The sequence below is a fragment of the Bifidobacterium hapali genome, from assembly GCF_002259755.1.
Lineage (GTDB): Bacteria > Actinomycetota > Actinomycetes > Actinomycetales > Bifidobacteriaceae > Bifidobacterium > Bifidobacterium hapali.
On record NZ_MWWY01000035.1, the window covers coordinates 1 to 57,671 of the forward strand.

Consider the following 57,671-nt stretch of genomic DNA (forward strand, 5'->3'; position numbering starts at 1 on the left):
ATCGACGACATGTTCAAGGCCATCGGTGAACAGACCGTTACCGTACCCGGCACCGACATGGCCGAGACCATCATCCCCTCGATCGCCCGCGACATCAAACAGATCAAGGACCGGCGCCGCAACCTCGCCTCGCAGGTCGAGGAGCTCCTCAACGATCACCCTCTTCTCACGGTCCTGACGTCGATGCCCGGGATAGGCGCCAGGACCGCAAGCAACATCCTCCTCGCAATCGGCGGGAACATCTCGAACTTCAAAAACGCGGCCCACCTCGCCGCGTACGCCGGCATCGCGCCCATCACCAGCCAATCCGGCACCAGCATCAAAGGCGAACACCCCGCCCGGGGCGGCAACAAACGCCTCAAGAACGCACTATGGCAGTCTGCGTTTGTCGCCTCCACTAAACACCCGCCATCCATCGCCTACTACAAACGCAAACGAGGACAAGGCAAACACCACAACGCCGCCATCATCTGCCTCGCCCGACGCCGCTGCGACGTGATCTACAGCATGCTCAAGAACGGCACCCTCTACCAGGAACAAACCCTCGCCGCCTGAACAAAACACAAACACCGGCTACGGCAACGAATCGCCAAGGCCAAAGCGAAGCACGCCCACCACAACCAACCAGAATGCGACACGTCAACCCCTCACACGGTTGACAAAAACATAGGAACACCCCCCCCCGCAAGCTGCGAGTGACAAAATCATGGTACCGGCAACTACCGTCGAAATGATTGCTTTTCCGCGCATATTCTATTCTCCTTAATTCAGAGGCAACTTCGCCTTCCTATATCGCAATCGTAAGAGATCTTCTCCCTCGATTACGCCGATCCAGCTTCCTTACCAATCGGTAGCTCCATGCTATCTCCAAGGGAACATCTGCGGTATGAACGTGATCGGATAGTTGACATTCTGCAAGCCACGCATAACAAATAGCGTCGCATCCAAAGAAATGAATGACATATTATTTGGCACTAACTCAGAAAATTGATTGGTTATCAACAAAATAATCTGTGCATGCCGCGCGTCACTATTGCACGATAAGCTCGAGGTAAGCAGCAAACAGCTACAGCTGCACACCGAACGGATTGAAGATCAACGGGAGCAGAGAGGCACTATTTCATGCGCGTATCGACTGATCAGCCAACCAATCGACCAACCGATCAGCCGAGTGATCGACCGAGTAGTCAACTGAGCACAGGTCTGACAGTCGCAAATCAATCGAATACCAGCCAGTCAAGCGTAGACCAACCAGCCGCACACCAGTCAGATACTAACCATCGCCGGCTGAACGCGCACGAACGCGCCGTGATGACGTTCACATTCTTCTCCATGTTCTTCGGCGCCGGCAACCTCATCTTCCCACCGTTCGTAGGCGCGCAAGCCGGTTCCGCCACACTGCCAGCAGCCGCAGGATTCATCGTTTCCGCAGTCGGACTGCCGATCCTCGGCGTCATGGCGGTAACGTTCGCAGGCGGTTTCGACCGACTCGCCGGTCGTGTCAGTCCGCGGTTCGCACTGCTTCTCGGCGTCGCGATTATCCTGACCATTGGCCCTTGTTTTGCGATTCCACGCACCGCAACTACGTCGTTCGAAATGATGATCGCGCCGTTCGCCCCAGCCGATTCGCTGTGGCTGGTCCGTCTCGTCTACTCGCTGGTATTCTTCGCACTGTCGTTCGTGTTCGCGCAGCATCCAGAGAAACTGTCGAACGTACTCGGTCGAGTTATGGGACCGCTACTACTCGCGCTCATCGCAGTCCTGTTCGTCGCATGTCTCGCGCACGGCGTCGACGCTCGCGTTGCACCGTCTGGCAATTACGCCACATATCAACTCACGCGCGGTTTTCTCGACGGCTATCAAACGATGGACTTGCTAGCCGCGCTCTATTTTGGCATCGTGATCGCCGAGAATGTTCGCGCGCAGCAGGTGAACAACGAAAGCCAAGTGCAGCGCGAAACTGCGATCGCTGGACTCGGCACCGGCATACTGCTGGTGATGATTTACGGCGCGCTGAGTTATGTAGGCGTCGTCTCGGGTGCGATCAGCGCGATTGATTCCGCACATGACACCGGCGCTACGGTACTCACTAATCTCACGTCCGCACTGTTCGGCACGACTGGCACAGTATTTCTGGGACTGGTGTTCGTGATCGCATGTCTCAACGTGTGCACTGGGTTGATCTGTACGTGCGCCACGTATTTTCATGAGCGATTCCCAGTTGTTGCCGGTCAGACAGTGAGTTATCGCGCGTGGCAGGCCGTGTTCACAGTGTTTAGTTTTGTTGTGTCGAACGCTGGTTTAAGTCTGATTATTACTGTGTCAGTTCCGGTGTTGTCTGCTTTGTATCCGATCGCGATTGTGCTGGTTGTGCTGGGACTGACTCATCGTGTGTTCGCGACTCGATTCCCGCATGTGTATCGCTGGACTGTGATGCTGGTTGGCATTGTTGCTGTTGCAGGTTGCGTTCGTGCGTTGGTTGAGGATGTGGCTGGCGGCTCGCTGCCGTGGCTGGACGCTGCGTTGGATCTACTGCCGTTGCAATCGTATGAGCTGGGATGGCTGGTGCCGGCGATGGTTGGCTTGGTGATCGGCGTGATTGTTGATGTATGGCGGATGCAGGATGCGGATACGGGTGGGACGAGCAGATCGGGCGACTCGGGCGGTGCAGACGACTCGTACGGCACAGCGACAGACAATGTTCACTGATGACGGTATGAACGCTCTCGTACGGATATGTGGTATCTGAGAGCGTTTTTGTTAGGTCAGTGTTTTCTGGTTTAGCTGATGAGAACTACTTAAGGCATTTGATTTGGTGGATTCTTGTGTCTGTTTCTGATATTGTCACAGTAGTTGTTCGTATGTTATTGAAGAGGTGGTGATTATTGTGAGCGTGGTACAGCAGATACCGCAGGCACGGATGAACCGTGCTGAGCAGGAGCGGTTGATTCATGAGCGTATGTCGGAAAATTATGTGGTTGTGCCGGCTGGTTTGTTTGATCAGAAGGATGATCCGGAGACGATTAAGAAGCTTGTGAGCGTGTGGCAGTGAGTATGTTGAAGCCTTGGACACGTTGCATCCCCTTGTGTGACGAAAGTCAGACAAGGGGATTTTCTTGTGGCGATGATCTGGTTGATTTGTGGTTTCGCGAGCATGCGTGGCAGGCTCAGCGTGCAGGTCAGTGCAGTACGCATGTGTGCTTAGATGATTTGGGTCGGGTCGTGGCATTTTATTCGTTTAAGCATGTTACGGCACGTGCTACTGATATGCCGTCGAAGAGTGTGGCGCGCGGGTTTGATCGTGACGGCAATGGCGCCGTTTTGTTGTTGTGCTGGATGGGATTATCGAATGATCTGCGTGGTCATGGGTATGGCAAGCTACTGTTGCGTGAGGTCGCACAGATGGCTCGTGCTGCCTATGTGATTGCACCGTTTCAATTGCTTGTGTTAGATTCCGTTCCGGGTATGGAGGGATTCTATGAGCATTTTGGGTTTGTGAAGGCGTTGGCTCCGGAGCATCGGTATGTGATGCGTATGAATCGTTTAATTAAGATTCTTGAGAGTATGGAACACGACACCGTAGTCTTTGAGTAGTTCTATACGTCTACCGCGTGGCGGTTTTCTCTCACTGACGATGGCCTGAGCGAGCGTTTTCTGCCACTCTATTACTGGGGGGCGCGCGGTTCGATCATCTCCGCGAACGCTCGCGAACGCTCGCGAACGCTCACGAACGCTCACGAACGCTCACGAACACGATAATCGTATCGTAAGGTTGCGGGGTGTGATGCCCATAGTGAGCATCACACCCTTAATGACCGCTACATGAGCAGTCGTAGCAGTTGATACAACTGCCAGACAGTGCACACAGTAAACCGTGTACCGTCAACCGTAGCGAACGTTTCACTATCGCCCACATGGACGATAACTATATGTCCGTTCACGGTTAAACTGCCATGCATCGTGATATGATTCAGTACGCAACCTTTTGGTTAATGGCCTAAGCCGATAACCACAACAAGGCCCGATGTTCGTAGCGTCGGGCCTTTTTGCTACCAGCTTCCGCCAGTATCGGCCCGTCATATCAACGGGGACACCGCATGTCACGGCATCGCGTTCACTATGCTAGAGCACTATCAGATATGTCCAACTTGCTTACCACCCAGCACAGGCACTATTACGCCCTTCATCACGCAGGGATATGGGGGCACACTTCAGTACCCGTTATCTGTTACCCCATTAAGTACCCTTGTGTGCCGGTTAATTTGCCGGTTATCCTACGCATAAATATGCCTCATTACGCACCCTCATGCAAGCGGGTAATAGAGCACAGAATAGCTTGAAAACGTTGATATTCTGCCGTTTTTGGCATGAAAAAAGGGTTTTACGATTTCTCGTAAAACCCTTATCGGCGGAGACAGAGGGATTCGAACCCTCGAGCCGCTAACGCGACTAACACCTTAGCAGGGTGCCCCTATCGGCCACTCAGGCATGTCTCCATGTCACACCGCTTGTGCGACGCAACAGCAAGACACTGTACCATCAACGGCTGGACAACACAACATCAATCCTCACAACGGCGCGCCGACCGACGCAATCAGCTTGCAATCAGCTTGCAATCAGCTTGCAATCATCCTACTTTGCAGGCGCCTGATCACCAGAGAACGTAATAATCACTGCCGTAATCACCAACGCCACGCCAACGCACTCCCAAACGGTCGGAATCTCACCAAACGCAAGTCCAACGCCAACCGCAACCGCCGGATTAATCGACTGCATCACCGAGAACGCACCAGACGTCGTCCGCCGCATCACCACTTGGTCAACCATGTACGGAATAAACGAAGCGAGCATCGAAATCAAGAACAGCAATCCCAGTAACTTCCACGCACCACCGAAACCAGCCGCCCACGTAGCGCTCGCTTTTGGATGAATCACATGCTCAACTGCGCCGGGACCGAGCACAAGCGACTGCAGTACCCAGCCGATTGCGATACTCACGCACAGATTGTCGAGCGAATTGCCGCGAGACGCAACTTTGCGACCGAGCACAATATATACGCCCCACATCGAACCGCCGATAAGAATCGCGATTAAGCCGATCAAGAAATGACTACTCGACGCGCCCGCAAGCGACACGCCAGCGAGCAAAACCACACCGCATGCAGCAATGCAGATACCAAGTCGTTCGCGCCAACTGCGGCCAGTGATTACCGCAACAGACAACGGCCCCATGAACTCGATCGCCACCGCAATACCCATGTCCATGTTGCTAATAGCCACGTAAAACATAGTGTTCATGAGTACAACAGCGATACCGCAGCCGACAACGATCGCCCAGCCGGGCACGCTGTTTGGCAGGCGGCGACGTTTCTCGGCGCGCCACGGTCGACGCCACAGGAGCATCATGACCGCCATGAATCCGACGCGATACCATACGGCATACAGCGGGTCAAGCTGCGTGAACGCAACTTTCGCGATGGCAGTGGCGAGATAGATGACCACCGCCTCGCCCATAACGACAAGGAACACTGGTACGCGGTTTAGGATTTCAAGAACGGCCTTCTTCATAAGATTCCAGCCTACTCGGGACGTGTGCCGTAACACGCGACACGCCGGGGTGCGTCTAGTGCAGTGCACGACACGCGCGAAAATCGAACATTTGTTCTAGTGTTACGCTATGATATTGTCATGAGCACCGCACCAAGACTGGCCGCCGCCAAGCGAGACTGGGGGCACGATGAGACCGGATGCACGGTGCTGCATATCGACATGGATGCGTTTTATGCGTCGCTTGAAGTGGCGAGGCATCCAGAGTTGAAGGGCAGACCCGTGATCATCGGCACCGGTCCGCGCTCGGTGGTGTCTGCGGCGAGCTATGAGGCGCGCAAGTACGGTATTAACTCGGCAATGCCGTCGGCGCGAGCGAAGCAGCTATGCCCGCATGGTGTGTTTCTACCGGTGGACATGAAGTATTACCGGATGATGTCTCATCGGATTTTCGATGAGGTGTTTTCGCAGGTGACTGATCGTATCGAGCAAGTGTCGGTGGATGAGTGCTATATGGACGTCTCTGGTGCGTTGCTGCGCTGGGAGCGGCCGAGCGCGATCGGCGCGTGGATGCGGCGCGAGGTGGCCGCGCGGTTCCACGTGACTTGTTCGGTGGGTATTGCGGCGAACAAGTTGGTTGCGAAAATGGCGTCGACAAATGCCAAGCCGGATGGCATGTTGTTGATACCGTTGGCGAAGCATGCTCAGTTCGTGCAAATGATGCCATTGCGCGGCATTCCTGGTGTTGGTCCGTCACTGGAGAAACGTTTGACTGCGTGGGGCGTGGATTCAGTGGCTGATTTGGCATTGATGAGCGAGGATGCGTTAGCACAAGCGTGTGGGTCGGCAACGCTTGCGCATGGACTGTTTCTCGCTTCTCGTGGATTGGATGAGCGTGCGGTTACCCCGTATACGCCAGAAAAGTCGATTGGAGCGGAACGTACGTTCGATGAAGACACGCGCGATGCGAGACGCGTGTGCGGATTACTGCGGCGATGCTGCGATGAGGTGGCGAGCTCGTTGCGTCGGCGCGGACTATCTGCACGCACGGTTACCGTGAAGTTACGATTTGCTGATCTGAGTTATATGACTAAGGCGCATACACTCGAACGACCAGTAGATACTGCGAGCGTACTCTACCCGCAAGCCGTGGCACTATTACATATGATGCTGGGTATGCCAGCGCATGTCAGCGATGATGTGCTATTGCCGCGTGAGATACGGCTGGCTGGTATGAGTGCGAGCGGGTTAGTTGAGTCAGCCGGAGTTCAAGTGCAGCCGACCTTGGATGATGTGCTCGAAGAAACAACCATCGAAGACAAAGGAGGTGATGCCACTGTTGGGACACGAGCTCAACGATTGCGCGGCGCTGAGCAGGCACTTGATGCAGTACGCCGCAAATACGGAGTTCGAGCCGCCAGCTTGGGGTTGTAGCACGTACCTTTCTTTACTCACTTGACCCGGATCGGATACAGGTTAGCGAGCAAGACGTTCGGCAGCGTCAGCGATGGCCTTATCGCTGGCGGTGGCAGAAAAGCGCAAATATGCCGGCGCACCGTAGAACTCACCTGGGCTGGCAATAATACCCAGTTCAGCGAGCGCAGCCATGTCACGCCAGCAGTCGCCGGATTTGGCTTTGACCCACACGTAGAGCGCGCCGTCAGGCAGGTTGGTAGCATAACCGTATGCTCGCAATGCGCTCACCAGCGTGCCGAGTCGATCGCGATAGCGGTCATGCTGTTGACGAACTGACACGTGGTCGCGTAATCCGGCGGCCATTGCGGCTTGTACTGGTCCGGGGATGATTTGACCGATTTGCTTGCGGTAGGCGATCATCGGGGTAATAAGCTCTGGGTCGCCTGCGATGAACGCGGTACGGTAGCCAGCCATGTTCGACTGTTTACTCAGCGAATATAGTGTTAGCACGCCATGCGCTGAGCTGCCGCATACCGTGTCGTTCAGCGCGCATGGCGCGGCGATATCAGTCAGCGATCCGTCGTTAGTCAGCGGCTTGCCCCATGTCATGAGGGCGTAGCATTCGTCAGACAGCACAACAGCGCCGATCTCACGCGCGGCAGCGACAATGCTCGCCATCTGTGAGGTTGACAGCACCTTGCCAGTCGGGTTGCACGGCGAGTTGACCCACACTGCGCGAACACCCGGCACATGCTGCCATGAGTCGACATCTGCCACATCGTCGACTTTGAGCACGGTGGCACCCGCCAACTGTGTACCGATTTCATAGGTCGGATATGACACGGTTGGCTGAACGATCACATCCCCCACACCGAAGTGTAGTAAGGAGGCCATAAGCGCAACCGCTTCTTTCGAGCCAACCGTAGGGACTACGGTAGCACCGCACGCATCAAGATCAACGCCACGGCAGTCACGGAACCATTCGCTGATCGCAGCGCGCAGATCAGTCGTGCCCACAGTGGCCGGGTACCCGTACGCGTTCGGATCGTTGGAAGCATCAGCTAACGCAGCACGAACCGAATCTGGTACTGGGTCAACCGGCGAGCCGACTGATAGGTCAATCATGCCACCGAACGCAGCCTTGGCAGTGCGCTTGTACGATGCAATGCGCGACCAGTCATACGGTGACGCGAACGGCTGAAATCCCATGAGTGCTCCTTCTCATAAGCTCATAAACATATGGCCGCCGCACAAGGCGACGGCCATAACAACGTGGGTCTAAGAGTGATCTTAAGCGTATACCAGCAGACCCGCGTGAGTACTCAATCCGTGAGTACTCAATCAGTAAGCGGTAAACCTACTGTCAGTTCACTGATTCTGCGGTGGCAGTGCAGCAACCTGCTCCGGGTCCTTGCCGATCGGACCGTGTGCAGAAGCGCCACCAAAATCGCCAACCTCAGCGAAGAAGTTCACCGCGGCGTCCTTGTACCACGCCCACTCGTCCGGAAGATCATCCTCATAGAAGATTGCCTCGGTCGGGCAGACTGGTTCGCATGCGCCGCAGTCAACGCATTCGTTCGGATTAATGTACAGTGAACGGGAACCCTCGTAAATGCAGTCGACCGGGCACTCGTCTACGCAAGCTTTGTCCTTGACATCTACGCAAGGCTGAGCGACAACGTATGGCATGGTTGCTCCTTCATTTCAAACTGCTACAAGGATAGTCCACACTTCGGACGCGCAACGGTTTATCGTCACGCGTTAGCTTGCAACGACTGCTCATCCAGTTCACCAGTGCCAAGACGAGCGTGCCGATAACCATACCCGAAGTACACGCAGAATCCGACAATCAGCCACACCACAAATCGCACCCACGTAAGCACTGATAGATTGAGCATAAGCCACAAGTTCGCGAGCGCAATCACAATCGGCACCCACGGATTACCCGGCATCTTAAAAGCACGCGGCAACTCCGGGCGCTTGCGTCGCATAATCGGCACAGACAACGCGACCAACGTAAACGCCGACAGCGTGCCAATGTTCACCATGTCGCTCAACACACCAATATCAAAGAATGCTGCCACCAACGCCACAACGACACCCACGCAAATCTGCAAAGTCGCAGGCGTCCCGTGCTTGCCGGTTTTCGATAATCCGCGCGGCAGCAGTCCGTCACGACTCATCGCGAACACAACACGCGTCAAGCCCAGCAGCAGTACCATAACCACAGTCGCTAATCCCAGCACAATGCCGAAACTGATAATCTTCGCCGCCCAATTCGCGCCAACCAACTCAAACGCAGTCGCCAATGACGGACTATCTTGCGCAGCAAGATCCTTATACGACACCATGCCCGTGGTGACAATCGCAACAAGCATGTACATAACGATGATCAGCGCCATACCCACGCCAATACCAAGCGGCACATTCTTCTTCGGATTAATCGTCTCCTCAGAAGCGGTAGCCACCACATCAAAACCAATAAACGCGAAAAACACGAGCGCCGCACCAGACAAAATGCCCGGCACGCCGTACACGCTCGGCGTCATACCGGTAACAAACTGCCACAACGGCTGGGTCATCTCGTCAGTAATCGTCGAGCCAGACAGTGCGGAAGCCGGTTCACTCGGCGGAATAAACGGCGTGAAATTGGACGCCTTAACATAGAAAAAGCCTACGATCACGACGAAAAAGACGATCGCGATTTTCAGCACTGTCATCGCACCGTCAACGCGTGCGCCGATTTTCGTACCGAACACGAGTAGCGTGGTGAAGAACGCGACGATAATAATCGGCGCGATATCAATGTGGAACGAGCCAAACGCTAGGTTCGTGTTGAGTCCCCAGCCCATGAGCCGCATGAAATCGTTGAGATAGACACCCCAGTATTTACTGATCACTGAGCCAGCCATGAGCATTTCCAGAATTAGATCCCAGCCGATCACCCATGCCATGATCTCGCCGACCGTCGTGTATGTGAACGTGTACGCGGAACCGGCGACCGGAATCATGGATGCGAATTCTGCGTAGCACATGACGGCCGCACCGCACACCACGCCGGCGATAAGAAAGCTGATGATCACAGCTGGACCGGCGTGGAATGCGGCAGCTTGCGCACCAACGGAGAAAATTCCGGCGCCAACAGCAACCGCGACTCCCATGATGGACAAATCCCACCATGTGAGATTACGTTTGAGCGAGCGACCTTCCTCACCGGTTTCAGCAAGGGTCTGCTCAACTGATTTCGTGCGGAATATATGCATAGACATACGCGCGTCTCTTCTCCGTCGGCTGTGTGCGGCTGATTAACAACAGACGAGCATAGGCGAAACGTCAGTCATCGCGCAAGCATATGCGCATATTGTTGCGCAAACGACAGTATGCACACTCTGATCGTGCGATTATCGCAGATCAAGACCGACAACTACCGGCTCAGGAACAAGTCGCACGCCGAATGCAGCCTCGACCCCATCCTGCACACGCGCCGCAAGCGCAGCTACGTCGGCAGCACTCGCTCCCCCGCGATTCGTCAGCGCAAGCGTGTGCAGCGTAGACAGACTTGCGCGCGCATCGTCAGCAATTTTGAACCCCTTATGGAAGCCAGCGTGGTCGATAAGCCACGCGGCGGATGTTTTGATACCCGGCGTGCCGTCTGGCAGAGTCGCTGCGAACCGTGGCGCGTCTTCGGGCAATCGCGCGGCTGCGTCGGCGGTCAAGATTGGGTTCATGAAGAAACTGCCGCAACTGTGACGATCGTATGCTGGTTCGAGCGGCGGATTCGGCGCGGATTCGGTACCGTTTGTATCGGCAGATGTTGCAATGTGCTGAGCTTGAGCCGATCGCGCGATCGCAATCTGATCGGCACGTTTCGTACCAGCCATCGCAGGATTCTCGTATCGTCCAGCATCTTCGAGCATGCCTTTAGCTGCGCGCACATACAGTACTGCGTCGCGGATAGCAGTGGTTGCCATGCGATCGCCGACCTCTACACCGAGTGCGTTGGCAAGCTGACCGTAGCCGACAGTACCGGTTGCACTGTGTCGCAAAGCGAACGTGACCGACAGCACAACGTAGCGTGGTGTCGGGAAGAACTCGTCTGATGGAGTTGCGGGAGCCTTGTACATGCTGGATTTGAGCATACTCATGCGATAACCGAAACCCATGTCGGCTGCAGGAATATCAACCGTGCGCTTTTCTTGACGATCCCACGCTTCAACGGATTCGACGACGCTCGCGACTTCTTGACCATACGCGCCGATATTCTGCACAACCGATGCACCAACAGTGCCCGGGATGCCGGACAGTCCCTCGACACCTTCCAAGCCTAGTTCAACTGTGAATGCTACGAAATCATCCCAGTTACAACCGGCTTCCGCATTCACGTGGACGATGCGTTCGCCATTTTCGACTGGTGCAGCTTCATCGGGGACTGTGATTGTGCGGCGTGCGTCGCGCACTACAACACCGTTGAACGGCGTATCAGCGACCAACAGATTTGAGCCGCCGCCAATCACACATAGCGGGAGTCCTTTGGAGTCAGCATCCTCGACGGCTTCAATGACGCCGACGCGCGACGTAGGTTCAATAAATCGGGCGATGTGGCCGCCCACACCGATCGTGGTGATGTCCGCAAAAGAAGTCATGTGCCCTATCGTACTGCCTGCTGCGCTCAGATGGGTGCAGTATGGGCTCAGGCAGAATCACGCGATGGAATTGACCCGTTTCAATCCATCGCGTGACCTTTCCAATCCATCGCGTGACCTTTTGCAAGTGGAAGTTCGTATGCGAAGTGATGTTGCAGATGTGCTTGCGTGATATTCCGGCGAAGAGTAAGCAGTTCTCCGCCGAAATATCACACTTAAGGACTGTTTTCTGTGATATTCCGGCGGATAGACCAAGGACTTCCGCCGGAATATCACGTTAAAGGCCCTATTTTTGTGATATTCCGGCGGAAAACTGTTCCGCATCCGCCGAAATATCACATTCAGATGATCACGCGATGGATTGTAGCGGTCCAATTCCATCGCGTGATCAAAACACCATGCACCCCAACGTGCGTGGCGGAAAACGCTCGCTGAGAGCATCGTAAGCGAGCAAAAACCGCCACTCACCAGTACGAGTGGCAGAAAACGCTCGCTGACACTGGTCTAAGCGAGCGTTTTCTGCCACGCACAAGAAGGTCTATAACCCGCGACATCAACGATCTCAGCGACAACAGCGACAACAAACCCGCGGCATCAACAACCTCAGCTTTATGCCCAGAAAACACAAAAACCCGACCGGTGAGGGTCGGGTTTGAAAGTACTCGCGGAAAGTAAGCTCAGCGGGTCTCGCGGTGCACAGTGTGCTTGCCGCAACGCGGGCAGAACTTCTTCAGTTCGAGACGATCCGGCGTGTTGCGACGGTTCTTCGTCGTGATGTAGTTACGCTCCTTGCACTCGGTGCATGCCAGCGTGATGCCCGGACGGATCTCGGCGCTCTTGCTTGCCATTGGATTCACCTCTTGTATTCGTTGTCCATCGGCGTTCGCCGACATTTGTAGCGAGAAAGAGACTCGAACTCTTGACCTTACGATTATGAGTCGTACGCTCTAGCCAGCTGAGCTATCCCGCCAGAGAGCCCCGAGTGAGAATTGGACTCACGACCTCTTCCTTACCAAGGAAGTGCTCTACCACTGAGCTATCGGGGCGTGGCGGATAGTGGATTCGAACCACTGAAGCCGAAGCGACTGATTTACAGTCAGTTCCCTTTGACCGCTTGGGAAATCCGCCATGTTGCCGCAAGCGACCGGGGCCGTAATTGGCAACTCGAATAATATGCCACGAGTCAGCGACGAACGCAAGTCAGGGGTGCACACGGCGTGTCTCTAGTAATATCAACGATTTACACGACGCAATAGCGACGCCGGCATGAGGAAATTCCGCACGCGAACCCATATCGAATGCTGCCGATCAACGTCGCTCAACTTAGCGAGCACCGTGTCAGTTTGCTCGCGTAGCTCGTCCGCACGGACGTCAACATCGTGCGACGCACCGAAGGCAATCGCCGTTACATGATCACTGATCTGCGCAAGAGACGCTGAGATATCACCGTTACGATCATGCGCACTGGCATGCTGACTATGACGTTCGCCGTCGCCAATCGTATCCGCGATCAGCACCGCGATGGTACGTTCCGTATCTGACGAAGTCCATCGCACACCGATATCCCACGCACGATCGCAGATCTCTGACCATGCGGCAAGCCACGCAGCAGTACCAGCACCACCCACGCCAGACCCACCACCAGCCCCAGCGATCACCCGCAGCCGTCTCCGCCGACGCAGCACCCGCAATCCAGCCGGAATCAGCGCCAAGCCCATCACACACGCAACAATTAAAACAACCACCAGCGTGATCGCCGCCCATCGCGGCAGTTTCAGCCGACTCCACCACGACACCGTCTGCCCGCCAGACGCCGTATCCGAACCAGAAGTCGCATCTGAATCATTAGCCCCCTGCTGATCGGCAGCATCACCCTCAGCATCCTGCCCATTATCAGCCGCATCGCCGTCAGTCGCACCCATGTCATCGCCGCTAGCACCGTTAGTGCCCGCATTCGGCGTGGCAGTAGTTGCATCCGTACCGTCGCCAGCATCGGCACCATCGGCCCCAGCGCCAGTCCCAGAAGCCGCATCAGCCGCCGCGCTGCCGTTTTCGCTCGTCGCAGGCGTCACATCGAACGGCACCCAACCCACGCCGTCAATATACGCGTCAACCCATGCATGCAACTGTTTGGCAGCAACCTCAAACTCGCCGTCCGCATTCGCACGGTCCACGCCCGCGTTGTAGCCGAGCACCATCCGCGTCGGCACACCCATCGCACGACCGAGCACCGCGAGCGCCGACGCATAATGCGTGCAGTAACCGGAACGCGAGTCGAGGAAATTGTTGATCACATCGAGATTCGACCGTCCGTTACCGTCAGGCGCATTGAGCGAGTAGACAAATTCATTGGCAGGATTCGTGAAATAGTCGACCAGCCAGCGCATAGCGGCAACCTGATGATCGTATCCGTCGCCGTCGGTGGCAATGCCAGCAGCTTTAGCTTGTTCAACAAGCGCAGTAATGTTCGACGGCAAATCAGTCGGCAACGAACGATACTGCGACCGCGCTTGACTGTTCATGCGCGCGACACGCTCGGTTGTGTATCGCGCGACCGCAGACTGTCCAGAACGCGCCGAATCAATGGACATCATGCTGTAGACAAGCTCTCTTTGCAGATCACCGATACCGCTTGCGTACCAAATTCCGTCTTGACTGCTGTTGAAGTAATCTTCAATATCGTTATCATTACTGCGGTCAGTGCCAGCCGAACTATTGTCAGCCGACAACTGCCTCATCGCCAGCACCAGTGCAATGCGACCGTCTTTAGCGTACATAAATCCAATCGATTCATCTGAGCCAATACCCACTCGCGAACGAAACGCGCTCGCAAGCGTAATCGAATACGCCGGTATGACGCTCGAATCCTCGCCATTCATATGCCCGCTGATACCGCTCACCGTACCAACTTCGTTGCCTTGCGAATCGGTGACGAGATCGCCGGGCTCAGCCACGCCGGAACCGTCAGCGGAACCGTCACCAGTTCTCGCCACGGTAATCGGCATCACCCACCAGTCATCATGCTGCTCGGCGACCCCTTCACTCACGAGCTGCTCACGCGCCGCAGTACGCTGCGTCCACGGCAGATCGTCGCCGCCTTGCGCCTCGTCTGCGAGCTTACGGTACACGTCGTTCACGTCGCTAATCCGCGTAAATCCGGCGGTTGACGTAATCGGGTCAGGTCCAATACCGGAGGTGCGATATTGCATACCTTGCCCAGTGGTGGCCGTGCGATTGTAAATCGTAGAACCGGCCGACAGCCATGTCGAGTCGATGCCGGACGCCATAACTGTGGTCACGCCGGTTACCGGTAGGAATCGCGAGCTCAATGTTTCGATCGTAACGTCGGCGGTTCGTCGGTATTGCGAGGATGCGAGGTTTATGAACTGATTACGTCGATTACTGGCCACTGAGTCACGCAAGTCACGCGATGTGCCACCGTCGCCGTATTCGTAGTCGTCGCGCGGCTCGCCACTACCGTTACTAGAAGCGCCGCTGCCATTGAAATTGTTGCCATAGTAGTAAGTTCCGCTGCCGTCATACAAGTATCCGATAGTGGCGTACAACGAAAGTGGGTCGTCGATATTGCGCAACCGTTCCTCGCGCGTCATCATATTGCTCGAATCAAGGCCGAGTTGTATGCCCGAGCCGTACAAATTCGCGTCTTTTGATAGTGCTGCGTCGAAACTCCACATGTCGCCGTTGAAGTCGTCGAGCGTGGTCATGCGCAGATACGTGCGTTTCGACGCGCGGTACGTGAGCACAGTCGTGTCGGAGCCGGTAGACAGGGAACGTTTGAGATCGACCATTGGGTTGATCGTGTTCGCTGACAGCAGGCCGGCCGAGTCACCGAACGAAAGCGGTACAGCTTGCGCGAAGTTGACGGCTGGCGTAGTCAAAGCGAGCGTGGCGGCTGTGACGAGCGCGACGACGGCGGTAGGCGCCGGCAGAGCGACTCGGTTAGGTCTGCTTTGAGACAGTGCGATCAGGAACGCAACGGCGAGCAGCGAGACCTGCCACCAGTCTGTAGGGCGGCCGATAAGCGCGTAGTCGGCGGCGAGCAATGCGACCGGCAGTATAGCGAAAGCTGGCGCGACTTGGCGGGCGATAAGAATGAGCCGGAACATGATAACGATACCGGCTACAGCTGCGATCAGTACAACATCACTGGATTGGTCAACGGTCAGCGGCGGCAACTGCGCGTTGAGTACATCAAATCCGCGGCTGAAAATATCGCGAATCATTGACCACGGCGTGATGTGCGCAACGTATTCCGCGGCCGCGGTACTGGCATTCGCAGACGCGGCAGCTTCGTCGTTGATGCGCTGGAATGCATCGCGATCGAACAGCCAGATGGTAGCGATATCATGCACGCGGATGACGATAAGCACAGCGGCAGCAACCAACGTTGCGACGATTACTGAGATAGTTCGTATCACGTAACGAACGGTTGATCGTGCAGGAAGAACCGATTCGATCGCTATGACAGCGAGCGCAACCGCAGTGAACCACGGCCAGTATCCGGTGGCTGCAACGAGGCCGGTGAGCGCGCTGATCGACAGTGCGAAGAAGGCCAGTAGTGCGGCGGCAGTGAGGATTCGCGAGAGTGCGCGCGGCTGGGATTGTTGCGCACTGACGATCGTCGTTGCAGCGGCCTTGTGCGATCGCGTGCGCGCTGTGTCACGTTGCCGATCAATCGGCACGTCGATCACGCGCAACCGATCGTCACCAATCGACTGTCGCAGCGAGCTCGCCAACGCTCCTTGCGGATTGGATGTGATCAGTCGCACGCCGATCACGCCGTGGTGATGCGCCATGATATCAGCTACGCGGTTGGCGATTGCGCTCGCCGACGATTCAGTATCGACACGATCGTGATTACCTGCGCCAGCTTGTGCATCAGCTGGTACATCAGACGACGAAATCGGCGACATCGCAGCTAACAGTCGCGCACTGTCTACGTCGGCAAACTGAACACCGTCGGTGACAATCAGTTGACTGTCCGGCGACGACGAGTTGAGCATCGGCAATACTCGTTCGACTTGCGCATCAACTTGCGCGTCAGTAACGCCAGCGGATCGCACGTCGAGCAGGACGATCGTCGATACGCGTATGTCACGGCCAGTTTCGCGCGTCATGAGTTCGCCGCGATGCGCAGTTGCCTTCCACGAGATGAGTTTCGGCGGATCGCCAGCCGCATACGCGCGCACGCCGCCCGTATTTTCGGACTGTGTCATGCCTTGCATCCGCTGATCGGCCATGCGCTGACCGTTAGCCAACTGTTCCGCAACCGATGGCAGGACTATCTCGTCGTCATGCCGCAGCAGGATGCGCGAGGCGGACCATAAGCCGAACGGATCGTGCCAGCGTACGAACAGTCCAGTGCGACGGTAGAGGCCGCGATCGGACGGCCGACTGCCGACATAACGATCGATGACTTGATTGTCTTGATTCAGCCGCTCGTACTGGGAGCGCATACGCATGGTGCGCGGTAACAGCAGTCGCGGCAACGGAAGCATTGTTGACGATATGTCAAGAATGCAGCGACGTTCGTCAATACACGACGAATCAACGCGCGGAATCAGCAGCCACTGCGCGAATGCGAGCACTAGCGACACACCAATAATCAACGTTACGGCGAGCGCGGCAGCCATGAGCGCGCGATCGTCCAGCAGCAACCCCATAAACCACAATCCGGCAGCGAACACGACTGCGGCAAGGCCGGCTGCTGACGGGCGAATCATGCCATGACGACGCCAGTGACGCGGCAGACGCTGTTTGGAATCGCGCTTCGTCGTTGATCGGCTGATGTTAGCGAGAACATTGCCGGGAACACTGCCGGGTGCATTGCGGTGCGGGACGTGGTGCAGGACGTGTCGCATGGCAACTCCGATCACAGACGGTCGGGGCGCGGAACCGGAACCGCGCCAACCAGATCGGCGATAATCTGCCGCACACGGTCCATCGAAGACAGGCCGTATCCAGCATTATCAAGCACGAGTCGATGCGCGAGCACCGGGACAGCGAGCGCTTGCACATCGTCGGGAATCACGAAAGTACGTCCTTGAGTGAGCGCGCGGGCACGCGACATCGCCGCCAAGTGAAGACTGCCGCGAGGAGACGCGCCATAACGCACGCCGTCGCGATTACGCGTTGCCGCCGTGAGCGACACAATATAATCGGCCACCGCATCGCTGAGTTGTACCTGTTCGGCCGCACGCCGAATCGTGAGCACATCGTCAGTCGAGCATACTGCGGTCAATCCTTCGAGAGGACGCAGCATGTGCGCGCCGGTCAACATAGCTGCCTCAGCTTGCGAGCTCGGATAGCCGAAACTCGTGCACGCCATGAATCGGTCCAGTTGCGCTTCAGGCAGCGGGTACGTGCCTTCGAGTTCGATCGGATTTTGCGTGGCAACGACGAAATACGGGTCGGGCAGTGTGTGTGTGGCACCGTCAACACTGATTTGACGCTCACCCATCGCCTCAAGCATGGCAGACTGGGCTTTGGGATTGGCACGGTTGACTTCGTCGGCGATAACAATATTGGCGAAAAGCGGACCGGGATGGAAGTCAAACTGACCGGAACCTTGCGAATAAATACTCACACCCGTTAAGTCAGACGGCAGCAGGTCTGGCGTGAACTGGATGCGCCGCGATTCGCCGCCGATCAATATGCTCATTGCGCGCGCGAGAGTGGTTTTACCGACGCCGGGCACGTCTTCGAGGAGGAGATGGCCGCCTGCGACGAACGTGGTGATAGCAAGATCGATGACGTCTTGCGAGCAGGACAGAGCGCCGGCCATTGCATCGGATAGTTGGGCGATGATGTGCGTTGGGGGTTGGTGCGTACCGGATGCGTTGGGTATGCCGGGAGTGCTGGCCGTACTGGATGAACTGGACGTACTGGCCGTTTCCGTCTTGGACGTGGACAGTTCCACTCCCCCGTACTGCGTGCTACCTTGCATGGCTCCCCCAATCGGATGCTGATATCTATGTTTCAGAATACAGGCAAACGTGTGGAACTCTCGTGCGTGTTGGTGTAGTTCGTTATCGGCATAGACCGTTGTGGTGTGGACTGTCATCTTTCAGCTGGGCACAGGCATGGACTACTCATGGATCGGGGGGCGATCAGCAGCTATCAGCACTATCGCTGTGCCGCGTGGCAGAAAACGCTCGCTGAGACCACCCTCAGCGAGCAAAAACCGCCACTCACCAGCACGCGTGGCAGAAAACGCTCGCTAAGGGCACCGTCAGCGAGCGTTTTCTGCCACTCGGTTGAGAGCATATTAGCGATCAGGGGAGGGATAGCGAGATATAAGAAAATCCCGCCCGGTAGAGTACCGAACGGGATCATATGGAAACGCGATCTCAGCCGAGGATGGCGAGAATGTCGCGAGCGGAGACGATCAGGTAGTCCTCGCCCTCGTAGTGCACTTCGGTACCGCCGTACTTGGAGTACAGCACCTTGTCGCCGACCTTGACGTCCATCGGGATGCGCTCGCCCTTGTCGTCGCGACGGCCCGGGCCAACAGCCAGAACTTCACCCTGCTGCGGCTTCTCCTTAGCGTTATCCGGAATGTACAGACCAGAAGCGGTCTTAGTCTCGGCCTCAGCCTGCTTAACGATGATCTTGTCTTCCAACGGTGTGAGCTTGATCGACACTGTAGGTCACCTCGTATATCTAGCAAATCCAATTATGTCCGCGCCAGAATTCAGCTTGACGAGAGGCTGACGATCACCCGCCGCATCATCCCTTTGCGCTGTTGCCTATCGTAGCGCGATTATTAGCACTCTGCCAACTCGAGTGCTAACGCTGAGAGTGAAACACCGAGATAATCCGGATGATCGCTCACGAAGAGCGGCGTGCGAGAATCGCTTCAAGGCCATGACCGAGGGAATCGGACGTGGCTTCAGGCGCGTCAACTGCAACATGCTGCTCGGTTTCGTGGAAGGCAGCAGTATCGTTGACCGTATTTGACTGAGCGTGCTTGCTTGACGCATCATCAGCAGCATCGGTATTGTCGGCCGGACTGCTGTCGGCGGAACTGTTAGCCGCAACATCAGCCGCAACGCTGTCCATATCCTGAACGTTCTGCGCATCATCAGCAGTCGCCGACTCAACCGGCACTGCCTTGGCAACCTGTCGAGTCGACTGAATTTCCCGACTTTCCGGTGCATCAGTAGCCACATCGATACCGTTGCGCGGCGCACCAAGCGAGAACGAAATCAGATCAGGCGCCGACGCCATGTCGAACGCATCCAGTGCGCGCGACGGACTGACACTAGCCAGTTCGCTCGTCTCATCAGGCACTGCGGCAGTATCATTGCGAGACTCAGTCACCGCAGCCGTATCAGTCGCAGTCTCAGCAGCCGCAGCAACCTCAGCCGACTCAACATCGTGCTCATCAACCACCGCAATCTCACTGCGAATCAGCTGATCGTCACCCGCGTCAGCGCGCGCAGCCACTCGCTCAGCCGCCTCGCGCAACACCTTGCGTTCCGCGGCCGCACGACGAGCCGCGCGCTCAGCAAACGCCTTTTCCTGTTCCTGACGCGCACGATTCAACGCTTGACGGATCTCGCGCTGCTCCATCACGTCCGTGTCCGCCTCAGCAGTATTCACACTGCGATCAGCCGCACCAGAATTCTCACCAACCGACTGTGCCGGCTCAACCACCACTTGAGCCGCAGCTTTCGCCCGCGCACGAGCCGCACGCCGGCGCGACGTCGCAACCTTGGCCTCCCATGCACGAGCCTGCGCAGCCGCACGCACACCCAGCGCAACCGACACAACAAGCAGCACACCGGGAATCAGAGCGAACAGCGGACTGAACTTCAGCGCAATAGCCAGTACGAGCACCAACACAGTGAGCGCTAACAACGACAGCACCAGCACACGGCGACGGCGAATAGCGGCACGACGAAGCTGGCGCACATAGGCGACCCGCTCGGCCGTGTACTTCGGATCAGACTGCATAATAATCCCTTTCGCCCGCGGCGTATGCTCGTCGGAAAACCGCGTACCATCGTCGATGTCAATCAGATGCAACGACGGCGAGTACTTGTCCTCGCGATGCTCCGCCACTGTTCTCATGCCCTTTGCTGTCCGCGCAGGCAGCCAGCCGGCCATGACGATCACGACAATCACCAGCACGACCACCGCGCTCAGCGACTCGTAACCCATGCACTTAAGAATAGGAGAGCCCGGGCACAAATCAGGCATTCAGCCCGGGCGTGTCGCTCAACAACCGAACATCAGTCGAACAGTGAATCCATTCCCAACATCATCCGCGAGCAAACTGTACGTTTCATGATCGCGCCACTGCTCATTGACGAACATGTATCGCAACCGTAATCCCTCGTCATGCGCGCCAATTTTCTCGACGACACGCCGCGACCGGTGGTTCTCAGGCAAGATCGCAATTTCCAGCCGATGCAACTGTGGACCGGTCGAGTCAGCGAGCGCCCAGTCGGCGAGGATCGCGAGCGCGAGCGGCGCGAAACCGTGGCCCGCAAATTGTTGCGAGACCCAGTATCCGACGATGCCGGTGCGCATGGAACCGTAACTGATCGCGCCAACGGAAATCTGACCGACGATACGGCCGCGGTGAATAATACCGAACAGCGCGCCGGTGCCGCGTTCTTCCGAGCGCCGCTGACGGGTAATCCACGCGTTAAACGTGAGCGGAGAGCCGTGCAGCGGGTCGTCGGAATCCCACGGAGCGAGCCAGTCGCGGTTACGCCAGCGGACGTCGTTCCACTCGTCTTCGTCGTCTAATGTGAGCGGTCGCAGGCTGATTGGCAAGTTGGCCGGCAGGGTTGGATGTTGCGCGCGGAACGCGGCGGTTGGCAGCTCGTCGGGCATACGGATAGCGGGCGCGTCTGCTGGATGATGGAATGCCGCGCGCAACGACTGGAAGACGGACATGATGCCCATTGTGCCACGCGACCGTGCGTTATGGTTGGCGACAGGCGCGCTGTGATACAACCGGTAGGGCCCTTAGGATATGTGGGGGGGTATGTACGGTATGTGCGGCCGGCTAAATGTGACATTGCGGCGGATATCCCTTTACATTCCGCCGGAATATCACGTTTTGAGGCCGTTTTCTGTGATATTCCGGCGGAAACTGGCCCAACCTCCGCCGAAATATCACACTGTGGGCCCATTTTTGTGACATTCCGGCGGATATCCCTTCATTTTCCGCCGGAAAGTCACGCCCAGAGGCAGAATTCTGTGACATTCCGGCGGAAACTGGCCTGACCTCCGCCGAAAAATCACGCTTCGACACAATCGCTACTGTGATACAACGGACGTATGTGTTTGGACGCGGATAATATGACGGCGAACAGTTTGATTAGCGGAACAGACGCGCGAGCAGCTTCGACGCAATCAACAAAGTCAGCAAAGTCAGCTCTGCGCCACAACGCGTTTGCGCGACGCAAGCTGATATCACCTGAACAGCGCGAGTCAGCCGGCCAACGACTAGCCGCACAAACTGACGCACTGATCGACTCGCTCGCCGGAAGACTTACAGATAGATCATACGGATTACAGCCGGGCGCAACCGTCGCCACATACGTCTCGATGGGAACCGAAATCGAAACTCGTCCGTTACTGAACGCACTACTCAACGCGAGGATGCGCGTGATCGTGCCGTTACTCGGTAGCGGGCTAGAAATCGGCTGGGGAGAGCTGCGTTCACTCGACGATCTACACGCGGTTCGCACAAGTGAGAACGCAACCACAGGTTCAGGTCATCTGCATCAACGGCCTGAAGAACCGTCACCACTACCGCCGCAATCAACACCGTCCGCCGCATCACAACCATCCTCACCGTCATCCAGATCATCAGAGCCACTACAGTCACAACCATCCCCGCCACTATCCGCAGCATCACCAGCGACACTTTCCTCACCGTCACCGCTACCATCACCCACTACCCCACCTGCGACCGACGCCACCGCACTACGCAACGCCTCACTCATCATCCTGCCCGCGCTCGCCGTCGACCGTCACGGCACGCGACTCGGTCGCGGCGGCGGCTGGTACGATCGCGCGCTCACCTACCGCGCACCGAACGCACCGATCATAGCCGTCTGCTGGCCGTGGGAACTCGTCGCCAGTGACCTGCCGCGCGAGCCGCACGACGTGCCAGTAGACGCGATACTCACGCCCGACGGAGTAACTTGGCTGTCCGTGAATTAGGCCTCCCCTCGTCGCGGCGATGAGGATAATATGTGAGGTTGAATATCGTGATTGTGCCGAGCCGTGGAGGAAGAGACTTGCCTACGTATCACTACCGTTGCAAGAGTTGTAACTATGATTTCACTGAGCAGCAGTCGTTTAGCGACGCTCCAATTACCGTGTGCCCGCAGTGCGGCAAGGAGCAAGTGCGCAAAGTGTTTTCTGCTGTGCCGATCGAATTTAAGGGAAGTGGTTTCTACCGGACCGATAGCGGCTCGTCGAAGTCGAAGTGAGCGGCGCGGCGGCCGTAACAACTGGTTGAGCGCGACTGATGCTGCATCCGGCTGCGAGTTATCCACAATAGCCGTATGTGGACAGTTGTGGATAAGTCGGTACCGTTCGACCACATAGGTCGGTTTGGCTTGCGCTTGAGTACGAGTATCCGTCATCATCGTGAGATGGTGACGGATTTTTTGCATATGATTGGTCCCGCGAACAGTTTGCGACGGCGACGATTGACGCATGTTGTGCGACGCGCGATTATTGCCGTGGCGGCTGGCGTGGCTGTGTTTGCTGCGTTGATGTGCGTGGTCGGTTCGCAGGCAACACGCACAGTGATGGTCGCGGCGGTTGATATTGCGCGCGGGCAGACGGTTGACGCGGACATGTTGCGGTTTGCGCAGGTGCCAGTTAGTGACGTTGGCGGATGGTCGTGGAATGCGGTACTCGATGATGTGAGTGGGCTGCCGGGCGTCGCGCAAGTTGATATTGCGGCTGGGCAGCCGATATTTGGTTCGATGATTCGTGCGCAGCCGGTAGTGCCGGATGGGTTTACTGTGATTGAAGTACGACTGGCAAGTGCTGCGGGAGTACTCACGGCCGGCGATGAGATTGCGTTGGCATCGGCAGTAGGATGCGCGCGCGATGAGCATGATGAGACTGCGGCTGATGATGCGTGTGTATTGGTAGAACGCGCGCTGGTGATGCGCGAACCGCAGGATGCAACCACGGATGCCACGACCACACTAGCGATGGCGCCTAATGATGCGCTGCGTGTCATGTCCTCTCAAGAAGTCGGCGCCATAGTAGCCGTCGCCCGGTAAACGCGCCCCCTTGTATACCCTAAACGCCTAGGGGCAGGCAACCACAATCAGCCCAAAGCCATAAAAACATTCACAACGCTTGAAACCCCCAGTCCAAACTCGCACTAAAACTCACACCAAAGCTCATTCCGGAATGAAATGGGGTTAACGGAATGAAATAGGGGTTAAAGGTCAAACCGTGTGGCGGTTTTCGCTCACTAACAGTGCTCTCAACAAGCAAAATCCGCCATTCCTACTCGCGCGTGGCGGTTTTTGCTCACTGAGCACCGTCTTAGCGAGCGTTTTCCGCCACGCTGCGTCGTGAGTGGCAGAAAACGCTCACTGAGGAGCACTCAGCGAGCAAAAACCGCCACTACCGTATCAACCATCACACGGTGAAACAGCCATACGTGACATCATGACCACCATCACACCACTACCCACCACAACGGCACACTAAAAGAACAGGTAGCGTGACATTCTGGCGATCAAACCATTCAACACCACCACAATGTCACGCCTAGAAGCGCATTACCGTGATATTTTGGCAATCAACCCATCTCTTGCCGCCAAAACACCACGTTCACACACCCAATTCCATGACATACGACCATCAAACCCGAAAACCCATGCCACACAAGATGGGTATAACGTTATATGACAGCTGTGTGTACATAAGATTTGCCACACAAACGAATTTTCGACGATTTTTCGGTTGTGTGGCAACACCCGTTGAAACGAGTACGGGGGCATGATACTCAAAAACGTTGAAATTCCAACGAATTAAGGATTGTTAGGTTTGCCACACAACCTGAATATAACGTTATACAACAGTTGTGTGTACATGCGATTTGCCACACAAACACAAAAAACGCGATTTTCGGGTTGTGTGGCAACACCCGTTGAAACAAGTACGGGGGCAGATGCTCAAAAACGTTGAAATTTCAACGATTTAAGGATTTTTGGTTTTGCCACACAACCTGAATATAACGTTATACAACAGTTGTGTGTACATGCGAATTGCCACACAACGGGATTTTTGGTGATTTTTCGGTTGTGTGGCAGAGAGTGATGGGTGATGGGCGATCAACACACTCAAGAGAAGCAACAAACATTGACACGGGTTGGTCGTTCCAAGGGTGTAACTACCCCTCAGACCGCTTCGCGGCCAGCTCGTCCCGCAATTAGGGACGCGCGAAGCGCGCAGTTTGCTGGCTCGCCTGTCGGCGAGCACGTTGCCTACAAACAGCTCTGCTGTTTGCCTAACGGCAACGAACCAGCAATTCCAGACGCGCTACGCGCGGCGTTTTTCTGGCTCGCCTGTCGGCGAGCACGTTGCCTACAAACAGCTCTGCTGTTTGCCTAACGGCAACGAACCAGCAATTCCAGACGCGCTACGCGCGGCGTTTTTCTGGCTCGCCTGTCGGCGAGCACGTTGCCTACAAACAGCTCTGCTGTTTGCTTAACGGCAACGTCCTTCAAGGGGAGCCGAGAAAAGGTTCAGCGCTTGTCGTTGAATACGACCCAATGCGCTGAGCCGTTAAGCAAACAGTCCTGCGGACTGTTTGTAGGCGAAGTGAGAGGTTTACGCTACAAGCAAACCGCGAAGGCCGCCGCATTGGGGTGTGTCAACGCTTGTCGTTGAACACACCCCAATGCGGCGGCAGCTCGGTGAGGATGCGTTGGTCGTCGTCAGCGTCACGTTGGGCGTCAGTGGTCATGTCACCGAGTTCAAGCTTGACACCGTCGGCATCGAAGAGCTCGGTCCCGTGGAATACGACGCGACGATGTTTGCGCGGTGTGCGTCGCTTCGCATCATACGCGGGCATCGCACCGCGACTGTCGCCGCTACGATCATCATCAGCAACCGAACGAACCACTCTGTCGCCGCTATGATCACTGCGACCATCACGACCAGCAGTCGCACGAGTCTCATCACCGCTACGGTCACCATCGGCAACCGAATCGGTCACACCACTGTCGCCACTCATCGCGCCTCCTGATAGAGTTCGCTGATGCGCGTCACAATGCGGTCAACCTCTTTATCCGGGTTCACGAACGCAGCCACGCTCCACACGCTCATCACCGACCAACCCAGCGTCGCAAGATCCTGCATCATCAGACGATGCCGCTCACGCGTCGACTGCGTGCTCATAAATCGCACGTCGTCGGTCAACACGGCCAAAGCAAACGGCTTTCCGTGTACGCCAACCACGAGAGGAATCCGCATCCCACGGTCAAACCCATAGTTGACCGCCGCATTGAGCCCGCGCAACCGCAGTCGATCAGCCAAATCAGTGAACAACACGTTGTCGGCCGACGGCTCAGCCTCAGCCGTCACCGCACCGCTACCGTCACCATCACCGCCAAGCCCTTCAGCCCACGCGAGCACAGTTTTCAGCATCTTCGGCCCACTCTGATGAATGCGCTCGTCATCAAGATCAGCGGCAAGAATCGACGCAGTAATATCCACGTCTCGATCGGCGAGCGCAAGCGCGTCAAGCAACAGATGCTGCCCGTTATCACCTTCAAGCGCGCCGAACTGTTGCAAGAGGCGCCCGTGCATGGTTTTCGCATAGCAGATCGCCACAATCGCATCGGTCGCATGTGCTCCAGCCACGTCGCCAATATTGACAATGCGCACGTGCCGCAGGAATCGGCCCATCGACTGACTGCGCGTAGCCAGCGCTTTGAGTTCGGCGCCGAGCCGCGACCGGAACGTATCCGTCAAGCTGACGACGGTGAGCACGTAACTTGCTGGCACGATCGTAAAGCTCTTCGCGCGCTCGGTGATCAGTCGCACGACTTCGTCGATCTCGCCTTGTGAGGATTCAACCAAACCGCTTGTCATCACCGGCACACCGTTGCCTTCCACATAGTGGAATCGCACTGCTCCCTGTACGGTCGCCACATCGTGACGAACCGGCCCGTAACCGTGCGTTTCAAGGAAGGCGGTGAGTTTTGGCGAGCGACGCAGCGGATGAGAAATCGTCTCGATGCTCGGCAGTAGCTCGATTAACCGACGCAGGGCTGCGCATGTTACCGTTGCGCGATGTGCGAGTACAACGACGTGTCGAGCGCGCGCGAGAATCGTCAACAGTTCGATAGACGGCATGTGCGCGCCGGCGTCGATAATCGCCACGTCTGCGATCGGCTCGGCCGGCGTGAGCGCGGCCAGCGTGGACGGCGTCGCGACGAGAATCGGCTTTGCTGCGGCGAGAATCTGCCCGTAGTCACGTTGCACGCGACCGAACGACGCGCGCGACGAACCACCAGCGAGTACCGTATGCAGCTGATTCGCTTCCTGCGTGTGCGCGAACAGCAGATCGGAGAGCTTACGCATGGATTCTTGCGCCACCATCGGTCCGATCGAACGCACATGTTCCACGTCGACTTGCGCGAACCGATCGGCGGCGGCTTGCATCGCAGAACCGTCCTGATTGGAGATAATCGCAGACGACTGGACGATATTTTCGAACACTGTCGTCCACCATGCGAGCTGCAGTTCGCCGGACACCGCATCCGCGTCAACGCGACGATTACGCAGATCGTCAATCAGCTCAGTCAAACCAACCGAACGGAACTCCTGTTCAAGGCAGCAACGTTCCGGCAACGTATCAAGCGCACGACGATCGTCATACAAGGCTTTCAGGCGCGTTTCGACATCGTTGAAATCCGTCGCGTCGATATTGCCGCCAGCCGGCGTGGTAGCGAGTACCGTGTCGAGCGCGGTCATGCCTGCGGCGAGCGCTTCTTGCGTTTCGATAATCTCATCAAGTTTCGGCGGCAGTACTGGCCAGCCGCCGCGTGGCACGAACATATGCCACTGATCGGCCTGTTTGGAGACGACTTTCAACGCTTCGTGCAGGTTTTCGACCTGCGCGCCGACTCGCAGCAAGCTCTTCGCTTCTTTAATATGCCGGCGACGCTCCCAGAAGCCCATCGACGTACCTTCTGCTTTGCGCTCGGCTTTCGGCTTGCTGGCTTCGATCATCGCGTCGATGTCACGCTCGAAAATCTCCGGCTGAAACACGTCAAGCACGCGGCGCAAGTTTTTGAGCACCATGACTTGCCGACCCCATTCGCGCGCCGTGTTCGGCACCGGGAATCCGCATGTTTGCACGGTTGTCGTGACCTGATTGCGCGTGGCCGGCAGCAGCTTGTTCAAAAGATCGACCACATGCTGATACGCGTTAATCGCTTCTGTCTCGCTCGTCAACGATGCGCCGAACCATGCGGTATCGTCTGGCCCGATCGTAAACTCGCCAAGTTCGGCCGCGCGACGCATTTTGTCAGCCCACTCGTCAAGCCGCGAGGCAACAGCATGTGCGGTTTGTGTCTGCAAACGAACATGAGTCGCCGGATGTGTTGGAATCGACGCGATATGCGCAAGATTTTGGATAGTCTGATACGCGGAAACGCCCCACTGTTCGTTCGTGCCGTGCAAGTCGCCAAGATAACGCGTGAGCCGCGAGCGCACGCCGACTAGCTCATCGGCCAGTTGGTCGAAACGCGACGTGGCAACGCCCGGATGGAAACCAACCGCCGCAATCAGCTGCTGGTCAATCGCCGCAGCCGCACCTTCCGCAGCAATGTCGAGTGCTTGGCCGCCCATCTCGCCTTCGCTCACCGTCTGCTGGAAGCGACGCTTCTGTTCGGGCACGCACGGCACGTACAGTACTGTGCGACCGTTCATCACACAGCGCGACGCGATCGCCGCCGCCTGATCAGCACTGTCTTTGCCGACCTCGCCGTCCACAAATAAGCTACGTCCGCAAGCGGCCATATTCGCCGCGTAACGCACTGTATTATCGACATCGCCGATCTCGTATTCGCTGTGTGGATCGGCGTCGAACGGACTGTAATCCGGCATCGCAGGCTCTGTGAGCGCGTTTGCCGCATCCTCGTAGCCGGCGAGCGCATCCAGCAGATTGTTACCAGTATGACCTTGGTCAAGCTGGTCGATAATCCGCTGACTTTCAGCGAGCATCATCGACGACGGGTCAACGAAACAGCCGACTACAATCTGCCGTTCGATCTCAAAATCAGGAAACGCGACAACCGCCGCATCACTGATCGCACCGAACACAGCTGACGTGTCCGGAATACCGCTCGCATAGTGAGATCCGTCGAACAGTTCCTTCGCGCTCAACGTCACGCCGTGCTCGCGCATCGCCGCAACGAACGCTGTATTGAGTTCCACACGGCCGATAAATCGAATCGTTGTGCGCTGTGTCGTCTCGTCACGCGTCACGTCAACCGGGTACAGCAGGACCGGCATATGATTACCGTCCCAGACTGCGACACCGACCGTGAGCGAGAGTTCCGCAACACCGCTGACGCGCATTTTCGACGAACGATCATCCATCACGCGCTCAATACGACGGCCCGCGGCGCGCAACATCGCATTGTCGCGGAACAGCGCGTCAAGCGGCGCGTGACCGCTCGCAAATAGTTGCGCAATCCCAGAGGGATGCGCGTGCGTTAAATCAAGTTTGGCACCCAGCTGACTGATATCTTCCAGCGGGGACGGCAACAAGCCGCTGCGGTAGCGTTCACGCCACGCGCGAATATCGGCTAAGGCGTTCGTTGTATCGCTCATCGTGCACCTCACTTGCCTACCGCGCGGCGGTATTCCTCATAACCGGGATTGTCTGCGAGCGCTGCGTCAATGTCAGCGTCGCCGCGAGCCGCCAGCCACGCGTACAGATCATCGTACAGCGACGGGTTCATCGCAAGGAACGGCAACAGTTCGCGATGACGAGCCATGTTGAACTGGACCGAAAAATCAGTGGTATGTTTCGCATCGTCGGAGGTCAGGCCGTCGACTTCTACGGTTGGTTCCGGCTTGCGGAACTCGCCTTTGGCGACGCGATCGAAGACTGATCCTGGCTCGAACGCAGGCGTGTACGCGGGCTGCTGCGCCGGTTCGGCTGCTGAGGCAGGAGCCGTAATCGGCTGCTGGACAGCGGGTTGAGTTGAGGGAGTCGTTGCTTCGGACTGCACCGGCAGCTGGACTGCGGGCTGAACCGTAGGCTGTGCTGACTGTACTGACTGTGCCGACTGTACTGCTTGAGGCTGATCAGCAATCGCAGCGGCAGTCTGCTGAGTGGCGGCGACCTGCGCAGACGTATCAGCAACCGACGTAACCGGCGACGCATCCGGCAGGCGCGTTGTCATCGGTCGCGTCGCCTCCGACTGGTCAGACGACGACGGTAGTACATGTTCCATCGCGTCGACAAACAGATCACGCGGCTCCTGCGGCTTGACCGGTTCAACATGCAGCGGTACCGGGTTCGCGATCGCATCCGGACGATTCGCTTCGTCTAACGGAGCCACCATCGGCGTAAAGCTCTGCAATGCTGCCGCACGCAACTGGCTCGCACGATCAGCCACGCTACTCGCCGTAAACGCACTCGTCGGCTCGCCGGCACGCAAGTCAAGAATATCGTCAACCGACAAATCAGCCGCATCCGGTTCCGCCGGCTTCTCATCATCAGTCGCGTATGTAAACAAATCAGTTACCGCGGGCGACGGTTCCGGCTCAGGAGAATCTTCAACCTGTACAAAATCAACCGGAACATCACCGAACTGCATACGCACTGCAGTCGACGGCAACGGAAAATCAATATCCTCCGGCAAACGAATCAAATTACCGTCTTCGCGCACCAAATACGTACCGTTTGTCGAACGCATGTCGCGCAACGTTGCCACGCCGTTCGCCGACACGCGCAACACAGCGTGACGCTTCGACATAGACCGCGTTTCGTCACTGACTTCAAAACGCGGCACACCATCATCCGGCAGTGGACGAATCGGCTTACGACCGATCTCCAGACTCTGCGATGGCAGCACGCTCACCTGATCGCAGCCTTTGACCTTCACCAGCCACCTGCGAGACCGCTGTTCATCACTCACCGCGAGCCTTCCTTTCCTACCGTTGGTGCAACACACTATGTGCTATTGTGTCATGATTTTGCCGAATATGCGCACAATACGGCAATCCGTGCGGGTAACATTCACGCACAATATTCGATATGTACCCTATGTACCCTATGTGACCTATATGCCCTATGTGACCATACATATGTGATCACTACGACATATGTGATGGTGCGTCCGGCAAATGTGTGTAATACGACGAAGCCCCGCCTCACGCGCAATGCGCGAGACGGGACTTCGCAAAGCTTGCAATGCGCGGGCTTCACTCCCGCATACATTACTTGAGCTCGACGGTGGCGCCAGCCTCTTCCAGCTGAGCCTTAGCCTTCTCGGCGTCTTCCTTCTTAGCCTTCTCGAGGATGGCCTTCGGAGCGCCGTCAACCATAGCCTTGGCGTCAGCCAGGCCAGCGTTGGTGATGGCCTTGACAGCCTTGATGACCTGGATCTTCTTGTCGCCGACAGCGGTCAGGACGACGTCGAACTCGGTCTTCTCTTCCTCTTCAGCAGCAGCGCCAGCAGCCGGAGCAGCAGCGACAGCGGCAACCGGAGCGGCAGCCTCGACGTCGAACTTCTCCTCGAAGGCCTTGACGAACTCGGAGAGCTCGACGAGGGTCATTTCACCGAAAGCTTCCAGCAGCTCTTCGTTGGTGTACTTAGCCATGATGGCTTCCTTTCATTCTGGCGGCGGTTCTATATGCCTGTTGTGCTCAGTAATTGTGCTCGGCGAACCGGCCGTCTCAATGTGTTGTTATTTTCCGAATAATTCATGCGGCGAGCCGCACGGGAATCAAGCTGCCTTTTCCTGCTTTTCGCGCAGAGCGTCGATCGTGCGCACAGCCTTGGTCGGCACCGCGACGAACAGGTATGCGGCCTTGGCAGTCGTAGCCTTGAGGTCGCCGGCAAACTTGGCGAGCATCTGCGGACGAGACATCATGTCCGCAAGCTTCTTCGCACCCTCGCCGTCGTAGACGGTGCCATCGGCATAGCCGCCCGAGATAACGAGAGCCTTGTTGGTCTTGGCAAAGTCACGCAGCGTCTTTGCAGCCTCGATGAAGTCGCCCTTCACAAAAGTGATAGCGGTCGGGCCCTTGAGCAGGTCGTCAAGACCCTCAATGCCCGCTTCCTTAGCGGCAATGCGCGCCAGCGTGTTCTTAGCCACAGTGTAGGAAGTATCGCGGCCTAGCTTTTCACGCAGTTCGGAAACCTGCGGAACGGTAAGCCCGCGGTACTCGGTCAGGTAGACGGCATCGGCGTTACGGAATTGCTCCGTAAGCTGAGCGACCACCGCTTCCTTTTCGGGCCTCTTCATGGCGTTCCTTCCTAGATCGGCCGTTGATCTTTGTTTCGGTTCAGGAAGCGCTTGCATGGGCAATAAAAAAGCCCTGCGCACAGGCAGAGCAGCATCCGCTACATTATTCATCGTATTACGCGATGTGTAGCCACCCGCGAACGGGCTTATATCTCTCAACCTGCGCTGGCTTGGCGAACCAAACTTCGTGGGATATGTATCCCCAACCAACGGTCTGTGGTTTACGAGTGAATAAGATACGCCCGGGCCGCGACTTAGGCAACCCGGGCGTGTCGAGTATGATTTCTTATCTTCAACCCTATGTGCAGTGTGATATTCCGGCGGAGGTCTGCTGAGGTTCCGCCGGAATATCACGTTTTCAGGCCAAATTATGTGATATTCCGGCGGAGGTTGCATACACTTCCGCCGCAATATCACAAAAATTGGCCGGTTTTTGTGATATTCCGGCGGAACCTCCGCAGCCCTCCGCCGGAATGTCACATTTAGCACCCTGTTTTTGTGATATTCCGGCGGAACCTCCTCAGATCTCCGCCGGAATATCACAAAAAACCGGTCCTAAATGTGACATTCCGGCGGAGGTGCCCATATCTCGCGGCTCCCCTTGTCTTGGGAGCCGAGACAAAACTTACTTTGCGTAATCCTTGTTCTTGCTTTCCTTAATCAGGAACAGGGCAACGAGCGCAAGCACAGACATCACCACAAGGTACCAGCCCACGGACTGTACCGTGCCAGTCGCCTGCACGAGCGCAGTTGCGATCGTCGGAGCGAACGCACCACCGAGAATTGCGGCGAGGTTGTAGCTCAAACCAGCGCCAGAATAACGCACGCTGGTCGGGAACAGCTCAGGCAGATACGCGCCGCACGGTCCGAACAGCGCGCCCATGCAGCAAAAGCCGACGCACAGGAACATCATCACGGTGAGCACGTTGTGCTGCAGAGACGACATCGCGAAGAAGCCAAATACAAGCGTGCACAGCGTCGCCGTAATCAGTACCGTCTTGCGGCCGAGCTTGTCAGCATACAGGCAGGAAACAACGATGAAGATCGCGAAGAAGAACACCGACACCATCTGCATCGCGAGGTACTCGTTCTGCGTAAACGCCGGCTTCATCACCTTCACACCGTAGCTCAACGACCAGGTACCAAGTACGTAGAACAGCGAGTAAGTGATGCCCATTGCGAACGTGCCGAGCAGCACTTCCTTCCAGTACGGCACGAGCGCGCGCAGCGGGTGCTTGACCACGCGGTCTTCGGCAGCAGCTTGACGGAAGATCGGGGTTTCAGTCATGTGCAGACGCACGTACAGGCCGATCGCGACGAGCACAGCCGAGCACAGGAACGGGATACGCCAGCCCCACGCCTGCATCTGCTGCGGACCGAGAGCCGTATCGAGCACCAAGTTCAGACCGTACGCGCAGAAGAAACCGATCGGCGCGCCGAGGTTCGGGAAGGAACCGTAGAGTGCGCGCTTGTTCGCCGGAGCGTTCTCCGTAGCGACCAGCGCCGCGCCGGACCATTCGCCGGCGAGACCGACGCCTTGGCATGCGCGGCAGATGCACAGGATGATAATCGAAAGCACGCCGAGCTGCTCGTAACCGGGCAGGCATCCGACGAGGAACGTGGAAATACCCATCGTCATAAGGGCGACGACGAGCGTGGTCTTGCGGCCGATCTTGTCACCGAAATGACCGAACAGCATGGAGCCGAACGGGCGAGCAAGGAACGACACTGCGAACGTCAGGAACGCGAGCATAGTGCCGATAGCTGGGTTCGCTTTAGTTGCGGCCGGGAAGAAAATCGCGCCGAAATAGCTGGCGGATGCGATGGAATAGCAGTAGTTGTCGTAGAACTCAATGGCGGTACCGACCATTGACGCGGCGATGATTTCAGGTACAGAATCTCGTTTATCAGAAACTTGCGATTGTGATGACGCGACTGCGGTTGCCGACATGATGCGTCTCTTCTCCTCATATATTACGATTGCAATCTCGCCGCTGCGGGGAACCGGGATATGGTCCACGTCCGCAGCGGTCAAGATACCGCACAAGCGCATGCGACGACCGCATCATGGGCTTTTGGCCAGCGGTGCCGCACACCGCTGTGCTGATGTATGAGTGTGGCCTATAACCAGTCAGAACGGAAGACTCTGACCACATAGTGAACGCGCACTCCCCACAAAAAAGTCCCCGCCGGAATAATCCAACGGGGACAATATCAATCAGCCGATCACAGTACGGCGTTCAAAATGAAGTCGAGCACGAACAGGATCGCAACAACCCAAATCACCGGGTGCACCTTGTTCGCCTTCTTCTTGCAGGTCATCACGATGCAGTACATGATGAAACCGCCGGCGATACCGTACGAAATCGAGTACGAGAAGGCCATGAACACAGCCGCGAAGAACGCCGGAATCGCCTCGGTAATATCATCCCAAGCGATTTCCTTAAGCGAAGCAGCCATCATGCAGCCGACGATCACGAGAACGCCAGCAGTCGCAGCGGACGGCACCGCGGAAATCACCGGAGACAGGAACGCAGACAGCGCGAAGCAGATCGCAACGACCACCGACGTCAAACCAGTGCGACCGCCGGCCGCGATACCAGCCGACGACTCAACATACGTAGTCGTGTTCGACGTACCGCAGATCGCACCGATCGACGTTGCGATCGAATCAGCAAACAGCGCGCGATCCATCTTCGAGGAGAAGCCGGAACCGTTTTCGAGCGCCTTCTCGTCCTCCGCAGAGAAGATGCCAGTGCGGCGACCGGTGCCGATGAACGTGCCGATCGTGTCGAACGTGTCGGACATCGAGAACGCGAAAATCGTCACGATCACAAGCGGCAGGCGAGCCACGTCAGAGAACAGAGCCGGGAAGCCAGCACCCGTGAAAATCACGCCGAACGTCTGCGGAAGCTGCGCGAACGTGTCACCGATCGACACCGACTGACCGAAATTCGTCACGCCGAACGGAATACCGACGATCGTGGTGAGCGCGATTGCCAACAGCATGCCGCCCTTGACTTTGAGCACAGTAAACACGATCGCCAGCAGCAAACCGATCAGGAACACCCACAGAACCTTGTCGTTGAACGTGGCAAGACCCGGCGTCGCAGCAACCGCGCCACCCTTCGCAGCAGCCTTCGGATCGCCCGGCGTGAACTTGATCAGGCCAACGTTGAGCATGCCAACATACGCGACGAACAGACCGATACCGCCGCCGATCGCATGCTGCAACATTTCAGGAATCGCCTGAATAATCATCTTACGAATCTTGGTAACGGTGATCACGATATTGATCAGGCCGCACAGGAACACCATGCACAGCGTCTCCTGCCAAGTGAAACCGAGGCCGAAGCAGACCGTGTACGTGAAGAACGCGTTCAGACCCATGCCAGCGGCCTGCGCGTACGGAACGTTAGCGAACAGACCCATGATGAGCGTGCCGATGATCGCGGCGATAATCGTCGCGAGGAACACACCACCCCACGGCATACCGGTCTGGCTCAGAATCTGCGGATTGACGACGATAATGTAGCTCATGGCGAAGAACGTGGTCAGACCGGCCATGACCTCAGTGGACACGGTGGTGCCGTTCTCCTTCAGATGGAAGAACTTCTCCATATATCTCTGCTTCCTTTTCTTGGGTTGTTAGGGACTCAAGCGCCTTGCGGTGATGCGTCCCAGCGAGAATCGCGACTCGCTGTTCGCGTGAACGCGCTTACCATAGCACCGGCGTAAGTCATGGAGGTTTCGTGAATGCGTCTCGCATGTCGAGCGGTCGGTACATCTTTCTTTAATCGTCTATCCTGTAATGAAGTTATCCACATATCCACAATTCGCGACTGCGCACGTCGCGCATCAACCAGCAATCCGCTACAGTCAGCACATGGACGACTCCACGCTCATGCAGTCACTCGCCGAACACCAAGCCGCGATGATTCGACGATGTGTAGACGAAACGCAACGATTACAGCGCAAGCTACTGTTCGGTATGACCACATCACTCGCGTTACAATCCATTGCGCAACCCGACCACTGCGATCTTGACACCAGCCTGTTGCATACCGTCTCTAGGACCTCAGCCAAACGTGTTCGGACTGTTAAATCTTCAAGTGAAGCGCACATCTGGAAATACGTCAACGAGGACGCATGTGTTCAAATCAGTACCAATGTCTACACACTTGACTTGCTGCACACATGGGCACAGTTGTCCACTCATCTTCCGCTCATAGACCTTGTGATTCTCGGCGATGCGATTCTTACACGACGGGATGCTCCATCATCTTGTCTTGCGGAATTTACTCGCAATCTTGGGTACTTCCGAGGCAAGCAACAGTGTCGGCAAGCGGCAAAACTCGTGAGTACACGAGTGCAATCGCCAATGGAAACAAAAGTGCGCCTTGCAGCATCTCGCCACGGACTGCCGAAAGCGGTTACTAATTACACCGTACCTGATGCGCGATTCTCATCAGGCATTGATATGACGCTGGACTTGGCATGGCCAAACTACCGCGTTGCAGTCGAATATGACGGTGATCATCATCGCACTGATAAAACACAATGGCGGCGGGACAGGGAGAAACGTGAATATTTGCAAAGTCACGAGTGGATTATCATGTCTATCACAGCCGCGAATGTGGCGGATGATATGGCACGCGCCGAATTTGCGCTTCGTCTTGCGCGATATCTTGCCAATCGCGGGGCAACATTTACGTTCAAGGTTTTGGCGATGAGTTTAGAAGAGACTGCACGGTTGCAGGATGCTGAGAATACTGACAAGAAACCACGATAGGGGGGTAGAAATACGTACGAGGATTCGAAAAATTTGTCTCCAAATTACATATAGAGGATATTACAGTTTTGGAGACAAGCATCGCATGTGACTGATGTTGCTAGCAAAATGCAAAATGGCGGAATTCCAATGATTTGCGAAACTCACGGATTGTCTTTACTTACGAAAAGTGGCAAATTAAACGATTTGGAGACAGAAATTTTGTCTCCAAATTTGGGATAGACCTCATTTTTTATTTGGAGACACTTCGAGGCTATGTGCGTGGCGGAAAACGCTCGCTAAGCGTGTCGCCAGCGAGCGTTTTCCGCCACGCAGTATGGGCGAACGCTCATATTAACCATCAATACGCAAAAAAGCCTCGCACAAGGCGAGGCTTTCCAGACGGCAATATCAGCCGAAGCGGCCGGAGACGTAGCGCTCGGCCTCTTCGTTCTGCGGGTTGTTGAACATCGTGGTGGTATCCGCGAAGTACTCAAGGTGACCAGGCTGGCCAACGGCCTTGAGGTTGAAGAACGCGGTGTAATCAGCGATACGAGCAGCCTGCTGCATGTTGTGGGTCACGATCACGATCGTGTAATCGCCCTTGAGCTCCTGAATCAGGTCCTCAACAGCGAGCGTCGAGATCGGGTCCAGAGCGGAGCACGGCTCGTCCATCAGCAGCACCTGCGGGTGCACGGCAACGGCACGCGCGATGCACAGACGCTGCTGCTGACCACCGGACAGACCAATACCCGGGTTGTCAAGACGATCCTTGACTTCGTTCCACAGATTAGCGCCGCGCAGAGCCCACTCAACAAGATCGTCCGCGTCAGACTTGGAGATCTTACGGTTGTTCAGGCGCACACCAGCGAGCACGTTCTCACGAATCGACATCGTCGGGAACGGGTTCGGGCGCTGGAACACCATGCCGACGTCACGACGCACGGACACCGGGTCCACGTCCTTGTCGTACAGGTTCTTGCCTTCGAGCAGCACCTCACCCTTGACGTGAGCGCCAGGGATGATCTCGTGCATACGGTCGAGGGTGCGCAGCACGGTCGACTTGCCACAGCCGGACGGTCCGATGAACGCGGTCACCTTGTTCGGCTCAATGTTGATGTTCACATCTTCCACAGCGAGGAAGTCACCGTAGTAGATATTCAGATGGTTGACATCAATGCGTTGTCCCATTTGAATTCCTTATTTGTTATTGACAGTGCGATCAACAGTGCGATCAGCGTTCGGACTTCACGGCGAAGACCTTCGCCACGAGACGGCCGATACCGTTGAGGATGAGGACGATCAGGATCAGCACGAGAGCAGCAGCCCACGAACGCTCCATAGGGATCGTCGTGACGCAAGCGGCGGTCGCGTTAGCCGGGCAGTTAGCGTTGAGCTTGGAGTACTCCTGATAGACGTACACAGGCAGCGTGGTCATCTTACCTGCGAACAGGTTGGCGTTCGTAGACGCAATGTAACCAGCGGTCATGAGCAGCGGAGCAGTCTCACCAATGACACGAGCGATTGCGAGGATGCAGCCAGAGACGATACCCGGCAGTGCGGTGCGCAGCACGATCTTGGTGATCGTACGCTGCTTGGTGACGCCGAGTGCGTAGGAGGCTTCACGCAGATCGTTCGGGACGATCTTGAGCATTTCCTCGCTGGACTTGACGACGGTCGGCAGCATCAGCAAGGAGAGAGAAACAGAACCTGCGAAGCCGTTGACCGAGCCAGGTCCGATGAGGATCGTGAACACTGAGAACGCGAACAGACCAGCGACGATGGACGGGATACCGCTCATGACGTCGACGAGCAGCGTGATGGTCTGTGCCAGCTTGCCGCCGTGTGCGTATTCGACGAGGTAGACCGCGCACATCAAGCCGATGGGGATGGAGATAACCATTGCGCCGGCAGTGATTTCGAGCGTACCGATGATGGCGTGGACCACACCACCGTAGCCGCCGGACGGAGTCGGGTTACCACCGACCACACCGGTCATGTTGTAGGTCAGGAAGTTGAGGTTCAGACGCTTCAAACCATTGACCAACGTGGTCCACAGGACGGAAACCAGCGGGATGCAGGCGACCACGAACGCGAGGGCGATCAGGACGGTCATAATGGCATCCTTGCGCTTACGCGATGCGATCAGCGAGCGGGTCGGCTTGAACTTGTCGAAGTCGATGGTAGGCGCGCCGTCGAGCGAAGCCTTGGGATCTACAGTCAGGTCAGCCATCATGCAACCTTCTTCTCAGTGATACGGCGTGCGATGTAGTTCACCACAAACGTGATGAGGAACAGGACAAGACCGGTACCGATCAGGACCGACACACCAAGTTCGTTGGCTTCAGGGTACTGAGCAGCGATGTTTGCAGCGATAGTCTGGTTCTGCGATGCCTGCAGCAGCTTGAACGAGTAGGTCAAGCCCGGAGACAGGATCATCAAGACGGCCATCGTCTCACCAAGTGCACGGCCGAGGCCCAGCATGGAAGCGGAAACCACACCAGACTTACCGAACGGAAGTACGGCGAGCTTGATCATTTCCCACTTGGTTGCGCCGAGTGCGAGAGCGGCTTCCTGCTGCAGACGCGGAGCCTGCAGGAAGATATCGCGCGACAGCGAGGTGATGATCGGCAGGATCATGACGGCGAGCACGACGGCGACAGTTGCGACCGTACGAGACGGATTCGCGGCAGGACCGTTGAACAGCGGGATGACGCCGAGGTAGGTTGCCACCCAGTTCCAGAACGGGTAGATGGCCGGGACCAGAATCAGGCCGCCCCACAGACCGTAGATAACGGACGGAATTGCGGCGAGCAGATCGACCACGTAGCTGAGCGCGGTGGCGAGGTTCTTCGGTGCGTAATGCGAAATGAACAACGCAATACCGATCGAGATGAAGAACGAAATGATCAGGGCGAGGGCAGAAACGAGCACGGTACCGAAAAGCAGCGGCCCAACGTAGCCCCAGAAGTTTGATGCCTTACCACCGGTGAAATCAGAGATGGTCTGGCTGTTGGCACCTTGATCACCACCGATAAGCGGCCATGCCTGCACCAGCAGGAAGAGGAAGACAGCAGCGAGCACCACGAGGATCAGGATGCCGCAGGCATATGCGATGCCCCTGAACACCTTATCCGCGGTCTTGCCGCTGGCGGCCGGCATAACGGCCGCAGAGCTTTGCGAACTCACAGGTTCTCCTTATTACGGGTTACCAGTTTGTTGATGATTCTTTAAGAACGGGATTCAGGCCGCAACCGCACTATGGCAGCTGCGGCCTGAATTTACCGACCTTGAATGCTGTTAGTCAGCACCGAATCACTTGGTCTTGATGGCCTCGATGGAAGCGGCATCCTTCTGAGCGAGGGAATCCGGCAGCGGGGCGGAGCCAGCAGCGGAAGCAGCAGCCTGCTGACCTTCGGAGCTGGTGACGTAGGTCAGCCAAGCCTTGACGAATTCAGCGGTCTTGGTGTCCTTGTACTCCGGGCAAGCGATCATGTAGGAAACCAGAACGATCGGGTAAGCACCCTCGGTGGTGGTCTGGTGGTTGATCTTCACGACGACACGGTTGTCACCGGTTGCGGAGCTGTCGAGCTCGGAATCGTCGATGACCTTGGAGCCACCGTCAGCGGAGATCTCGTTGTACTTGTCGCCAACCTTGACAGCAACGGTGCCGAGGTCGCCAACAGCGGAGAAGTCAGCGTAACCGATGGTACCGTCAGCCTGCTTGACGGTGTTCACCACACCAGAGGTACCCTTAGCGCCCTGACCAACCTCGTTCGGCCAGTTCTCGGACAGGTCGTAGCTCCATGCATCAGGAGCAGCATCCTTGAAGTAGCTCACGAAGTTCTGGGTGGTGCCGGACTTATCGGAACGGTGCACGACGGTGATCGCGGTGTCAGGCAGGGACAGATCCTTGTTCTGATCAGCGATGGCCGGGTCGTTCCACTTGGTGATCTTGCCGTCGAAGATCTTGGCGATGGTAGCAGCGTCCATGTTGATGTGCTTGCCAGCGTCGGAGATGCCCTTGAGGTTGAAGATCACGGCGATCGGGGAGATGTAGACCGGGATGTCGAAAGCAGCGCCGGAAGCGCAGACGGACTCGGACTTCTTCACATCGTCTTCGGAGAGAGCCTTATCGGAGCCAGCCCAAGCGGTAGCACCGGTCAGGAAGGTCTTGACACCAGCGCCAGAACCGGACGGATCGTAAGCGATCTTTGCGTCCGGGTTGGTGCCCTGGAAGCCAGCAACCCAAGCCTCAACAGCAGCCTGCTGAGAGGAAGCACCAGCACCGTTGAAGTTGCCGGAGATCGGCTCTGCCTTGGTGGTGGATTCAGTGGAAGTGTTAGAAGAATTGTTGCCGTTGGAGGCGGTGGTGTTGTCACCGCAGGCAGCGAGGGAAGCCAGCATCGCGATACCAGAAATGGCCGCGATGGAGCGGAAAAGCACATTCTTGCGCATGTCTATTCTCTCTATTCTGTCAATCAATCTTTTTGACAATTCAAGCCTATGGGAGATTTTGCGCTTCGATATCCAAAATCGGTGAACGTAAGATGAACAGTTGCCAATCAATCCGACTACGCCGTAGCTACGTTGCTTTCAGCGGGGATGGGGATGTGCGTGCGCAACATACACGCGTGGCGGTTTTCTCTCGCTGCGGTGCCCGCCAGCGAGAGAAAACCGCCACTGCGGCCGTCTGAGCACTGTGAGTGGCGGAAATGTCTCGCTTAGCGGTAGCTAAGCGAGACATTTCCGCCACTCACAGCAGCAGCGCGTTAGTAATTACAGGACGAGCTGGCCGTGCGCACCAGCGCACGCGCTGAACACAGTGTGATGCGAAGCATCACTCCGTTGGACTATCGATCTTATACCCGAGGCCGCGCACGGTGGTCAGGTACTTGGGGTGCGCCGGATCGACTTCGATCTTGGCGCGCACACGCTTGACGTGCACGTCAAGCGTCTTCGTGTCGCCAACATAATCCGAACCCCAAATGCGGTCGATGAGCTGGTGGCGCGTCATCACGCGACCCTTGTTCTGCATGAGATACTCAAGCAGTTCAAATTCCTTCAGCGGGAAGAACACGTTCTCGCCGCGCACCGATACCTGATGCTGACCGATGTGCATCACAATATCGCCGCACGTCAGTGGCATATCGCCGTCCACGCTACCCGCAACTTCAGCGACCATCTGATTGCGCCGCAGTACTGCACGAATACGCGCGAGCAACTCACGGAACGAGTACGGTTTCGTCACGTAATCATCCGCACCGATTTCAAGTCCCACGACTTTGTCGATTTCCGCGCTTTTTGCGGTGAGCATGATGATTGGCACGCGGCTTTGCTCACGAATACGACGGCACAGTGCGGTTCCGTCGAGTCCTGGCAGCATGAGATCAAGCAGGATCAAGTCATACCCGCCTTGAGTGAATAATTCCAACCCTTCTTCGCCGGTTGCGGCCGCGGATACGTCGTAACCTTCACGCGTAAGCTGGTACACCAATGGTTCTCGATACGATTCCTCGTCTTCGACGATGAGAATGCGGGTCATGTGTTTCTATCCTGTTCCTTCATTGCCTATAAACGTCTCTCGTCCACCACAGGCGACGACTACTGCTGAATCAATATCGTAGCCGCTCGGTGAACGCACATTAACGAACTTCGCAAACTACGTACTTAACTCGTTTGACTATATCAACGTAGTTGACTGCGCTCAGAGGCTTACGGACGCATCTTGCGAATCGTCCGCTGGCTGCGACTCATCCGGCGGCGGCGATGGCAGTTCAATAGTAAACGTCGAGCCTTCGCCTTCGCGCGACCATACCGAAATCGTACCGCCGCATTCTTGCACGCAATGTTTCGTAATCGCCAATCCCAAGCCGGAACCGCCAGTCTCACGCGAGCGCGCAGGATCAACGCGATAGAACCGTTCAAACACGCGACCAAGCGATTCGGCAGGAATACCAATGCCTTGATCGACGACGCGAATCGTGACTTTGCCATCTTTGCGCGCGACTCCAACGGCGACAACCGTATGTTCCGGCGAATAATGAATCGCGTTTTCGACGAGATTTTTAACAGCAGTTTTGAGCGATTCTGCGTCGGCCATCACGATAATATCCGACTCGTCGCCGTCCGCCGCGCCGGCGGATTCGAGCGGCGCATTCGACCCGTTCAACGTCAGTCGAATATCGATATGCCGCGCATCAGCTTGCGGCTGATTTTCGCCGATTGCGTCACGTACCACGTCCATAACGTGCACCGGTTTCATGTCAACCACGCCTTCCATCGACTGCGCTTTCTGCAAGTCAATCAGTCGACGAACCAGCTCAGTAAGTCTGCTCGATTCCTTCGCCACGCGACCGGAGAAATACCGCACAGCATCCGGATCGTCGGCCGCATCAGTAATCGTTTCCGCAAGCAACGCGATCGCACCAGCCGGCGTTTTCAACTCGTGCGACACGTTCGTGACGAAATCGCGGCGCATCGTTTCAAAACGACGTTGGTCACTCATGTCTTTGAGATAAATGGCATACAAATCGTCAACGACACGCCCGACACGCACACGCAAGTACAAGGTATCCGACGGCACTTCCTGACCAGGCTGCAAACCGCGACCGTTCAGCTCAGGTGCGTTCGTACGGTCGAGATGATCCATTGACATACTGACTTCGCGTTCGCGCACTGTACCGTCGGCGACGACAAGCGAGAGAATATCGCCGATTTCGTCCGACGACAGCCGACCGCGCAACACAAGCGCGAACGACTTTGCGCCGGGAGACAAGTAACGGACTTTGCCAGTATGATCGCACACGATAATCGCGTCCGGCATAGTCTCAACCAGTCCGCGCTCGGCAGCGCGCACCGGTACGTCCGCGCCGAACAGTGATTGCCGAGCCGGGTCGGCAATCACTGCATCGGCTTTCTCTTCACCCGCGTCACGGCCAATGCGATACGCGCTCACAGCAACTAGCGCAGCCAAACCCACGATCAGTACCAAGACGATCGCAATCTGCCACCACGCCATAGGAACACCTTTCCGAAAATCACATCTATGTGATTCCAGCGTAATGGTCGTCACGCGTTCTTTTGGTAAACGACTACGTAAGTTCAGTGTTTGTTCATTTTCTAGCCGACACGCCCGGCAGGTTGCGATCAGACGACGCGCGGCTGCGGTACGCGCGCGTTATGTGCGTTACATCCGCTTGAGGATGTTCACTGCAAGACGCGCGGCCGTATTCGCATATTCGGAAATGTCGAACTCCTTAAACACTTCATAATCCGTGTCAGCATTGTCACTCAGCGCACGAATAACAAGCGCGGGCACACCGTTGCGCGCGGCGACGTGAGCCACGGCCGCACCCTCCATTTCAACCGCGTCCGCACCGGTGTCGTGCACCGCTTTGTCGACTTGTTCGGGCGTGTCGACGAAGTAGTTTCCAGACGCGATAATGCCAGTGATGTGCGTAATACCCATGTCGTTAAGCGCGGCATTGGCGAGAGCAAGCAGATGATCGTCGGAGTAGAACTCTTCAACCGGCCGATCTTCAGTTCCCGGCGTCCACTGGCCGACGAGTCGCATATCCGTGTCAAGATAGCGCAACGTGCCGCCGAGCACGACGTCGTTGATATGCAGATTGCGGTTGAGATTGCCCGCGATACCGGAGAAAATAACCGCGTCCGGCTCGTACGCATCGATGAGTCGCTGCGTGGTTGCGGCCGCGTTGACGAGTCCCATGCCACCGACGGTTGCGGCGACAGTGATGGCTTCGCCTGCGTTTGTGGTGATCGTACCGCGCGTGACGTCGAGGCTTGCGGCTGTGTCGTGAGTTACGTTAGCGAGTGCGCTCGCGATGAGCGCGACTTCCTCATTCAGCGCGCCGATGATTGCGATAGTGGTCATGATTAGTCCTTTCTGTAGGTTTCGATACAGCGCTACGTCACTGCCAGCGGCGGGTGGAGACGGCATCGGCCAGTTCACGCAGTAATCGTTCAGTTTCCTCCCAGCTGATGCAGCGATCGGTGATCGACTTGCCGTACACGAGCTGATCGAGCGGTGCTGCCGGCTGATTGCCGCCTTCTATGAAGCTCTCCATCATCACGCCGGTAATACCGCGCTCCCCCGCCGCGATACGCCGCGCAATATCGCGCACCACTTGCGCTTGCCGGTGCTCATCCTTGCCGGAATTACCGTGCGAGCAGTCAATAATCACACCGTGCGCAGCGGCGGAATCAGCCGGCATCATCGCGCGAATATCGTCCATCGCGTGCGCAACCGACGCAGTATCGTAATTCGGTCCGTGAATCGAACCACGCAGCACAACGTGACAGTCAGGATTGCCGAGCGTTTCCACTGCGCACGCGCGACCCAAGTGATCGATGCCGAAGAACGTGTGCTGCTGCGCGGATGCAAAACAGCCGTTCACTGCTGCCTTGACGGAACCGTCGGTTGCGTTTTTGAAACCGATCGGCATAGACATGCCGGACGCAAGTTGACGATGGACCTGCGACTCGGTATTGCGCGCGCCGATCGCACCCCAGCTGACCGCATCGGCGATGAACTGCGGGCTCGTCGGCTCAAGAAACTCGGTGGCCGCCGCCAGACCCTCGTCGAGCACGCCGAGCAGCGTCTTGCGAGCGAGCAGCAGTCCTTTGCGAATATTGTGCGTGCCGTCAATATCGGGGTCGTTAATCAGTCCCTTCCAACCGACTGTCGTGCGCGGCTTTTCGAAATACACACGCATCACAATGAGCAACTCGCCGTCGAGTTCATGCATCACGCGCGCGAGCCGATGCGCATAGTCGAGCGCGGCGGCAGGGTCGTGCACCGAACACGGACCAACGATGACGAGCAGTCGATCGTCCTGACCGTAGAGACACGCGCGGATTTCGTCGCGCGAGTAAGCGACGATCTCCTGCGCCTGTGGGGTCAACGGCAGCTCGGCCAGGACTTGCGCGGGAGTCGGCAATGGTTCGAGTTCGAGAATACGACGATTGACGATACGACTGACACCAACCTGATCCTCCCAGCGAGGCACGTCGGTGGCGACCAGCGGATTCTTCCCCTCGTCCATCGCCTGCCGGATCGCGCGCAATTCCTCAGGGGTGTTGAGCGGCTGCGGGCCGACGTGCAACGGGTGCTGCTGCGGGTCGTGCGCGGCGGCGGAATCTTGCTGCTGCATGATGCTTGGTTCTCCTTGAAGTCACTATCTTCCCCAAGGATAAGGAACCACGGGAACAAGCGCGTTCAGGCCGCGCGGCGAGTGGCGATCGCGTCGGCGAGCGTGTGCAGCAACTGTTCGGTACGATCCCACGGCACGCACGAATCGGTGACCGACTGCCCGTAGACGAGCTGGTCGAGCGGCGCCGGCTTTTGATGACCGGCGACGAGGAAACTTTCCATCATTACGCCGAGAATGCCCTGCTCGCCGGCTGCAATACGACCGGCGATGTTTTCGATGACTTCGGCTTCGACTTTCTCATCCTTGCCGCAGTTACCGTGCGCCGCATCGATGATCAGGCCATGCTCGCTTGGGCCGGATGCCTTGGATTTCTTAAGATCTTCGAGTGCACGAGCCACGGATTCGGCGTCGTAATTCGGGCCGGTGTTCGAGCCGCGAAGCACGAGATGGCAATCGGGATTACCTTTCGTTTCGGCGGAAATTACGCGACCGTCGAGGTTGATCGAGAGGAAATGATGCTCGAACGCGGCCGCATAGCACGAGTCGGCCGCCGGCTTGATCGAACCGTCGGTCGCGTTCTTGAAGCCGACCGGCATCGACAGGCCGCTCGCCAGCTCGCGGTGCACCTGGCTTTCAGTATTGCGTGCGCCGATCGCACCCCAGCTGATCAAATCGCAAATATACTGCGGCGTGATCGGGTCCAGCCACTCGGTTGCGGTCGGCAAGCCGAGGCTGAGTACGTCGGTGAGGACTTTGCGCGCGAGCCACATGCCTTTGCGAATATCGAAGCGGCCGTTGAGGTCTGGGTCGTTGATCAGACCTTTCCAGCCGATCGTGGTGCGTGGCTTTTCAAAATACACGCGCATGACGATCAGCAAGCGGTCGCTCAGTTCCTTGTTCACTGCGGCGAGTCTGGTTGCGTACTCGTGCGCGGCTTTCGGATCGTGGATCGAACACGGGCCAACGATGACGAGCAGACGATCGTCGCGACCATGCAGAATATCGCGGATTTCCTGGCGAGAGCGCAGGACCAGATCACTCATCTCGTCAGTGAGCGGCAATTCTTTGAGAAAATAGCGAGGAGCAGGAATCGGGTCGAGCTGACGGATATTCACGTCGACCGTTTCCGGGAACACGGCGTTCTTGCTCAGCTGACGCTCGTCCTCGGAACTGTCTGGACCGCGAAGACCTGCCATGATGTTTTCTCTCCTCTGTGTTTGCTTGCTTGCGGGTATACCGAACATAGGATAGTCGAGGCTCGCGGCATTGGGATGCGCTCGACTGGAATGTGGATGGTTGTGCGTGGCGGTTTTCGCTCACTGAGAGACGCTCAGTGAGCGAAAACCGCCACGAGCATTGCCACACAAGTGTGTTGGCCGTGTTGTACCGTGTTGTACCGCTAGAACACGGTTGCGTGGCGATTATTTCTGTCACAAAATTGAAAAACAGGGCAAAAAATGATTTTGAGGCACAAGCTGCAGATGAGGTATTACAGGGCATGTACCGAGAATCGGCGGAAAATAGCGGTTCTTCATTATTACTGATTTGTCTCAAAACTGCGTTATACCGCTAAAACAAGGTTGCGTGGCAACATTTCTGCCACGAAATCGAAAAATCTGTCAAAAAACGATTTCGTGACACGGCTATCACAAGATAACCGAGGTCACGCGATGGCAGAGAAGCCTGAAATATTATCCTGTGACCAATAAACATCAAAACATCACGCACGAGATGGAAATTTGGCGCTATTTGCCATCGAGTGACCTTGGACTCACTTCTTCTCGCGCGATGCAGGCGAAAAACCGGGTAACTTACCGTATTGCCACACTACCCAAGTCGCGACAGCAGCGGGGAACGACCAACCAAACGTCATAAACAAGCCGGGCCACTGCCAGCATGCAGCAAGCACGGCCAATTCACCGCACGCTAGAATAAGACTCATTAATGGGCGCGCAATAATCATTTGAATCGACATGCGAAACACCCACATCACATTTTCCGAAAAATGCGCATGCAACACCCAAGATACAGCCGTAACGAGCAATACAAAGATCATCACAAAGAACAGGAATCCCGCCACAAACGTGCCAAACACCGATGTCACATGAAAATTCACAACCCAATAATCGAACAGCAGCACCGCCCAGAGACCAGTTTCAAGCCACCCAAGAGCGTTCGCACCCGCCAATTCACTCTTCCACAGGCGATGGAATAAAAGCCACGTCTCCTTGATCGTCCATGTGCGATCTTCAGCCAACGCCCAACGGCGAAACACCCCCACCGTTGCGGCAAGCGACGGGAAAAGTCCCACCACGATCACACCCAGCAGCGTGTGAATCACAGACGCCACACAGGTGACGAACGCAACCAGCACGAATCGCAGTGCAGTTACGTATCGTTCAGCAAACATCACAGATTCCTCTCAATCAGCATGCAATGCCTACAATGTGCATCACAAAATCATTCAAATGGCAGTAGCCACATACAGATAGGTCATAAAAAAGCGTCGTCCGTCACACTGCAATCGGAGGACCGGAGGCAAAAGATCCTCCGGGTAAGCAGCGTGACGAACGGCGCGCCGATTCGCAGGAAGTACGAGGAGAAAGAACATCCTTCTCACGAACCGGGAAGTGCGGAGTTGATTGTGCACGAGCATACGTGTGATGCGCTGTGCACAATCAACTCCGAGAATTATGAAATTTGCTTACAGCGAGGCTCAATACGACCCTCGCTTAACGGCTCATTCAGGCTGAGTCTACAGACAGTCCACAGGACTGTCTGCTTAACGCGTCAGTCCTGCAATTATGGACTTCGCGCAACGGCTCAGTCCTGCAACAACGGGCCTCACTACGTTCGGACTCAATACAACCTTCGCTCGCCTACCGCCTCGCTCAGGCTGAGCCTACGCGAAGCCCACAGGGCTTCACGCGCAACGGCTCAGCCCTTGATCGCTCCAATCATGACGCCCTTGTTGAAGTACTTTTGGATGAAGGGGTAGATCACGAGGAGCGGGAGCGTAGAGGCGATAATCACGCCGTACTTGATCTGATCCGCAAGCTCCTGACCGTAGCCGGCACCAGCGGTCGAACCGTTACCGCCAGCGAACGCGCTATTGGCGAGCAGAATATCGCGCAATACCATCTGCAACGGCTGCTTCTCATAGGTGTTGATGTAAATAAGACCTGTGAAGAAGTCGTTCCAGTGTTGCACCAAGTAGTACAGACCGATAACCGCCACGATCGCAGAGCTTAGAGGCAATACAATCTTTATAAAGTAGCGGAAGTAGCCAAGACCATCAATCTGCGCCGCATCATGCAGATCTTCAGGAATCGACGTTTCAAAGAACGAACGTGCAATAATCAAGTTGTACACGTTCACAGCCGTTGGAATGATGAACACCAGCCAGCTGTCGATCAGTCCGACCTGCTTGTACAGCAAGTATGTTGGAATCAGACCACCGTTGACGAACATCGTGATCGTAAAGAACAGCATGATCAGACGGCGTCCACGAAACTCGCTGCGGCTTAACGCGAACGCAGCAGGTAGCGTGACGATCAGATTCAGCGCAGTGCCTACGCCGGAGTAGATGATCGTGTTGAGGTAACCATTCCAAATACGACTATCATGGAAGATCTGTTCGTAGCCGTACCACGAGAAGCCCTTAGGCCAAACTAGGACCTGTCCATTATTCACCAGCGTCTGGTTCGACACCGATGCGATGATCACAAACCAGAGTGGGTAGATAATCGCTACGATCACGAACGCGACAAGAATCCAGATGATGATGTCAATCACCCAGTCGCTAGCGGTGCGCTGGTTAATATGCCTCTTATTTTCGGGAATATTAGCCGAACTCTGAATCTTACCATTAGATGCGTCTAAGCCCTTAGCTTGGGCGGAAGTTGCAGTTGCACTCATGTCAGTCTCACTTTCCTATCGTGTCGCACGGGTTAGAAGATGCCCGAGTTCGACACCTTCCTCGACACTTGGTTCGCGATAATCAGGAACGCGAAGTTAATCAGCATGTTGAACAGGCCGATAGCCGTCGAGTAACTGAACTGGCTTTGCAACAGACCAATCTTGTACGTGTACGTAGAAATAACTTCAGAAGCGTTGATGTTCAACGTGTTCTGCATGAGGAACACCTTCTCGAAACCGACATTCAGCACGCCGCCCATGTTGAGAATGAGGAGCACACCGCAAGTAGGCAGAATCGCTGGAATATCAACGTAACGGATGAGCTGAAGTCGACCTGCGCCATCGATTTTCGCCGCCTCGTACAGTGCGGTGTCAACCGAGCTGAGTGCGGCGAGATAAATGATCGAATTCCAACCGACATGCTGCCAAACTTCAGAAATCCAGTAGATCGCAGTAAACAGATTCGGGTCGCCCATAAAGTTGTCAGAATGAACACCAACCGTACCAAGAATGCGAGTGAGCACACCTACATCAGGCTTAAGGAACAGGTTGATCATCGAAACAACAACCACAGTGGAAATGAAGTGCGGCAGATACGTAATCGTCTGCACGAAACCCTTCACCTTACTGGAGTGAATCTGATTGATCAGCAGCGCGAGAATAATCGGGAAAATAAAGCCCATCACCAGCGTCCACAATGAGATGCGGACTGTGTTGATCATCAACGTGCCGAACAGTGGTGAATCAAAGAATTGTTTGAAGTACTTGAATCCAACCCAATCGCCGCCAGTGAGACCTTTTGTGAAATCAAATTCACGGAAGGCAAGCTGGATGCCATACATTGGCGCATAATTGAAAATCGCTACGAAGATGACAGCAGGGAGAGCCATAGCCCACAACTGCCAGTAGCGTTGAAATGTTTGAGCAAATCCTAATTTTCTATGTCCGTACTGTTTTTGCAGTTCGGCGGCGCGCTTCGCCTTCTCCTTGCGCGCCTGTTTCTTGGCTCGCTCGCTGTTGCGCGATGCCTGTGCGTCCGCACTCATGGTTGCCCCCTATGTTGCGTTTTCTCCCTTGAAAAGCGGCATAGCCGCAGATAAGCATCCGAGTGATATGGTGCCGGTACTGTATCAGTGCAGTAGACCGGCAACCATTCACCGGTTAGTGGTGGCTCACGCAGATACACTGCACAGTGAGCCACCGATCAGTCGACGGTATGAACGCCGTCACTGCTTCATGTAGGTGTCGTAAGCCTTCTGGTAAATCTCGACGTTCTGCTCGATATTTGCCTTCTTGAGCGTATCGACATAGGAATCCCATTCGCTGTCAACGCCACCCTTTGTCACCCACGAGGAGAACTTGCTCATCGTAGTGTTGAGGATGGTGGTGTTGTTGAGCTGGATGGTCTTGAGGTCATCGGCAGACATCTGCAGGAAGGCCGGCATGAGATCGTTCTTCGTATCCACCGCGTCGAATGCAGACTGCATAGGCTTCTCATCCTCCTGCACTTCGACCAAATCGGCAGGATATTCGATCTCATCGTCAGCACGAATCCACGACGGAGAATCGTCAGCCAGTGTCTCAGTCCACTTCCACGTCGAAGAATCCTTGGTGGAATCAGCCGGAGGAAGCACCTTGTAGGAGTGGTCGCCAGTCTTCTCAGTGTCAACGCCGAGGTCGCCCCACAGCAGCTCGATGGACATATCCTCGCCGTAGAAGGCGTTAGCTACCTTGAGTGCGGCATCCTTGTTCTTAGTCTTGGCAGAAATAGCGAGCGCAATGTTGTTGTAAGACAGCGCATCCTTGCGGTATTCACCAACGACCTTCTCGCTCTGACCAGCCTTGGCTTCGAGCGGTCCAACCGCCTCATACTGATCGGCCAACTGTGCGCCGAAGCGGTCAGAAGCGGTCCAGCCCCACGTTACGCCGACCTTAGCCGTGTCGCCATCACCACGAGCGAAGGACTGTGCGGTGGAGTAATCGTGCGTGAAGGCTTCCTTGTTGATTAGGCCAGCTTCCCAGCACTTGTTAAGGAACTGAATGACTTCCTTGAAACGATCATCGATGAAGAAGTTCTGTACCTTGTTGTCATCGACATAGTAGCCAGTGCCAGAGTTGCTGGAGAGGGTGAGGCCGAGGCTACCGAGCAGCAGGTGCGGCTGGTAGTCACCGAAGCCACCGGTGCCCGGTGCGTGGAAGTCGAACGGAACTTCGTCGGCTTGGCCATTGCCGTTCGGGTCCTTCTCCTTGAATGCGACCAGCACATCGTAGAGTTCATCCCAGTTGGTAGGCATCTTCATGCCGACAGCATCCAGCCACTTCTGGTTGATGTACAGGTGGCTGACAGTGGTCGGCCAACCCTTCTTGATAGACGGGAGGATGTGAATCTTGCCATCGGATTCAGTGACGATTTTCTTAGCGGTTTCGTCAGCTTCAAACATCTCTTTGACGTTCGGCATCTTGTCGAGATCATCGGACAGATCTTCAAACAGGGAACCATAGGTGGCCATATCGGTCATGTTGACGCCCTTGAGAATCATGTCCGGCACATTGCCTGAGGCAAACCATGTCTGCTTCTTCTGATCCCAGTCAGAGCTAACTTCCTGCCACTTAATAACGCAGCCGCATTCTTTTTCAAGGTCCTTGACCCACTTCATTTCGGACATTTTCTTGGTTAGCGAGTGCTTAGCAACAGCGATGTTGAGCACCGGCTTGCCGTCCTGTGTAGTAGCTTGATCGCTACCGCCACAGGCGGCGACGCTCACCAGCGTGGACATGGCAAGTACTGCGGCAGCGGCAGACTTCAGCTTCTTAGAAGCCCCCCCCCCAGGATATTTGTATTTCTCATGTTCTACTCCTCACTGAGTATTCGAGGCCGGTCAACCAGCAACCCGTCTCGTACTTCTTCATTGACCAGATTCAACCCGCCATTGGATTGTAGCGGTAAAACCTGACGTTTTATACGATAGATGCGCTTATTTAGATTGTCAAATCAATTTCTAAAGCAACCATTCATTATGTGACGCACATCACATAATCGAGCATTAGATGTTCGCCCGGCGAACCACATCACGCTCACTCTCCTGAGGCGCATACAGCCGGTGATACATGAAATACCAACGATTCTCCGGGTACGTGTAATACGGCACAAACGTGCGGCACACCCAATCTGGGCGTCCCGCGTGTCCAGGTAACGTACGGAACGTCATCGGCGCACCGTCAACAGGCACAATCCAATCCTGCGGACGATCACGATCGCCAATCAGCAACGTCATATCCTCACTCACCAGTACTACCGGACCGTAACACAACGCCACCAAATCAGGTCGATGATCATCCACCGATACAAACCGCAGTCGATACGGAACATCAATCTCAACGAGATCACCATCCGCCCACTGACGGTCAAGCGTAAGCCACGTATTCGGCACTACAGCAACGTCAACAATCCGTCCATTCACGCGCACCACATTGGCACCATCAGCCGGCACGCGCACACGCAACGCAAACCGCTCACCAGCACCATCCACGCGCAACCGAATCGTACTCGAGAGCGGCCACTGCGAGAAATTCTCCACACGCACCACGCGACCGTTATCGCGCTCCCACTGCACCGACGACGGCAGATATTGCGTCACATACAACGCATCATCACTCGTGTAATACAGCATGTTCGCATACTCGGCAACATCCTGCGGGAACGTGCCAGCACAACACTGCCACACAAAATTCTGCCCATCGCGCTGCAAACGACGATCAACCGTCGACTTCATGCCACCATCAGCAAAATAATTTGCATAATAGAGCAGCTCACCGTTCGGCTTAATATCAGGCTGACCGCCAGCACAATTGAGTAACATACGCTCAGCCCACACCGCGTATTTCGCCTCACCGGTAAACCGCAACATGTAATCACACAGCTTGAACACCGCCCATGTGCAGCATGAAACCTCGCAACTGCCCCACGCATCACTACGTGCCGCAGGAGCACCAGAAAAATTCGTAAACCTAGGATCTTCATCGCCCAAATCCCACGGTGATATGAGCATGAAACCGAGATATCCGTCACGTTCAACGAACAGATTCTCACCCGGCCCATAGCCGCCAGTCACATACGTGTGATGCGCAAGCAGCTCGTCGTACGCCGCACGCAACACCGCCAAATCCTGTTCGTTTCCAGTCGACTCGTACTCGCGAGCCAAACTCGACAATGCGTTCACATGACTGTACGCATGACGCGACCCAATAGACGCAAACTCACGCTTGGCAACCTTGTCCCAGTAGTAGTCATACCGCCACTCTTCGGCATAGCGACGATACTTGTCGTCACCATAACGACGATACGCACGATACAGATTTTCCGGCAGCGTATACCATTCAATCTGCCCTTTCATACGACCATCTTGCACGCCATCGCGCGGGATAGACGTATCAAATCGTGCGATCGCTGCATCCGTAAGACAACTGATCGCCTCACGCACTCGACCCTCGCCGGAGTAACCCATGATCTCTTCCATGTCGAGCAGACCGCCGAGCATTTTTTCGTAATCATACGTGCCGAGATACAGCAGTTCCTCGTGCTGATTTTCGAGCTCAAACCAACGTTCGAATAGGCGGATTGCCTTGGCTTTGAGACGAAAATCGCCTGTTACCGCGTACAGTTTCGCGAATGAAGCGAGCATCTGACCGAATGTGCCACCCCAGCCGGGCAAGCCTTTAGCTTCGATATGCACGTTTGTGCCGCGTAGCGCAGAGACGAGAATATCGCCGTCGTCTAATGTGAGATAGAGGTCGATAACGGCGTCGCGCTGATGGCGCCAATGACTTGCGAGCAGGTCGACGTTGGCATAGTGGAACGAGCGCAAGGCGGGCGTGGATGCGGGCGTGCTGGATGTGGGTGTATTTGTAGATGTAGTCATGGGAGACTCCCGAACATGGACGATAATGGAACAATAGGAGCCATACGTCGCAGACCTTGCCGACGCATGCCCATCGTCACAATGCTTCGCCGATCCCGGTATATCTCACCGCAGAACGCTGGTTGAGCGCAACCTTGCTATCGATGTGATACTCAGTCTATACGCATACAAGTACGACATGAGTATCGCCACGACACTTGCCACACAATTGTGCTGAGCCGCTAGAACACGGTTGTGCGGCGACTATTTCTGCCACACAATTGAAAAACGGGCTGGAAAATGATTTCGTGACACAAGACACATATGAGACGTTACCAGGTATATGCCAAGAATCGGCGGAAAATAGCGGTTCTTCATTATTACTGATTTGTCTCAAAACTGCGTTATACCGCTAAAACAAGGTTGCGTGGCAACATTTCTGCCACGAAATCGAAAAATCTGTCAAAAAACGATTTCGTGGCACGGCTATCGTCGAAAACACGGCTATCACAAGATAACCGAGGTCACGCGATGGAAATTTGGCGCTATTTGCCATCGCGTGACTGGGGGCTTAATCACGGGATAGCAAATATGCGGAAAATGCCATCGCGTGCACTGTAATTCACCAAAAATCCGATCACGCGATGGAAATTTGGCGGATTTTACCATCGCGTGACAAAGCCTTAAATCACGCGATGGAAATTCAACGGATTCTGCCATCGCGTGACCACAAAAATACTGCATATGAGCGCACGAGATGGCAATTTGGCGTTATTTGCCATCCCATGAGAAAAAGAACAGTCACGCGATGGCAATTTGGCAGATTTTGCCATCGCGTGCGCGCGGCTACGATTCGCACCCCTAATACGGGTCATGGGATGGCATTCTTACGTGAAATGCCATCCCATGACTATGAAAATTACCCCGGCGTCTTACGCACAAGCGCTAAGAGCCAAGCCGTGCCGGACTTACGCAATTATGGACTCGCCTACGGCGAGACTGGTTTCTGCCTTCGGCGTTCCGGACGGCTTGTCAGCCGTCCGTCAGGCCTACGAACAGTCCACCGGACTGTTCGTTTACCGGCCTGCCGCCTCAGGCGCTCTTGCATAAGAAAGAGCCCATCGGGCTCTTTCTTATGCAAGAGCGCCCATCGGGTCCCATGCCGGAAGCATGGTGGCGGGCTCGTCGAGGGCGGCCTGATACTCGGCGGGGAGCATTGCCTTCGGAACGGCGACCTCGTAGACGTACTCGGTGAACCAATCGTCGCTCATCGTGAAGTAGCCCTTGTCGGCGATCTTGTCGCCCCACGAGTTCTCCACACGCCAACGACGAGTCGTCTTGCCATCCTCAGCCACGTCGACACCAACGAATGCCATCGCGTGATTCATCGCGGAATCGCCGTAACGCACACGGTCTTCCTTGTTGAGGTCGAAGTCCACGTCGTACACGCGACCGTACTCAAACAGGTCGGTCGCCCATGCGCCAGACTCGCGATCCATGAACGGACCGCAGTCGGCACCGAACCACACCGGAATACCCTGCTCTTCGAGAATCTGACGCACGCAGTCCTTCATGAACTGGTTCGGCACGTTCAGATACTCGGTCGCGTCGCCGCCAGCCACGTTACCGAGGTGCTCGATACCGATCTTCTTGCCCTTCGCGTGCTCCTGACGCGGATCGTCCACGAGGCACACGTAGCTCTCAAGATCAGCAGAACCGACGTACTTCTTCCAGAACTCAACCGGCGTGATCTCGCCGTCGCGGTGGAATTCGCCGTCCTTGTCGGTCCACTCCCAGTCAAACGAAACCGGCGGCTCGCCAAGGTGAATCGTCAAGATACGGTGACCGGCAGCAGTCGCGTCAGCCACGATCTCAGCGGTCTTGTCCGCATCGCCGGCAGCCTCAAACAGGTGAGCCACAGCAGTGTGCAGCATGTGACGCAGCTGCGTGTTCATCGCGCCCGTGTTCTTAGAAGACTCGGTTTCCGGGAACAGGTCCTTCGGAACCGCACCGTACTTCTTGTACACGTTCATGGCCATCGTCCACTGGCCACCGTCGCCCATCACGTCAGCGAGCAGGTGCTGGATGAGGCGAGAATCGTTCGGCTCGCCCGCAGCCACAAGAGCAGCCACGTCCTTGAGGAAGTAGTTGACGCGCTCGAGCTTGTCGTAGTACATCGCGTAGTTCTGCGAGAACTCGAACTCCTTCAGGTTCATGTTCTTCTTCGCAACGAAACGCGCGACGTTCAGCGAGCTGAACAGCCAGCAGCGGCCGGAGCGATCCTGATGCGTGACTTCACCGTTGTCGACGGTCGTCGAGAAACGACGCTGTAGCAGACGCGCGCGATCGTAGTTACGAGCCACCTTCTCGATGCCGGCGGCAGTCACAGCGTTCATCGCAAGACGGTTGGTGCCGTCTGCATCAAATTCGTCACGCAGCTGGTTCAGCGCATCGGCGCTCAGCGCGGTGATTTCGCTCATGCGATATCTCCTTTGTATCGAAATCCAGACCCGCCGACGGCAGGCCCGTACATGCCACGGCACCCCGCCTCTCCAGCGCAACTCGTGAGTCGCGCCTTTGATAACGGGGTGCCGTAACGACAAACAGACGTCAGTCTACTCGCAGCGTGTTACCGGCCGGCAACACAATTACCGACCGGCAACGTGCGTTCAGCTCTGCGTGCAGCCGTGCGTTCAGTCATGTGCGTTCAGTCATATATTCAGTTCTGCGCAGACTGCTGATTCGATGCCGCGGACTGAGCTGACGCACCAGACTGTGCCGA

General features: G+C 56.1%; 44 protein-coding genes and 4 tRNA genes (1 of these 48 running past the window's edge). 10 read left to right on the forward strand and 38 right to left on the reverse strand.

Annotated elements, in window-relative coordinates; all coding sequences use genetic code 11:
- The 4 genes from BHAP_RS08735 to BHAP_RS08745 all read left to right on the forward strand — a co-directional run.
- A partial coding sequence (locus tag BHAP_RS08735) for a transposase (RefSeq protein ID WP_143248773.1) occupies positions 1 to 555 on the forward strand: 555 nt, incomplete at its 5' end.
- A gap of 756 nt (positions 556 to 1,311) precedes the next feature.
- Entirely contained in the window at positions 1,312 to 2,709 is a 1,398-nt protein-coding gene (brnQ, locus tag BHAP_RS08740; RefSeq protein WP_094730365.1) for a branched-chain amino acid transport system II carrier protein, read from the forward strand.
- 184 nt (positions 2,710 to 2,893) lie between these two features.
- Positions 2,894 to 3,052 (forward strand): hypothetical protein, encoded by a 159-nt coding sequence (locus tag BHAP_RS11665; RefSeq protein ID WP_158216461.1) that lies wholly within the window; start codon positions 2,894 to 2,896, stop codon positions 3,050 to 3,052.
- Positions 3,053 to 3,054: 2 nt separating this feature from the next.
- The gene (locus tag BHAP_RS08745; RefSeq protein WP_244569372.1) at positions 3,055 to 3,594 is read left to right on the forward strand and encodes a GNAT family N-acetyltransferase; all 540 of its coding nucleotides are present in this window, start codon (positions 3,055 to 3,057) and stop codon (positions 3,592 to 3,594) included.
- Between the two features lie 815 nt (positions 3,595 to 4,409).
- Here the strand turns inward: BHAP_RS08745 and BHAP_RS08750 are convergent.
- Together BHAP_RS08750 and BHAP_RS08755 are read right to left on the reverse strand one after the other, a co-directional pair.
- Positions 4,410 to 4,496: transfer RNA gene (locus BHAP_RS08750), tRNA-Ser, on the reverse strand.
- Between the two features lie 136 nt (positions 4,497 to 4,632).
- Complete coding sequence (locus tag BHAP_RS08755) at positions 4,633 to 5,568, reverse strand: EamA family transporter (RefSeq protein WP_094730330.1); 936 nt, start codon at positions 5,566 to 5,568, stop codon at positions 4,633 to 4,635.
- 120 nt (positions 5,569 to 5,688) lie between these two features.
- On the opposite strand from BHAP_RS08755, the gene dinB reads away from it, so the two are divergent.
- A complete protein-coding gene (gene dinB / locus BHAP_RS08760; protein WP_094730366.1) occupies positions 5,689 to 6,981 on the forward strand; it encodes a DNA polymerase IV in 1,293 nt (430 codons plus the stop codon).
- A 42-nt stretch (positions 6,982 to 7,023) separates the two neighbouring features.
- Here dinB and dapC read toward each other — a convergent pair whose 3' ends face one another.
- From dapC to BHAP_RS08825, 13 genes are all read right to left on the reverse strand, one after another.
- Positions 7,024 to 8,172: a succinyldiaminopimelate transaminase gene (gene dapC / locus BHAP_RS08765; RefSeq protein ID WP_094730331.1), complete on the reverse strand. Its 1,149-nt coding sequence runs from the start codon at positions 8,170 to 8,172 to the stop codon at positions 7,024 to 7,026.
- Positions 8,173 to 8,331: 159 nt separating this feature from the next.
- A complete protein-coding gene (fdxA, locus tag BHAP_RS08770; protein WP_094730332.1) occupies positions 8,332 to 8,652 on the reverse strand; it encodes a ferredoxin in 321 nt (106 codons plus the stop codon).
- A 65-nt stretch (positions 8,653 to 8,717) separates the two neighbouring features.
- Complete coding sequence (locus BHAP_RS08775; RefSeq protein ID WP_094730367.1) at positions 8,718 to 10,226, reverse strand: amino acid permease; 1,509 nt, start codon at positions 10,224 to 10,226, stop codon at positions 8,718 to 8,720.
- A gap of 138 nt (positions 10,227 to 10,364) precedes the next feature.
- Positions 10,365 to 11,606 (reverse strand): UDP-N-acetylmuramate dehydrogenase, encoded by a 1,242-nt coding sequence (locus BHAP_RS08780; protein WP_094730333.1) that lies wholly within the window; start codon positions 11,604 to 11,606, stop codon positions 10,365 to 10,367.
- Between the two features lie 677 nt (positions 11,607 to 12,283).
- Positions 12,284 to 12,454: a 50S ribosomal protein L33 gene (gene rpmG / locus BHAP_RS08785; RefSeq protein ID WP_094730334.1), complete on the reverse strand. Its 171-nt coding sequence runs from the start codon at positions 12,452 to 12,454 to the stop codon at positions 12,284 to 12,286.
- 48 nt (positions 12,455 to 12,502) lie between these two features.
- Positions 12,503 to 12,576 (reverse strand) — tRNA-Met (locus BHAP_RS08790).
- 4 nt (positions 12,577 to 12,580) lie between these two features.
- Positions 12,581 to 12,652: transfer RNA gene (locus BHAP_RS08795), tRNA-Thr, on the reverse strand.
- A gap of 1 nt (position 12,653) precedes the next feature.
- A tRNA-Tyr gene (locus BHAP_RS08800) sits at positions 12,654 to 12,734 on the reverse strand.
- A gap of 104 nt (positions 12,735 to 12,838) precedes the next feature.
- Positions 12,839 to 17,488 (reverse strand): transglutaminaseTgpA domain-containing protein, encoded by a 4,650-nt coding sequence (locus BHAP_RS08805; protein WP_094730335.1) that lies wholly within the window; start codon positions 17,486 to 17,488, stop codon positions 12,839 to 12,841.
- A gap of 11 nt (positions 17,489 to 17,499) precedes the next feature.
- Complete coding sequence (locus BHAP_RS08810; RefSeq protein WP_211279717.1) at positions 17,500 to 18,573, reverse strand: AAA family ATPase; 1,074 nt, start codon at positions 18,571 to 18,573, stop codon at positions 17,500 to 17,502.
- A 403-nt stretch (positions 18,574 to 18,976) separates the two neighbouring features.
- The gene (groES, locus tag BHAP_RS08815; RefSeq protein WP_094730336.1) at positions 18,977 to 19,270 is read right to left on the reverse strand and encodes a co-chaperone GroES; all 294 of its coding nucleotides are present in this window, start codon (positions 19,268 to 19,270) and stop codon (positions 18,977 to 18,979) included.
- 187 nt (positions 19,271 to 19,457) lie between these two features.
- Positions 19,458 to 20,792: a hypothetical protein gene (locus BHAP_RS08820; RefSeq protein WP_094730337.1), complete on the reverse strand. Its 1,335-nt coding sequence runs from the start codon at positions 20,790 to 20,792 to the stop codon at positions 19,458 to 19,460.
- Positions 20,793 to 20,849: 57 nt separating this feature from the next.
- Positions 20,850 to 21,536 (reverse strand): GNAT family N-acetyltransferase, encoded by a 687-nt coding sequence (locus BHAP_RS08825; RefSeq protein ID WP_094730369.1) that lies wholly within the window; start codon positions 21,534 to 21,536, stop codon positions 20,850 to 20,852.
- Between the two features lie 408 nt (positions 21,537 to 21,944).
- On the opposite strand from BHAP_RS08825, the gene BHAP_RS08830 reads away from it, so the two are divergent.
- From BHAP_RS08830 to BHAP_RS08840, 3 genes are all read left to right on the forward strand, one after another.
- Positions 21,945 to 22,814, forward strand: coding sequence for a 5-formyltetrahydrofolate cyclo-ligase (locus BHAP_RS08830; RefSeq protein WP_094730370.1), 870 nt, complete (start codon positions 21,945 to 21,947; stop codon positions 22,812 to 22,814).
- A gap of 77 nt (positions 22,815 to 22,891) precedes the next feature.
- Positions 22,892 to 23,086: an FmdB family zinc ribbon protein gene (locus BHAP_RS08835; RefSeq protein ID WP_094730338.1), complete on the forward strand. Its 195-nt coding sequence runs from the start codon at positions 22,892 to 22,894 to the stop codon at positions 23,084 to 23,086.
- Between the two features lie 75 nt (positions 23,087 to 23,161).
- On the forward strand, positions 23,162 to 23,896 hold the full coding sequence (locus BHAP_RS08840) for an SAF domain-containing protein (protein WP_094730339.1): 735 nt from the start codon (positions 23,162 to 23,164) through the stop codon (positions 23,894 to 23,896).
- A gap of 1,607 nt (positions 23,897 to 25,503) precedes the next feature.
- Here BHAP_RS08840 and BHAP_RS08845 read toward each other — a convergent pair.
- The 7 genes from BHAP_RS08845 to BHAP_RS08880 all read right to left on the reverse strand — a co-directional run bounded on the left by BHAP_RS08845 (position 25,504) and on the right by BHAP_RS08880 (position 35,747).
- Positions 25,504 to 25,704 (reverse strand): hypothetical protein, encoded by a 201-nt coding sequence (locus BHAP_RS08845; RefSeq protein WP_094730371.1) that lies wholly within the window; start codon positions 25,702 to 25,704, stop codon positions 25,504 to 25,506.
- A 158-nt stretch (positions 25,705 to 25,862) separates the two neighbouring features.
- The gene (locus tag BHAP_RS08850; RefSeq protein WP_094730340.1) at positions 25,863 to 29,477 is read right to left on the reverse strand and encodes a helicase; all 3,615 of its coding nucleotides are present in this window, start codon (positions 29,475 to 29,477) and stop codon (positions 25,863 to 25,865) included.
- 8 nt (positions 29,478 to 29,485) lie between these two features.
- Positions 29,486 to 30,793: a variant leucine-rich repeat-containing protein gene (locus tag BHAP_RS08855; protein WP_094730341.1), complete on the reverse strand. Its 1,308-nt coding sequence runs from the start codon at positions 30,791 to 30,793 to the stop codon at positions 29,486 to 29,488.
- Between the two features lie 301 nt (positions 30,794 to 31,094).
- Positions 31,095 to 31,478, reverse strand: coding sequence for a 50S ribosomal protein L7/L12 (gene rplL / locus BHAP_RS08860; protein WP_044089143.1), 384 nt, complete (start codon positions 31,476 to 31,478; stop codon positions 31,095 to 31,097).
- Between the two features lie 126 nt (positions 31,479 to 31,604).
- On the reverse strand, positions 31,605 to 32,126 hold the full coding sequence (gene rplJ / locus BHAP_RS08865) for a 50S ribosomal protein L10 (protein WP_094730342.1): 522 nt from the start codon (positions 32,124 to 32,126) through the stop codon (positions 31,605 to 31,607).
- A gap of 625 nt (positions 32,127 to 32,751) precedes the next feature.
- Positions 32,752 to 34,077 (reverse strand): MFS transporter, encoded by a 1,326-nt coding sequence (locus BHAP_RS08875; RefSeq protein ID WP_094730343.1) that lies wholly within the window; start codon positions 34,075 to 34,077, stop codon positions 32,752 to 32,754.
- A gap of 275 nt (positions 34,078 to 34,352) precedes the next feature.
- Positions 34,353 to 35,747 carry an NCS2 family permease gene (locus tag BHAP_RS08880; protein ID WP_094730344.1) on the reverse strand — a complete coding sequence of 465 codons (1,395 nt, stop codon included), beginning with the start codon at positions 35,745 to 35,747 and terminating at the stop codon, positions 34,353 to 34,355.
- A gap of 190 nt (positions 35,748 to 35,937) precedes the next feature.
- Here BHAP_RS08880 and BHAP_RS08885 point away from each other — a divergent pair, with 190 nt between their 5' ends.
- Positions 35,938 to 36,918 carry a hypothetical protein gene (locus tag BHAP_RS08885; RefSeq protein ID WP_244569370.1) on the forward strand — a complete coding sequence of 327 codons (981 nt, stop codon included), beginning with the start codon at positions 35,938 to 35,940 and terminating at the stop codon, positions 36,916 to 36,918.
- A gap of 390 nt (positions 36,919 to 37,308) precedes the next feature.
- Here the strand turns inward: BHAP_RS08885 and pstB are convergent, their stop codons facing one another.
- The 9 genes from pstB to BHAP_RS08930 form a co-directional block, all read right to left on the reverse strand.
- Positions 37,309 to 38,088: a phosphate ABC transporter ATP-binding protein PstB gene (pstB, locus tag BHAP_RS08890; RefSeq protein ID WP_094730345.1), complete on the reverse strand. Its 780-nt coding sequence runs from the start codon at positions 38,086 to 38,088 to the stop codon at positions 37,309 to 37,311.
- A 43-nt stretch (positions 38,089 to 38,131) separates the two neighbouring features.
- On the reverse strand, positions 38,132 to 39,130 hold the full coding sequence (gene pstA, locus BHAP_RS08895) for a phosphate ABC transporter permease PstA (protein ID WP_094730346.1): 999 nt from the start codon (positions 39,128 to 39,130) through the stop codon (positions 38,132 to 38,134).
- The gene (pstC, locus tag BHAP_RS08900; protein WP_094730347.1) at positions 39,130 to 40,086 is read right to left on the reverse strand and encodes a phosphate ABC transporter permease subunit PstC; all 957 of its coding nucleotides are present in this window, start codon (positions 40,084 to 40,086) and stop codon (positions 39,130 to 39,132) included. Before pstC ends, pstA begins: the two co-directional genes overlap by 1 nt.
- A gap of 126 nt (positions 40,087 to 40,212) precedes the next feature.
- The gene (gene pstS, locus BHAP_RS08905) at positions 40,213 to 41,355 is read right to left on the reverse strand and encodes a phosphate ABC transporter substrate-binding protein PstS (protein ID WP_094730348.1); all 1,143 of its coding nucleotides are present in this window, start codon (positions 41,353 to 41,355) and stop codon (positions 40,213 to 40,215) included.
- A gap of 382 nt (positions 41,356 to 41,737) precedes the next feature.
- The gene (locus BHAP_RS08910; RefSeq protein WP_094730349.1) at positions 41,738 to 42,442 is read right to left on the reverse strand and encodes a response regulator transcription factor; all 705 of its coding nucleotides are present in this window, start codon (positions 42,440 to 42,442) and stop codon (positions 41,738 to 41,740) included.
- A 162-nt stretch (positions 42,443 to 42,604) separates the two neighbouring features.
- Positions 42,605 to 43,918 carry a sensor histidine kinase gene (locus tag BHAP_RS08915; protein ID WP_094730350.1) on the reverse strand — a complete coding sequence of 438 codons (1,314 nt, stop codon included), beginning with the start codon at positions 43,916 to 43,918 and terminating at the stop codon, positions 42,605 to 42,607.
- Positions 43,919 to 44,086: 168 nt separating this feature from the next.
- Positions 44,087 to 44,794: a 5'-methylthioadenosine/S-adenosylhomocysteine nucleosidase gene (gene mtnN, locus BHAP_RS08920; protein WP_094730351.1), complete on the reverse strand. Its 708-nt coding sequence runs from the start codon at positions 44,792 to 44,794 to the stop codon at positions 44,087 to 44,089.
- A 37-nt stretch (positions 44,795 to 44,831) separates the two neighbouring features.
- Entirely contained in the window at positions 44,832 to 46,073 is a 1,242-nt protein-coding gene (locus BHAP_RS08925) for a 3-deoxy-7-phosphoheptulonate synthase (RefSeq protein ID WP_094730352.1), read from the reverse strand.
- A gap of 65 nt (positions 46,074 to 46,138) precedes the next feature.
- Complete coding sequence (locus tag BHAP_RS08930) at positions 46,139 to 47,269, reverse strand: 3-deoxy-7-phosphoheptulonate synthase (RefSeq protein ID WP_094730353.1); 1,131 nt, start codon at positions 47,267 to 47,269, stop codon at positions 46,139 to 46,141.
- 137 nt (positions 47,270 to 47,406) lie between these two features.
- On the opposite strand from BHAP_RS08930, the gene BHAP_RS11515 reads away from it, so the two are divergent.
- Positions 47,407 to 47,646: a hypothetical protein gene (locus tag BHAP_RS11515; protein WP_143248775.1), complete on the forward strand. Its 240-nt coding sequence runs from the start codon at positions 47,407 to 47,409 to the stop codon at positions 47,644 to 47,646.
- Positions 47,647 to 47,844: 198 nt separating this feature from the next.
- Here BHAP_RS11515 and BHAP_RS08935 read toward each other — a convergent pair whose 3' ends face one another.
- From BHAP_RS08935 to BHAP_RS08965, 7 genes are all read right to left on the reverse strand, one after another.
- Positions 47,845 to 48,483, reverse strand: a complete 639-nt coding sequence (locus BHAP_RS08935; protein ID WP_094730354.1) for a YesL family protein — start codon at positions 48,481 to 48,483, stop codon at positions 47,845 to 47,847.
- A 527-nt stretch (positions 48,484 to 49,010) separates the two neighbouring features.
- Positions 49,011 to 49,991 (reverse strand): carbohydrate ABC transporter permease, encoded by a 981-nt coding sequence (locus tag BHAP_RS08940; protein ID WP_094730355.1) that lies wholly within the window; start codon positions 49,989 to 49,991, stop codon positions 49,011 to 49,013.
- Between the two features lie 32 nt (positions 49,992 to 50,023).
- Entirely contained in the window at positions 50,024 to 51,037 is a 1,014-nt protein-coding gene (locus BHAP_RS08945) for an ABC transporter permease (RefSeq protein ID WP_094730356.1), read from the reverse strand.
- Between the two features lie 180 nt (positions 51,038 to 51,217).
- Entirely contained in the window at positions 51,218 to 52,768 is a 1,551-nt protein-coding gene (locus BHAP_RS08950) for an extracellular solute-binding protein (protein WP_094730357.1), read from the reverse strand.
- A 267-nt stretch (positions 52,769 to 53,035) separates the two neighbouring features.
- The gene (locus BHAP_RS08955) at positions 53,036 to 54,910 is read right to left on the reverse strand and encodes a beta-L-arabinofuranosidase domain-containing protein (RefSeq protein ID WP_094730358.1); all 1,875 of its coding nucleotides are present in this window, start codon (positions 54,908 to 54,910) and stop codon (positions 53,036 to 53,038) included.
- Between the two features lie 1,112 nt (positions 54,911 to 56,022).
- A complete protein-coding gene (locus tag BHAP_RS08960; protein WP_094730359.1) occupies positions 56,023 to 57,369 on the reverse strand; it encodes a C1 family peptidase in 1,347 nt (448 codons plus the stop codon).
- A 239-nt stretch (positions 57,370 to 57,608) separates the two neighbouring features.
- Positions 57,609 to 57,671: the end of a cell division protein gene (locus tag BHAP_RS08965; protein ID WP_244569371.1), read on the reverse strand. 1,341 nt of this gene lie beyond the right edge of the window; only the last 63 of its 1,404 coding nucleotides appear in the window; its start codon lies beyond the right edge, outside the window; it ends in the stop codon at positions 57,609 to 57,611.

Bases quoted from the DNA above. Each gene is read 5' to 3' on its own strand.
- brnQ (WP_094730365.1), top strand. From the start codon at position 1,312: ATGACGTTCACATTCTTCTCCATGTTCTTCGGCGCCGGCAACCTCATC.
- BHAP_RS08745 (WP_244569372.1), top strand. From the start codon at position 3,055: ATGTTGAAGCCTTGGACACGTTGCATCCCCTTGTGTGACGAAAGTCAG.
- BHAP_RS08755 (WP_094730330.1), bottom strand. From the start codon at position 5,568: ATGAAGAAGGCCGTTCTTGAAATCCTAAACCGCGTACCAGTGTTCCTT.
- dinB (WP_094730366.1), top strand. From the start codon at position 5,689: ATGAGCACCGCACCAAGACTGGCCGCCGCCAAGCGAGACTGGGGGCAC.
- dapC (WP_094730331.1), bottom strand. From the start codon at position 8,172: ATGGGATTTCAGCCGTTCGCGTCACCGTATGACTGGTCGCGCATTGCA.
- fdxA (WP_094730332.1), bottom strand. From the start codon at position 8,652: ATGCCATACGTTGTCGCTCAGCCTTGCGTAGATGTCAAGGACAAAGCT.
- BHAP_RS08775 (WP_094730367.1), bottom strand. From the start codon at position 10,226: ATGCATATATTCCGCACGAAATCAGTTGAGCAGACCCTTGCTGAAACC.
- BHAP_RS08780 (WP_094730333.1), bottom strand. From the start codon at position 11,606: ATGACTTCTTTTGCGGACATCACCACGATCGGTGTGGGCGGCCACATC.
- rpmG (WP_094730334.1), bottom strand. From the start codon at position 12,454: ATGGCAAGCAAGAGCGCCGAGATCCGTCCGGGCATCACGCTGGCATGC.
- BHAP_RS08805 (WP_094730335.1), bottom strand. From the start codon at position 17,488: ATGCGACACGTCCTGCACCACGTCCCGCACCGCAATGCACCCGGCAGT.
- BHAP_RS08810 (WP_211279717.1), bottom strand. From the start codon at position 18,573: ATGCAAGGTAGCACGCAGTACGGGGGAGTGGAACTGTCCACGTCCAAG.
- BHAP_RS08820 (WP_094730337.1), bottom strand. From the start codon at position 20,792: ATGGGTTACGAGTCGCTGAGCGCGGTGGTCGTGCTGGTGATTGTCGTG.
- BHAP_RS08825 (WP_094730369.1), bottom strand. From the start codon at position 21,536: ATGTCCGTCTTCCAGTCGTTGCGCGCGGCATTCCATCATCCAGCAGAC.
- BHAP_RS08830 (WP_094730370.1), top strand. From the start codon at position 21,945: ATGACGGCGAACAGTTTGATTAGCGGAACAGACGCGCGAGCAGCTTCG.
- BHAP_RS08840 (WP_094730339.1), top strand. From the start codon at position 23,162: ATGTGGACAGTTGTGGATAAGTCGGTACCGTTCGACCACATAGGTCGG.
- BHAP_RS08845 (WP_094730371.1), bottom strand. From the start codon at position 25,704: ATGCCCGCGTATGATGCGAAGCGACGCACACCGCGCAAACATCGTCGC.
- BHAP_RS08850 (WP_094730340.1), bottom strand. From the start codon at position 29,477: ATGAGCGATACAACGAACGCCTTAGCCGATATTCGCGCGTGGCGTGAA.
- rplL (WP_044089143.1), bottom strand. From the start codon at position 31,478: ATGGCTAAGTACACCAACGAAGAGCTGCTGGAAGCTTTCGGTGAAATG.
- rplJ (WP_094730342.1), bottom strand. From the start codon at position 32,126: ATGAAGAGGCCCGAAAAGGAAGCGGTGGTCGCTCAGCTTACGGAGCAA.
- BHAP_RS08875 (WP_094730343.1), bottom strand. From the start codon at position 34,077: ATGTCGGCAACCGCAGTCGCGTCATCACAATCGCAAGTTTCTGATAAA.
- BHAP_RS08880 (WP_094730344.1), bottom strand. From the start codon at position 35,747: ATGGAGAAGTTCTTCCATCTGAAGGAGAACGGCACCACCGTGTCCACT.
- BHAP_RS08885 (WP_244569370.1), top strand. From the start codon at position 35,938: ATGAAGTTATCCACATATCCACAATTCGCGACTGCGCACGTCGCGCAT.
- pstB (WP_094730345.1), bottom strand. From the start codon at position 38,088: ATGGGACAACGCATTGATGTCAACCATCTGAATATCTACTACGGTGAC.
- pstA (WP_094730346.1), bottom strand. From the start codon at position 39,130: ATGGCTGACCTGACTGTAGATCCCAAGGCTTCGCTCGACGGCGCGCCT.
- pstS (WP_094730348.1), bottom strand. From the start codon at position 41,355: ATGCGCAAGAATGTGCTTTTCCGCTCCATCGCGGCCATTTCTGGTATC.
- BHAP_RS08910 (WP_094730349.1), bottom strand. From the start codon at position 42,442: ATGACCCGCATTCTCATCGTCGAAGACGAGGAATCGTATCGAGAACCA.
- BHAP_RS08915 (WP_094730350.1), bottom strand. From the start codon at position 43,918: ATGGCGTGGTGGCAGATTGCGATCGTCTTGGTACTGATCGTGGGTTTG.
- mtnN (WP_094730351.1), bottom strand. From the start codon at position 44,794: ATGACCACTATCGCAATCATCGGCGCGCTGAATGAGGAAGTCGCGCTC.
- BHAP_RS08925 (WP_094730352.1), bottom strand. From the start codon at position 46,073: ATGCAGCAGCAAGATTCCGCCGCCGCGCACGACCCGCAGCAGCACCCG.
- BHAP_RS08930 (WP_094730353.1), bottom strand. From the start codon at position 47,269: ATGGCAGGTCTTCGCGGTCCAGACAGTTCCGAGGACGAGCGTCAGCTG.
- BHAP_RS08935 (WP_094730354.1), bottom strand. From the start codon at position 48,483: ATGTTTGCTGAACGATACGTAACTGCACTGCGATTCGTGCTGGTTGCG.
- BHAP_RS08940 (WP_094730355.1), bottom strand. From the start codon at position 49,991: ATGAGTGCAACTGCAACTTCCGCCCAAGCTAAGGGCTTAGACGCATCT.
- BHAP_RS08945 (WP_094730356.1), bottom strand. From the start codon at position 51,037: ATGAGTGCGGACGCACAGGCATCGCGCAACAGCGAGCGAGCCAAGAAA.
- BHAP_RS08950 (WP_094730357.1), bottom strand. From the start codon at position 52,768: ATGTCCACGCTGGTGAGCGTCGCCGCCTGTGGCGGTAGCGATCAAGCT.
- BHAP_RS08955 (WP_094730358.1), bottom strand. From the start codon at position 54,910: ATGACTACATCTACAAATACACCCACATCCAGCACGCCCGCATCCACG.
- BHAP_RS08960 (WP_094730359.1), bottom strand. From the start codon at position 57,369: ATGAGCGAAATCACCGCGCTGAGCGCCGATGCGCTGAACCAGCTGCGT.